This is a genomic window from Pantoea folii, assembly GCF_056678875.1.
On record NZ_JBWXON010000003.1, the window covers coordinates 57,672 to 115,342 of the forward strand.

General features: G+C 52.0%; 49 protein-coding genes and 1 other RNA gene (2 of these 50 cut by a window edge). 12 read left to right on the top strand and 38 right to left on the bottom strand.

Annotation, left to right across the window (positions count from 1 at the left end):
- From AC1MDE_RS05355 to xerD, 9 genes are all read right to left on the bottom strand, one after another.
- Window positions 1-565, bottom strand: the 5' portion of a protein-coding gene (locus tag AC1MDE_RS05355) for an urea carboxylase-associated family protein (protein ID WP_479399429.1). The gene continues 83 nt to the left of window position 1, outside the view; only the first 565 of its 648 coding nucleotides appear in the window; it begins with the start codon at window positions 563-565; its stop codon lies off the left edge, out of view.
- Window positions 549-1,181 (bottom strand): DUF1989 domain-containing protein, encoded by a 633-nt coding sequence (locus AC1MDE_RS05360; RefSeq protein ID WP_479399431.1) that lies wholly within the window; start codon window positions 1,179-1,181, stop codon window positions 549-551. The genes AC1MDE_RS05355 and AC1MDE_RS05360 overlap by 17 nt, the downstream gene beginning before the upstream one ends.
- Before the next feature lie 2 nt (window positions 1,182-1,183).
- Complete coding sequence (locus AC1MDE_RS05365) at window positions 1,184-2,020, bottom strand: transporter substrate-binding domain-containing protein (RefSeq protein ID WP_480344361.1); 837 nt, start codon at window positions 2,018-2,020, stop codon at window positions 1,184-1,186.
- Between the two features lie 252 nt (window positions 2,021-2,272).
- Window positions 2,273-3,124, bottom strand: a complete 852-nt coding sequence (locus tag AC1MDE_RS05370) for a MurR/RpiR family transcriptional regulator (protein ID WP_097118017.1) — start codon at window positions 3,122-3,124, stop codon at window positions 2,273-2,275.
- Window positions 3,125-3,278: 154 nt separating this feature from the next.
- On the bottom strand, window positions 3,279-4,799 hold the full coding sequence (gene lysS, locus AC1MDE_RS05375; RefSeq protein ID WP_058961830.1) for a lysine--tRNA ligase: 1,521 nt from the start codon (window positions 4,797-4,799) through the stop codon (window positions 3,279-3,281).
- Window positions 4,800-4,808: 9 nt separating this feature from the next.
- Window positions 4,809-5,907 (bottom strand): peptide chain release factor 2 gene (gene prfB, locus AC1MDE_RS05380; RefSeq protein ID WP_480344362.1). Its coding sequence is split into 2 segments (ribosomal slippage): window positions 4,809-5,831 and window positions 5,833-5,907, totalling 1,098 coding nucleotides; the frame shifts between segments, so codons are not numbered across the junction.
- Window positions 5,908-6,118: 211 nt separating this feature from the next.
- Complete coding sequence (gene recJ / locus AC1MDE_RS05385) at window positions 6,119-7,843, bottom strand: single-stranded-DNA-specific exonuclease RecJ (RefSeq protein ID WP_480344363.1); 1,725 nt, start codon at window positions 7,841-7,843, stop codon at window positions 6,119-6,121.
- 9 nt (window positions 7,844-7,852) lie between these two features.
- Window positions 7,853-8,566 (bottom strand): bifunctional protein-disulfide isomerase/oxidoreductase DsbC, encoded by a 714-nt coding sequence (gene dsbC / locus AC1MDE_RS05390; RefSeq protein ID WP_058961909.1) that lies wholly within the window; start codon window positions 8,564-8,566, stop codon window positions 7,853-7,855.
- A 22-nt stretch (window positions 8,567-8,588) separates the two neighbouring features.
- Window positions 8,589-9,482 (bottom strand): site-specific tyrosine recombinase XerD, encoded by an 894-nt coding sequence (xerD, locus tag AC1MDE_RS05395; protein WP_034823182.1) that lies wholly within the window; start codon window positions 9,480-9,482, stop codon window positions 8,589-8,591.
- 102 nt (window positions 9,483-9,584) lie between these two features.
- Here xerD and fldB point away from each other — a divergent pair, with 102 nt between their 5' ends.
- Window positions 9,585-10,103, top strand: coding sequence for a flavodoxin FldB (gene fldB / locus AC1MDE_RS05400; protein ID WP_058961908.1), 519 nt, complete (start codon window positions 9,585-9,587; stop codon window positions 10,101-10,103).
- Here fldB and AC1MDE_RS05405 read toward each other — a convergent pair.
- Both AC1MDE_RS05405 and sdhE read right to left on the bottom strand, forming a co-directional pair.
- Window positions 10,100-10,519, bottom strand: coding sequence for a protein YgfX (locus AC1MDE_RS05405; RefSeq protein WP_480344364.1), 420 nt, complete (start codon window positions 10,517-10,519; stop codon window positions 10,100-10,102). The genes fldB and AC1MDE_RS05405 overlap by 4 nt on opposite strands.
- On the bottom strand, window positions 10,494-10,760 hold the full coding sequence (gene sdhE / locus AC1MDE_RS05410; protein WP_038645011.1) for an FAD assembly factor SdhE: 267 nt from the start codon (window positions 10,758-10,760) through the stop codon (window positions 10,494-10,496). The genes AC1MDE_RS05405 and sdhE overlap by 26 nt, the downstream gene beginning before the upstream one ends.
- A gap of 218 nt (window positions 10,761-10,978) precedes the next feature.
- Between sdhE and ygfZ the strand changes: the two genes are divergently transcribed.
- Complete coding sequence (gene ygfZ / locus AC1MDE_RS05415; protein WP_480344365.1) at window positions 10,979-11,962, top strand: tRNA-modifying protein YgfZ; 984 nt, start codon at window positions 10,979-10,981, stop codon at window positions 11,960-11,962.
- A gap of 43 nt (window positions 11,963-12,005) precedes the next feature.
- Here the strand turns inward: ygfZ and trhA are convergent, their stop codons facing one another.
- The 9 genes from trhA to AC1MDE_RS05460 form a co-directional block, all read right to left on the bottom strand.
- Window positions 12,006-12,659 (bottom strand): PAQR family membrane homeostasis protein TrhA, encoded by a 654-nt coding sequence (gene trhA, locus AC1MDE_RS05420; protein ID WP_097118024.1) that lies wholly within the window; start codon window positions 12,657-12,659, stop codon window positions 12,006-12,008.
- A 177-nt stretch (window positions 12,660-12,836) separates the two neighbouring features.
- Window positions 12,837-13,580, bottom strand: coding sequence for an SDR family oxidoreductase (locus AC1MDE_RS05425; RefSeq protein ID WP_479401583.1), 744 nt, complete (start codon window positions 13,578-13,580; stop codon window positions 12,837-12,839).
- 186 nt (window positions 13,581-13,766) lie between these two features.
- Window positions 13,767-16,640 (bottom strand): aminomethyl-transferring glycine dehydrogenase, encoded by a 2,874-nt coding sequence (gene gcvP / locus AC1MDE_RS05430; RefSeq protein WP_480344366.1) that lies wholly within the window; start codon window positions 16,638-16,640, stop codon window positions 13,767-13,769.
- 99 nt (window positions 16,641-16,739) lie between these two features.
- The gene (gcvH, locus tag AC1MDE_RS05435) at window positions 16,740-17,126 is read right to left on the bottom strand and encodes a glycine cleavage system protein GcvH (protein WP_034823193.1); all 387 of its coding nucleotides are present in this window, start codon (window positions 17,124-17,126) and stop codon (window positions 16,740-16,742) included.
- Window positions 17,127-17,145: 19 nt separating this feature from the next.
- Entirely contained in the window at window positions 17,146-18,243 is a 1,098-nt protein-coding gene (gene gcvT / locus AC1MDE_RS05440; RefSeq protein ID WP_058961902.1) for a glycine cleavage system aminomethyltransferase GcvT, read from the bottom strand.
- A 532-nt stretch (window positions 18,244-18,775) separates the two neighbouring features.
- Window positions 18,776-19,978, bottom strand: a complete 1,203-nt coding sequence (gene ubiI, locus AC1MDE_RS05445) for an FAD-dependent 2-octaprenylphenol hydroxylase (RefSeq protein WP_058961901.1) — start codon at window positions 19,976-19,978, stop codon at window positions 18,776-18,778.
- 20 nt (window positions 19,979-19,998) lie between these two features.
- Window positions 19,999-21,177: a 2-octaprenyl-6-methoxyphenyl hydroxylase gene (gene ubiH / locus AC1MDE_RS05450; protein WP_058961900.1), complete on the bottom strand. Its 1,179-nt coding sequence runs from the start codon at window positions 21,175-21,177 to the stop codon at window positions 19,999-20,001.
- Window positions 21,174-22,496 carry a Xaa-Pro aminopeptidase gene (gene pepP / locus AC1MDE_RS05455; protein ID WP_058961899.1) on the bottom strand — a complete coding sequence of 441 codons (1,323 nt, stop codon included), beginning with the start codon at window positions 22,494-22,496 and terminating at the stop codon, window positions 21,174-21,176. The genes ubiH and pepP overlap by 4 nt, the downstream gene beginning before the upstream one ends.
- Before the next feature lie 48 nt (window positions 22,497-22,544).
- Complete coding sequence (locus AC1MDE_RS05460; RefSeq protein WP_034823202.1) at window positions 22,545-23,126, bottom strand: YecA/YgfB family protein; 582 nt, start codon at window positions 23,124-23,126, stop codon at window positions 22,545-22,547.
- A gap of 170 nt (window positions 23,127-23,296) precedes the next feature.
- Here AC1MDE_RS05460 and zapA point away from each other — a divergent pair, with 170 nt between their 5' ends.
- The 3 genes from zapA (at window position 23,297) to AC1MDE_RS05475 (ending at window position 24,643) form a co-directional block, all read left to right on the top strand.
- Entirely contained in the window at window positions 23,297-23,626 is a 330-nt protein-coding gene (gene zapA, locus AC1MDE_RS05465; RefSeq protein WP_034823204.1) for a cell division protein ZapA, read from the top strand.
- A 39-nt stretch (window positions 23,627-23,665) separates the two neighbouring features.
- Window positions 23,666-23,849: non-coding RNA, 6S RNA (ssrS, locus tag AC1MDE_RS05470), on the top strand.
- A 188-nt stretch (window positions 23,850-24,037) separates the two neighbouring features.
- On the top strand, window positions 24,038-24,643 hold the full coding sequence (locus tag AC1MDE_RS05475) for a 5-formyltetrahydrofolate cyclo-ligase (protein WP_097118032.1): 606 nt from the start codon (window positions 24,038-24,040) through the stop codon (window positions 24,641-24,643).
- 74 nt (window positions 24,644-24,717) lie between these two features.
- On the opposite strand, the gene serA is transcribed toward AC1MDE_RS05475, so the two are convergent.
- Together serA and rpiA are read right to left on the bottom strand one after the other, a co-directional pair.
- A complete protein-coding gene (gene serA, locus AC1MDE_RS05480) occupies window positions 24,718-25,956 on the bottom strand; it encodes a phosphoglycerate dehydrogenase (RefSeq protein ID WP_480344367.1) in 1,239 nt (412 codons plus the stop codon).
- 290 nt (window positions 25,957-26,246) lie between these two features.
- On the bottom strand, window positions 26,247-26,906 hold the full coding sequence (gene rpiA, locus AC1MDE_RS05485) for a ribose-5-phosphate isomerase RpiA (RefSeq protein ID WP_058961895.1): 660 nt from the start codon (window positions 26,904-26,906) through the stop codon (window positions 26,247-26,249).
- A gap of 181 nt (window positions 26,907-27,087) precedes the next feature.
- Here rpiA and AC1MDE_RS05490 point away from each other — a divergent pair, with 181 nt between their 5' ends.
- A complete protein-coding gene (locus AC1MDE_RS05490; RefSeq protein WP_034823211.1) occupies window positions 27,088-27,993 on the top strand; it encodes a LysR family transcriptional regulator ArgP in 906 nt (301 codons plus the stop codon).
- 106 nt (window positions 27,994-28,099) lie between these two features.
- Here AC1MDE_RS05490 and AC1MDE_RS05495 read toward each other — a convergent pair whose 3' ends face one another.
- Window positions 28,100-28,831 carry an oxidative stress defense protein gene (locus AC1MDE_RS05495; protein ID WP_045814671.1) on the bottom strand — a complete coding sequence of 244 codons (732 nt, stop codon included), beginning with the start codon at window positions 28,829-28,831 and terminating at the stop codon, window positions 28,100-28,102.
- Window positions 28,832-29,049: 218 nt separating this feature from the next.
- Between AC1MDE_RS05495 and AC1MDE_RS05500 the strand changes: the two genes are divergently transcribed.
- Window positions 29,050-30,357, top strand: coding sequence for an MFS transporter (locus AC1MDE_RS05500; RefSeq protein ID WP_479399454.1), 1,308 nt, complete (start codon window positions 29,050-29,052; stop codon window positions 30,355-30,357).
- Here the strand turns inward: AC1MDE_RS05500 and AC1MDE_RS05505 are convergent.
- Window positions 30,344-31,042 carry an IclR family transcriptional regulator gene (locus AC1MDE_RS05505; protein WP_479399456.1) on the bottom strand — a complete coding sequence of 233 codons (699 nt, stop codon included), beginning with the start codon at window positions 31,040-31,042 and terminating at the stop codon, window positions 30,344-30,346. The genes AC1MDE_RS05500 and AC1MDE_RS05505 overlap by 14 nt on opposite strands.
- 59 nt (window positions 31,043-31,101) lie before the next feature.
- On the opposite strand from AC1MDE_RS05505, the gene AC1MDE_RS05510 reads away from it, so the two are divergent.
- The gene (locus tag AC1MDE_RS05510; RefSeq protein WP_058961892.1) at window positions 31,102-33,378 is read left to right on the top strand and encodes an FAD-dependent oxidoreductase; all 2,277 of its coding nucleotides are present in this window, start codon (window positions 31,102-31,104) and stop codon (window positions 33,376-33,378) included.
- Here the strand turns inward: AC1MDE_RS05510 and argO are convergent.
- The 6 genes from argO to tkt form a co-directional block, all read right to left on the bottom strand.
- Window positions 33,357-33,980: an arginine exporter ArgO gene (argO, locus tag AC1MDE_RS05515; RefSeq protein WP_034823218.1), complete on the bottom strand. Its 624-nt coding sequence runs from the start codon at window positions 33,978-33,980 to the stop codon at window positions 33,357-33,359. The genes AC1MDE_RS05510 and argO overlap by 22 nt on opposite strands.
- 171 nt (window positions 33,981-34,151) lie before the next feature.
- Complete coding sequence (mscS, locus tag AC1MDE_RS05520; RefSeq protein ID WP_058961890.1) at window positions 34,152-35,030, bottom strand: small-conductance mechanosensitive channel MscS; 879 nt, start codon at window positions 35,028-35,030, stop codon at window positions 34,152-34,154.
- A gap of 188 nt (window positions 35,031-35,218) precedes the next feature.
- On the bottom strand, window positions 35,219-36,298 hold the full coding sequence (fbaA, locus tag AC1MDE_RS05525; RefSeq protein WP_034823221.1) for a class II fructose-bisphosphate aldolase: 1,080 nt from the start codon (window positions 36,296-36,298) through the stop codon (window positions 35,219-35,221).
- Window positions 36,299-36,400: 102 nt separating this feature from the next.
- The gene (pgk, locus tag AC1MDE_RS05530) at window positions 36,401-37,564 is read right to left on the bottom strand and encodes a phosphoglycerate kinase (RefSeq protein ID WP_166932861.1); all 1,164 of its coding nucleotides are present in this window, start codon (window positions 37,562-37,564) and stop codon (window positions 36,401-36,403) included.
- 51 nt (window positions 37,565-37,615) lie between these two features.
- Window positions 37,616-38,635, bottom strand: a complete 1,020-nt coding sequence (gene epd, locus AC1MDE_RS05535; protein WP_034823224.1) for an erythrose-4-phosphate dehydrogenase — start codon at window positions 38,633-38,635, stop codon at window positions 37,616-37,618.
- A gap of 353 nt (window positions 38,636-38,988) precedes the next feature.
- Window positions 38,989-40,980 (bottom strand): transketolase, encoded by a 1,992-nt coding sequence (tkt, locus tag AC1MDE_RS05540; protein WP_480344368.1) that lies wholly within the window; start codon window positions 40,978-40,980, stop codon window positions 38,989-38,991.
- Window positions 40,981-41,253: 273 nt separating this feature from the next.
- Here tkt and loiP point away from each other — a divergent pair, with 273 nt between their 5' ends.
- Window positions 41,254-42,009 (top strand): metalloprotease LoiP, encoded by a 756-nt coding sequence (loiP, locus tag AC1MDE_RS05545; protein WP_480344369.1) that lies wholly within the window; start codon window positions 41,254-41,256, stop codon window positions 42,007-42,009.
- 49 nt (window positions 42,010-42,058) lie between these two features.
- On the opposite strand, the gene AC1MDE_RS05550 is transcribed toward loiP, so the two are convergent.
- Window positions 42,059-42,469 carry a YidB family protein gene (locus tag AC1MDE_RS05550; RefSeq protein ID WP_160833065.1) on the bottom strand — a complete coding sequence of 137 codons (411 nt, stop codon included), beginning with the start codon at window positions 42,467-42,469 and terminating at the stop codon, window positions 42,059-42,061.
- A gap of 774 nt (window positions 42,470-43,243) precedes the next feature.
- Window positions 43,244-44,164: an agmatinase gene (gene speB / locus AC1MDE_RS05555; RefSeq protein WP_034823229.1), complete on the bottom strand. Its 921-nt coding sequence runs from the start codon at window positions 44,162-44,164 to the stop codon at window positions 43,244-43,246.
- 689 nt (window positions 44,165-44,853) lie between these two features.
- Here speB and AC1MDE_RS05560 point away from each other — a divergent pair.
- Genes AC1MDE_RS05560 through AC1MDE_RS05570 form a run of 3 tightly spaced genes read left to right on the top strand, consistent with a single transcriptional unit; the run spans window position 44,854 to window position 49,794 of the window.
- Window positions 44,854-45,630, top strand: a complete 777-nt coding sequence (locus AC1MDE_RS05560; protein WP_479401581.1) for an ABC transporter permease — start codon at window positions 44,854-44,856, stop codon at window positions 45,628-45,630.
- Window positions 45,627-46,310, top strand: coding sequence for an ABC transporter ATP-binding protein (locus AC1MDE_RS05565; RefSeq protein WP_479401580.1), 684 nt, complete (start codon window positions 45,627-45,629; stop codon window positions 46,308-46,310). Before AC1MDE_RS05560 ends, AC1MDE_RS05565 begins: the two co-directional genes overlap by 4 nt.
- Before the next feature lie 22 nt (window positions 46,311-46,332).
- Complete coding sequence (locus AC1MDE_RS05570; RefSeq protein WP_480344370.1) at window positions 46,333-49,794, top strand: HAD family hydrolase; 3,462 nt, start codon at window positions 46,333-46,335, stop codon at window positions 49,792-49,794.
- 53 nt (window positions 49,795-49,847) lie between these two features.
- Here AC1MDE_RS05570 and AC1MDE_RS05575 read toward each other — a convergent pair whose 3' ends face one another.
- The 6 genes from AC1MDE_RS05575 to AC1MDE_RS05600 all read right to left on the bottom strand — a co-directional run.
- A complete protein-coding gene (locus AC1MDE_RS05575) occupies window positions 49,848-52,034 on the bottom strand; it encodes a peptidase G2 autoproteolytic cleavage domain-containing protein (RefSeq protein WP_480344371.1) in 2,187 nt (728 codons plus the stop codon).
- Between the two features lie 102 nt (window positions 52,035-52,136).
- Window positions 52,137-53,381: a capsule biosynthesis protein gene (locus AC1MDE_RS05580; protein ID WP_479401574.1), complete on the bottom strand. Its 1,245-nt coding sequence runs from the start codon at window positions 53,379-53,381 to the stop codon at window positions 52,137-52,139.
- Window positions 53,382-53,426: 45 nt separating this feature from the next.
- The gene (locus AC1MDE_RS05585; protein ID WP_479401573.1) at window positions 53,427-55,454 is read right to left on the bottom strand and encodes a capsular polysaccharide biosynthesis protein; all 2,028 of its coding nucleotides are present in this window, start codon (window positions 55,452-55,454) and stop codon (window positions 53,427-53,429) included.
- Window positions 55,451-56,191 (bottom strand): 3-deoxy-manno-octulosonate cytidylyltransferase, encoded by a 741-nt coding sequence (gene kdsB, locus AC1MDE_RS05590; protein WP_479401641.1) that lies wholly within the window; start codon window positions 56,189-56,191, stop codon window positions 55,451-55,453. Before kdsB ends, AC1MDE_RS05585 begins: the two co-directional genes overlap by 4 nt.
- A gap of 7 nt (window positions 56,192-56,198) precedes the next feature.
- Window positions 56,199-56,873, bottom strand: a complete 675-nt coding sequence (locus AC1MDE_RS05595; protein ID WP_479401572.1) for an acyltransferase — start codon at window positions 56,871-56,873, stop codon at window positions 56,199-56,201.
- A gap of 17 nt (window positions 56,874-56,890) precedes the next feature.
- Window positions 56,891-57,671, bottom strand: partial view of a polysaccharide biosynthesis/export family protein gene (locus AC1MDE_RS05600; protein ID WP_480344372.1) — the 3' end only. It continues 896 nt past the right edge of the window; 781 of the gene's 1,677 nt are visible here — the last part of the coding sequence; its start codon lies off the right edge, out of view — the gene reads right to left on this strand; the stop codon is at window positions 56,891-56,893.

Genomic DNA, 57,671 nt, shown 5'->3' on the forward strand with positions numbered 1-57,671 from the left:
TGCAGGCCGAGACGATAAACTGCGTGTCCATCACCACGCGACAGGTGATGCTGTCGCCTGCTTTGGTGAGGTTCGGCTCCGGCAGGATGTCGCCGGCCCGCGTCAATTTGACGTGCATAAACAGGTTGATCGGGTCCGGCAGCTTCGGCACTTCCATGCCCAGGCGCGCCAGCTCGCCGCTCACCGCTTCCAAACAACCTTCACCTTGATAGCCTTTTTCCGTCAGGAAGGCGCGGGTAGAGGCAGGCAGCAGCAGGTCGTGACGCTTCACGCTGTCTTTGCCCAGCACCATCATCGGACGGCGGCGGTTGTTCACCAGACGCATACCGGAACCCAGCAGATAGCTGTTGCTGAAAACACGAGTGTGATGCACCGACAGCCACACCGCCGGATCGGCGAGGCTGAAGCCAAACAGGGAAGCCACCGCGCCATCGCCCTGCGCAGTGATGCGCAGCAACTGGCCGCGCAGCACCTTAATCGACCCGACGCTGCCCGGTTGAACCGTGACCGCTTGTGCCAGCGTGCGCTCAGCGGTCTCTTCATAACTTTCACGCATTAACAGCATGATTGATCTCCTCTGCGTGAAACGCGTCACTCACCACGATATCAATCGGCGTGACCTGCAAACCGTTGCCGGGAATGATGTCCTGCGGGCAGGACGATACCGAACAAATCAAATCGCACAGCGCTTCGAAGGTAATGCTGTCGCCCGCTTTGCTGTTGGGATCGGTCACTTCCATTCGGCCATCGGCGGTCACCGGACCGTTCTGGAACAGGTTGAACGGCTCAGGCAGCGAGAAGTACGTCACGCCAAAGGCTTTCATGCCCTCCAGCAGGTTGTCCACGCAGTTGCGATGGCCTTCAACGCCGAAATCGACGCTAAAGCGGGTGCGGTCGCAGGCCGGCACGTTGGCATCGTGGATGCCAATACTGTCCGCCAGAATCCGCAGCATCGGACGGTTTTCACTCGACCACAGCGCATCGCCGGGCTTGAAAAACAGCGAGCGTAGATGCTGGCGGGTATGCACCGGCGACAGCTTTTCGTTTAAATCATCGGCGTTAACGGCGACGAAATCCGCCGCCTGCTGCCCTTCACTGTCAATCACGGTAATAAACTGGCCCTTACGCACGCGGAAGGTTTTGCCATGGCCCGCAGGCACCGTCAGGTTGCACTGGCACATAATTACTCCTGAGGAATGAAATCGCTGGCGGGCACGGTAAAGGTGGTGCCGAGATACTGCTGCTGCAGTTTGGTCAGCTCGCCATCTTTCTGCATTGCCAGAATGTGGTCGCTAATGGCTTTGTTCAGGCTGCCGTCTTCTTTACGTGTCGCCCAGCCCATCCATTGCGATGGACCGACTTCACCCACCTGCGCCACTTTTCCGGCGTATTTTTTCGCGACCGGGGCCAGCACGGAGATGTCGTCATAAACGAAGTCCGCGCGTTTGGTCATCAGGGTGCTGACGGTCTGATCCAGCGAATCCACGTTGATGATAGTGATCGGTTTTTTACCCTCTTTTTTCAGCTGCTCGTTGAAGCCTTTCAGCAACTGCTCTGGCACGCTGGCGGTTTTTACCGCGCCACGCAGGCCAGACAGGCTCTCCGGGCTGAGCGTTTTGCCGCCGAAGGTGCTGGCTTCACTTTCACGTACCAGCACGCCGTTAACGGTTTTGCTATAAGGCACGGTGAACAGCACTTTCTTCGCGCGCTCGGCGGTGACGTTAAGAGAAGAACCTTCGGCGTTGAACGAGCCAGAGATCAGGCCCGGCAAAATGCCGCTGAAGGCGGTTTTCTGAAACTCCAGTTTCACACCGAGATCTTTGGCGAAGGATTGCATGATCGCCACGCTATAGCCGGTGATATCGCCTTTGTCGTCGGTGTATTCGTATGGAGGAAAGGTTGGATCGATACCAACGGTAATTTTGCCGCTGCTTTTGATGTCACTCAGGGTATCGGCTTGCGCCTGCGCCATGGTGCCAACGGTGAGAAGAGCGGCGATCAGCAGTGCTGTTTTTTTCATTGTGGTGTTTCCCTGGTGTTGGTGAAATGTCTTTTTCTACTGAGCATATTTTGTGCCAGTTTTTTCACCACCCAGCTAACACCTTTCGGGTAGAGAGGGTATTACTGAATAAAATCAGTGAGAAACATTTGTTTCTTTATTTTAATTTTAAGTTTCTGTGATTTCATTGGCGGGAAATCAGGCGGGGATAGCGGAGGAGTGAGCGCACTACTATGGGGCAATATCTGGCGCACTATGCGCCAGAACGGGGCGTTATTCCAGTTCGTCGAGGGATTGGTGCAAGGCTTCAACCTGCGCCAGATAATCATTGCTGGTTTTGCCCATTTGCCGGGCCACCAGTGAGCAGAGCAGATTGCATACGCCGGAGAGCGCGGCGGTGCTGTCGAACATCAGGCTGCTGTCGGTATGGCAGCGCACCACCCACTGCGCGTGACGCGCTGGTTTGCCGGAGAGCACATCGGCGATATACAACATCGGCACGTTGCGTTCTGCCAGCGCATTCATCGCCGCTTCCAGCGCAGGCATACGGCGACGCAATCCAACGCAGATCACCACATCCTGCTGATTCAGCGCCGCTAGATGCTCCGCAAGCGAATCGCCGGGACGCGGCAGCAAACGCACGTCAGGATGGATATGCACCAGATCGCGGTAAATCAGCTGGGCAATGGTCTGGCTGTGACGCCAGCCCATCACCACCACGCGGCGTGATTGGGCAATGGCGCTCACCGCCTGCTGCAGCTGTTCACTGTCGAGCGTGCGATAGCTGTTGACCAGATTAGCGATCTCTTTTTCCAGGTGCTGCTGCATGATGCTGGCCAGCGGTGATGCGGTTGGTACGGCCTGCAAATAGAGCGGTGAGCCGCTGCTCTGCATCTCACGCGCCTGCCGACGCGCGGCTTCATAGCTTTCGTAACCGAGATGACGGAAAAAACGCGTGGTGGTGGCTTTGGAAACGCCCGCGCTCTGTGCCAGTTCGGTGGCGGTATTCATCGCCAGCTGGCCGGGTGCCGCCAGCAGCACGTCAGCCAGTCTCTGCTCGTGGCTGGAGAGTTGATCCCAGTGCTGTTGAATCCGGCCCTCTAACGTTGCCGCTTTTGCACTCATGGTGATTCCCTGAAAATAAAAAAACTATCCTGCACAGAGCGTGCCGGGTTGTCATCAGGAATTTTGCCAGGGGAATAGAAATGAAAAAGGCCGCCATAATGGCGACCTCTAAGGCTTACGGCAAAGTGCGCGGATTTATGCGCACCGATTTGCCTTACTTGCTGGTTGGACGCAGTGCCGGGAACAGGATCACGTCACGGATGGTATGGCTGTTGGTAAACAGCATTACCATACGGTCGATACCAATGCCGAGACCTGCGGTTGGCGGCAGGCCGTGCTCCAGTGCAGTGACGTAGTCTTCGTCATAGAACATCGCTTCGTCATCGCCTGCATCCTTAGCGTTAACCTGCTGCAGGAAACGCTCTGCCTGATCTTCTGCATCGTTCAGCTCGGAGAAGCCGTTACCGATTTCACGACCGCCGATGAAGAACTCAAAGCGGTCAGTGATTTCCGGGTTCTCGTCGTTACGACGTGCCAGCGGTGACACTTCAGCCGGGTATTCAGTGATGAAGGTTGGCTGAATCAGGTGTGCTTCTGCGGTCTCTTCGAAGATCTCAGTGACCACACGGCCCAGACCCCAGCTCTTTTCCACTTTGATGTGCAGCGATTTGGCAATCGCAACGGCTTTATCAAAGTCTTCCAGATCGTTCAGGTCGGTTTCCGGACGGTATTTCTTGATCGCTTCACGCATAGTGAGCTTCTCAAACGGTTTACCGAAATCGAAGGTGTGGTCACCATAAGGCACTTCAGTGGTGCCCAGCACATCCTGCGCCAGGGTGCGGAACAGGCTTTCGGTCAGCTCGATCAAATCTTTGTAATCCGCATACGCCATATAGAGTTCCATCATGGTGAACTCTGGGTTATGACGTGGCGAAATACCTTCGTTACGGAAGTTACGGTTGATCTCGAATACGCGATCGAAGCCGCCCACCACCAGACGCTTCAGATACAGCTCTGGTGCAATACGCAGGTACATGTCGATGTCGAGCGCATTGTGATGGGTGATGAACGGGCGGGCTGACGCGCCGCCAGGGATCACCTGCATCATTGGGGTTTCCACTTCCATAAAGTCGCGGTTAACCATGAACTGACGGATGCCGGCCATGATTTTAGAGCGCACTTTGAAAGTATTACGTGATTCGTCGTTAGAGATCAGATCGAGATAACGCTGACGGTAACGGGTTTCCTGATCGGCCAGTCCGTGGAATTTATCCGGCAGTGGACGCAACGCTTTGGTCAGCAGACGCAGTTCCGTGATGTGGATCGACAGCTCGCCGGTTTTGGTCTTGAACAACTTACCGCGTGCGCCAAGGATATCGCCCAGATCCCACTTTTTGAACTGCTCGTTGTAGACGCCTTCTGGCAGATCGTCACGTGATACGTAGATCTGAATCTGGCCGCCAACATCCTGCAGGGTGGCAAAAGAGGCTTTACCCATGATGCGACGGGTCATCATACGACCGGCCACGCTCACTTCAACGCCGAGCGCTTCCAGCTCTTCGTTCTCTTTCGCGTCATAGCTGGCGTGCAGCAGATCGGAGGTAGTATCGCGACGGAAATCGTTAGGAAACGCGATGCCCTTTTCACGCAGCGCGCTGAGTTTTTCGCGACGCGCTTTCAGTTCGTTGTTTAACTCAAGGGCTGCATCAGCGCTCTGCGGTTGTTGTTCAGACATGTCGGTTCCTTATAACCCTGCTTTTAAACTTGCTTCAATGAAACGGTCGATGTCGCCATCCAGCACCGCTTGCGTGTTGCGCGTCTCTACGCCAGTGCGCAGATCTTTGATACGTGAATCGTCAAGTACGTATGAGCGAATCTGACTGCCCCAGCCAATGTCGGATTTGTTGTCTTCCGCGGCCTGCTTGTCAGCGTTTTTCTTCTGCATCTCATATTCGTACAGCTTCGCACGCAACTGCTTGAAAGCCTGATCTTTGTTCTTGTGCTGTGAACGGTCGTTCTGGCACTGCACCACAATGTTGGTCGGCAAGTGGGTAATACGCACCGCAGACTCGGTTTTGTTAACGTGCTGGCCGCCCGCGCCCGAAGCGCGGTAAACGTCGATACGCAGATCGGCGGGATTGATGTCGATATCGATGTTGTCATCCACTTCCGGGTAGATAAACACCGAACTGAATGAGGTATGACGACGGCCGCCGGAGTCAAATGGACTCTTACGCACCAGGCGATGGACGCCAGTTTCGGTACGCAGCCAGCCAAACGCGTAGTCACCGATGATTTTAATGGTGGCGGATTTAGTACCGGCCACTTCACCGTCTGACTCTTCAATGATTTCGGTTTTATAACCTTTGGCTTCTGCCCAACGCAGGTACATGCGCAGCAGCATACTGGCCCAGTCTTGCGCTTCAGTACCGCCAGAACCGGCCTGAATATCCATGTAGCAATCGGCGCTGTCATACTCGCCAGAGAACATGCGACGGAATTCGAGTTCGCCCAGCTTGGCTTCTAAACCATCCAGCTCGATAACGGCTTCGTTGAAGGTCTCTTCGTCGTCGGCTTCTACCGCCAGATCCAGCAAGCCCTGCACATCTTCCAGGCCCTGACGCATATGATCTAAGGTTTCTACCACCGCTTCCAGCGAAGCGCGTTCTTTACCCATCGCCTGCGCGCGTTCAGGTTCGTTCCAGACGTCAGGCTGTTCCAGCTCGGCGTTTACTTCTTCGAGGCGTTCTTTCTTGGCATCATAGTCAAAGATACCCCCTAAGAACGTCGCTGCGCTCGGTGAGGTCTTGAATACGATTTTTGACCGGATTAATTTCAAACATGGCTTTTCAGTCTTTTTTGACGATTCGGTGAAAGGGGATAAAAAGTAACGCGCTAGTTTACCCGAAACTGCGCGTACTTTGTAGCATTGCAGGTATGCGAGATAGCGCAACAGTGCGCCCAAAGGGATTCGGTTACCCACCATGGCGAACCAGGGTCACTCGCTGCAGGTTACCGGGTGCGCTTTTACACGCCCCCGAATGAATGATGCGGTTATAGCGGCCAGATATGGTCGATAATCAGTTGAACCGAGCGGTTGCCACGGTATTCGTTGATATCGAGTTTGTAGGCTAGCTTCACCTGGCGCACGCTGGTATCCGGCCACAAGGTCGTATCAACGTTAAACGCGATGCCATCCAACAGTGGGCCGCCGCCCAGTGGCTCAATCATCACCTTGAGGTGGCGCTCGCCCACCAGCTTTTGTTGCAGCAATTTGAACTGGCCGTCGAACACTGGCTCCGGAAAAGCCTGGCCCCAGGGACCGGCTTCACGCAGCATCTCTGCGGTGTGCAGCGTGAACTCCTGCGCATGCAGTTCGCCATCGGACCAAATCACACCCTGCAGCGCCTCACCATCCAACCACTCGTCGATCAGCGCGGCGAAGCGTTCGCGGAACAGATCATACTTCTCGGTTTCCAGCGACAGGCCCGCCGCCATCGCGTGGCCGCCGAACTTAATCATCATGCCCGGATAGAGCGTGTCGAGACGCTCCAGTGCATCACGTAAGTGCAGCCCCGCAATCGAGCGGCCCGAGCCTTTAAGCGTGCCGTCGCCCGCTGGCGCGAAGGCGATCACCGGGCGATGAAAACGCTCTTTCAACCGTGATGCCAGAATGCCGACCACGCCCTGATGCCATTCGGGATGATAGAAGGCCAGCCCCAGCGGCAAATCGGTGTGCTGGCGTTCCAGCTCATCACACAGCGCCAGCGCTTCGCTCTTCATGCCCTGCTCAATCTCTTTGCGCGTCTGGTTCAGCGCATCAAGCTCGTTGGCAAGCATGCGCGCCTGCGCAATGTCTTCGGTGAGCAGCAGTGCCACACCGACCGACATATCATCCAGTCGACCGGCTGCATTGAGGCGAGGCCCGACGGCAAAACCGAGATCGCTGGCCGCCAACTGACGCGCATCGCGGTTGGCGATCTCCAGCAGCGCGCGAATCCCCGCCCGGCATTTTCCAGCGCGGATGCGGCTCAAGCCCTGCCACACCAGAATGCGGTTGTTTGCATCCAGCGGCACCACGTCAGCGACGGTGCCCAGTGCGACCAGATCCAGCCACTCCGCCAGATTGGGTTCCGTTTTGCCATCGATAAACCATTTTTGCAGACGCAAATGCGCACGCAGCGCCAGCATCAGATAAAACGCCACCCCCACGCCCGCTAACGAACGCGAAGGGAAGGCGCTGTCATTGAGATTGGGGTTAACGATCGCTTCCGCGTCTGGCAACGTTTCGCCAGGCAAGTGGTGATCGGTAACCAGCACCGGAATACCGTGCTGATGGGCGGTCTCCACGCCTGCATGGGAAGAGATACCGTTATCCACGGTGAGAATCATCTCCGCACCGCGCGCGCGCGCCTGCTCAACCACTTCAGGGCTCAGGCCGTAGCCATCCTCAAAACGGTTGGGCACCAGATAATCGACGTTGCCGCCCATGCTGCGCAGCGCTAAAACAGTTAACGCGGTGCTGGTTGCGCCATCGGCATCGAAATCACCCACCACCACAATACGGCGGCCGGTTTCCAGCATTTGATGCAGTAAGGCTACCGCTTGATCGATGCCACCCAGCGTTTGCCACGGCAGTAGGTTTTTGGCACCGCGCTCAAGTTCAGCAGCCTCTTTCACACCGCGTTGCAGGTACAGGCGGCGCAGTAGCGGGGGTAAGGTATCAGGTAAGCTGGCGTCGGCCTGGATTTCACGCCGACGCAGTTCGACAGAATGCATCACTGTGGATTAACCGCCCCGCTTCTGGCCATCAAGAACCTGTTTCAGCTCCTGCGGGCCCTGATAGCCAGGGATCATCATGCCGGTATCGGTGAGAATGGCGGGCGTGCCCTGAATGCCGTACAGGATGCCCAGCTGATAATGCTTATCCAGATTGATTTTGCAGGTTTCTGGCGCATCCATCTGCGGCGCATCGCCTTTCATGGCGGCATCAAAGGCTTTGTTGCGATCGGCGCTGCACCAGATGGCGCGCATGGCTTTTTCCACCTGGCCGTGCAGACCTTCACGCGGGAAAGCGAGGTAACGCACGGTGATGCCCAGCGCGTTGTAGTCGGCCATCTGCTCATGCAGCTTACGGCAGTAGCCACAGGTGATGTCGGTAAACACGGTAATCACGTGCTGCTCTTTTGGCGCTTTATAAACGATCATTTCCGGCGCCAGCGCAGTAATTTTCTTGTCCAGCAACTGGTTGGTGACGTTCACCGGCTGTGCACCGCTGACATCATACAGTGGGCCCTGAATCATGTGTTTGCCATCTTCAGAGACGTACAGCACACCGCTTTCCGTCAACACGGTTTTCATACCCGCCAGCGGTGAAGGCTGAATCTCTGTCTGCTGCAATCCGAGTTTTTTCAATGCTTGCTGAATGGCGCTGTCATCGGCATGAGCCAGACCGGCAAAGGCGCTGACCAGCAATGCCAGCATCGTTAACTGTTTTTTCATCTCAATTCCTTGTTGCCGCGGTTCAAGCACGCGGATGATGCTGTTGATGTAACTGACGCAGGCGCTCGGTAGCCACGTGCGTATAAATTTGGGTGGTGGAGAGGTCGCTGTGTCCCAGCAACATCTGTACGACGCGCAAATCCGCACCGTGGTTCAGTAAATGTGTGGCAAATGCGTGACGAAGCACGTGTGGTGATAGCTTTTCGCTGTCGATACCGGCAAGGGTGGCATAGTGTTTGATGCGATGCCAGAAAGTCTGACGCGTCATTTGTTGCGCGCGGTTACTGGGGAACATCACATCCAGCGTTTGCCCATTCAGCAACCACGGCCGACCGTGCGCCATATAGTGCTCCAGCCAGTAAATCGCTTCTTCACCTAATGGCACAAGTCGCTCTTTGTTACCTTTGCCGATCACGCGCACCACGCCCTGACGCAAACTGATGTCGCTGAGGGTTAAACCCACCAGCTCCGACACACGTAAACCGGTGGCATACAGCAGTTCCAGCATCGCTTTGTCACGTAGCTCAAGCGGCACATCAATACTCGGTGCCTGCAGCAGACGTTCTACCTGGTTTTCACTGAGGTCTTTTGGCAATCGCTGCGGCAGTTTGGGCGCGGAGAGCAGTGCGCTGGGGTCATCACTGCGCAGCTTTTCGCGATAGAGGTATTGAAACAGACGGCGCATCGCGCTGAGCGTACGCGCCGAACTGGTGGCCTTGTAGCCGCCTTCGACGCGTTCGGCGAGAAATTGCTGCAGATCGAGCGCTTCCAGTGTCAGCAGCGTACGTTCGTGGTGGTGTAACCAGCCGGTGAGCGTTTGCAAATCCTGGCGGTAAGACGCAAGGGTATTTTGCGCCAGGTTACGCTCAATCCAGAGCGCATCCAGAAATTGTTCAATCAGATCGCTATCCTGCACGGTTCCCCCCAAACACGTGTGAAATCGTGCTCATTATGCCTGAAAGTCACCTGCTTCTGGTACAATTGCGCCAAAGTGAGTTTCAGTCAGAGCATTAATTGCATGAATATCGGTCTGTTTTACGGTTCAAGTACCTGTTACACCGAGATGACGGCGGAGAAGATTCGCGATTTTATCGGTGAAGAGTTAGTCACGCTGCACAACCTCAAAGATGAAGATCCCTCGCTGATGGAGCAGTACGATTTGCTGATCCTCGGCATTCCCACCTGGGATTTCGGTGAGTTACAGGAGGACTGGGAAGCGGTGTGGCAGCAACTGCCCGCGCTGAATTTGCAGGGAAAAATTGTCGCGCTGTACGGCATGGGCGATCAGGCCGAATATTCAGAATGGTTCCTGGATGCGCTGGGCATGCTGCATGAATTGCTGCAGCCGATGGGCGTGCAGTTTGTCGGTTACTGGCCGCTGGAAGGCTATGAGTTTGCCAGCAAAAAACCACTCACGGCTGACGGCACCCAGTTTGTCGGCCTGGCACTCGACGACGTGAATCAGTTCGAGCTGAGTGAAGATCGTGTCGAACAGTGGTGCGAACAGATTCTGACGGAAACGGCCGCACTGCTTTAACGCGACGCATCTCTGTCACGCAGAAAATAGCAGGCGCGCAGTGAGCGCCATGCATAGGGCGGCAGGTTATCCATCATCAACCACAGTCGCCAGCGCGTGCCCTGCTGGTTTTGCAACGTTAACAATACGCCGAAAGGCAACCAATCTGCCTGCCGCGCTAATTGCCAGCGCTTTGCATGCCAATGCCAGTCACCCTGTTCATCCAGCCCTAAGCGACCGGTGCGCTGCCTGAGCCGACGCTCATTGCGCCCGCACTCCAGCAGCATCAGAATCAGCAGCGGGGCTTTGCCCCACGCCCAGCCCTCGGGCCACTCAAGACTCAACAGCCAAACGGTGAACAGCACATACAGCGTCACGTTAAGCGCCCGAGCGCTGCGTGACGGCTGCACATCACATTGGAACCGGTCCGCGTTCACGGTTGCGTTGCTGAATCAGTTGCACCATGCGCTTGAACTCTGGATCAGCGGGTTCGCCGTGGTTCATCAACCAGTTAAACAGGTCGGGATCGTCACTCTTGAGCAGGGCGATAAACACCTGCTTATCGGTGTCAGTGAGCGAGTCATATTCGTATTTGAAGAACGGCATGATGGAGACATCCAGCTCCAGCATGCCGCGACGGCACGCCCACTGAACGCGAGCTTTATCATGAATTTCCATGTGTCTTTTTTCCATGGCTGAAAACAGTGGCGCTCAGTGTACCTGCTTTTTTCTCTGCCTGCAGGCGCAGCGCTGAATGCTGCGTGATATTGCGCACAACAGTTCTACCCATTGCAGGTTTATCACGCGATTTGTGCGCCAGATGAGGTAAACAGGTTGCAAAGCAGCACTGCTCTTTTAACATTGGAAGCAATATTGTTATTAATCAGGACGCACCCATGCCGATTTTCACCCTTCCGCCACGCCAGCCTGCTGCGGCCTCACGCCTGCCATTAACCCTGATCTCCCTCGACGAGTGGGCGCTGGTGTCGGTGCAGGGCAAAGACAGTACGTCATATCTGCAAGGCCAGGTCACTTTAGATGTTGCTGCAATGGACGCCACCCAGCATCGTCCGGCAGCCCATTGTGATGCCAAAGGTAAAATGTGGAGTAACCTGCGTCTGTTTCATCGCGGCGAAGGTTACGCCTACATCGTGCGCCGCAATCTGCGTGAGCAGCAACTTAACGAACTGAAGAAATATGCGGTGTTCGCCAAAGTCACCATCGCTGCCGATGATGATGCAGTGCTGCTGGGTGTGGCCGGTTTTCAGGCACGCACGGCACTGGCTGATGTGTTTGCCACCCTGCCGGATGCAGAAACACCGGTGGTACAACAAGGCGAGAGCACGCTGCTGTGGTTTGAACACCCCGCCGAACGTTTCCTGCTGGTGACCACGCTGGCTCAGGCAGAAACGTTGAAAGAGAAGTTAGCCGGTGCTGCACAGTTCAATGACAGCACGCAGTGGCTGGCGCTGGATATTGAAGCGGGCATTCCGGTGATTGAAACCGCCACCAGCGCGCAGTTGATTCCGCAGGCAACCAACCTGCAGGCGCTGGATGCGATTAGCTTTAAGAAAGGCTGTTACACCGGTCAGGAGATGGTGGCGCGAGCTAAATTCCGCGGGGCCAACAAGCGTGCGCTTTACTGGCTGGCGGGCAGCGCCAGCAAAGTACCGCACGCTGACGGATCGATGGAGCTGCAAATGGGCGACAAATGGCGTCGTACCGGCACCGTATTGAGCAGTGTGCAGCTGGATGACGGTAGCGTGTGGGTGCAGGTGGTGATGAACAACGATCTGGAGCCGGACAGTGTGCTGCGCGTGGAAGGTGATGAAGGCGGGAAACTGACGATTCAGCCACTGCCGTATTCATTGGTCGATTGATTTGTATTTCGGGTGCGCATAAATGCGCACCCTCGCAGCAACCTTAGGCTACATAAAAGTAAATCGCGCAGAAGTGCAGTACGCTGCCGCCCAGCACAAAGCCGTGCCAGATGGCGTGGTTGTAGGGAATACGCCGCGAGACATAGAAAATTACCCCTAGCGAGTAGACAATCCCGCCCGCAGCCAGCAACCACACACCTCCGGCTGACAGCCTGGTCGCCAACTGATAAATCACCACCAGCGACAACCAACCCATGCTGAGATAGGTGACCAGCGACAGCGCTTTAAAGCGGTGTGCAATCGTCAGTTTAAAGATGATGCCTGCCAGCGCCAGGCTCCAGATCACCACCATTAACCCTTGCGCCAGCGGTGATTTCAGTCCCACCAGCAGGAAAGGCGTATAAGTGCCCGCGATCAGTAAATAGATCGCACAGTGGTCAAATTTCTTCAGCCAATATTTCGCCTTTTGGTGCGGAATGGCGTGATAGAGCGTTGAGGCGAGGAACAGTAAAATCATGCTGCCGCCATACAGACTGTAGCTGGTAATCGCAATGGTGTCGGCTCGCATTTCAACCGCTTGTGTTAGCAGCAACACCAATCCAACAATGCCGAATATGCAGCCAATTCCGTGGCTAATGCTGTTGGCGATCTCTTCGGCTACCGAGTAGCCCTGAGCAAGTATACGATTCTGTGCCATGCGCTAACATCCTGGAAAGAGGGTTAAGAACTGTGTTTTTTATCAACATCAGGGTAACCGGGAAAAATTTCAGAGTACACATGTACGCTAAAATAATTCTATGACAGGCGTGTGACAAATGGCCGATGGCAGCGCCGTTGATCACGCTGCCTCACTGTCGGATAGTCAATCAGAGGATTAGCGGCCACCTGCCGCATCAATAAAGGTGCCGGTGACGTAAGAAGCGGCATCACTTGCCAGCCAGATAATCGCGGCGGCGATCTCTTCAGCCTGCCCGCCGCGCTGCATTGGCAGCGAACTGGCCACGCGGTCTACTCTGCCAGGCTCACCGCCATCCGCGTGCATCTCGGTATAGATTAAACCCGGCCGCACGCTATTGACGCGAATGCCCTGCGCCGCCACTTCCAGTGATAAGCCTTTGGTCAGCGTATCCATGGCCCCTTTTGACGCTGCGTAATCAACATACTCGCCCGGCGCACCGAGACGCGCTGCCGCTGAGGAGACATTGATGATCGAACCGCCCTGACCGCCGTGTGCGGTGCTCATGCGCTTGACCGCTTCACGACAGCAGATAAAGGTGCCAGTAACGTTGGTGGCGAACACGCGCTGAATACGTTCAGCATCGAGATCTTCTACGCGGCACTGCGTAAACAAAATCCCGGCATTATTGACCAGCACGCGCAGGTTGCCTGCCTGCTGATCAAGCTGTTGGAACATGCGCACGACCTGAGCTTCATCGGCGATATCCGCCTGCACGGCAAAGGCGCTGCCGCCCTGTGCTTCGATCTCAGTCACGACCTGCTGAGCTTCAGTGGCGCGCTTACGATAGTTAACTGCAACACGATAACCCGCCTGCGCCAGCATCAAGGCTGTTGCGCGTCCAATGCCACGGCTACCGCCGGTGACTAATGCCAAATCCATGTTGCCTCCAAATAGAAAAAGGGCCGATTTCTCGGCCCTTAGATTAGGGATCAAAATGTGTTTAGCCAAAATAATTTGAGTTGCACAAGGCAGCAGGCCCCACCCTTCCCGCAAGCCCATATAAGTCCGTGAGCGAGGTGAATGAGTGCCGCCAATACAACGGCGGCCCTGAGCATAACGGCTAAATTATTGGTATTCGCTCATTGGAACACAGGAGCAGAACACGTTGCGGTCGCCAAACACATCATCCAGGCGCTTAACCGTTGGCCAGTATTTGTTGGCACTGCCAGCCGGGAACACTGCCAGTTCGCGGGTGTACGGATGCGCCCACTCGCCAACGATCTCCATCTGAGTATGAGGTGCATTTACCAGCGGGTTATCGCCAGCGGGCCATTCGCCGTCGGCTACGCGGTCAATCTCCATGCGGATGGAGAGCATCGCATCGATAAAGCGATCCAGCTCGATTTTGCTTTCGGATTCCGTAGGCTCAACCATCAGTGTCCCGGCCACCGGGAAGGACATGGTTGGCGCGTGGAAGCCATAGTCGATCAAGCGTTTGGCAATATCCAGCTCGCTGATGCCGGTCTGCTCTTTCAGCGGACGAATATCGAGAATACATTCGTGCGCCACACGGCCATCGCGACCTGCATACAGAATCGGATAAGCCGATTGCAGACGGCTGGCAATGTAGTTGGCATTCAGAATGGCTACCGAACTCGCCTGCTTCAGACCCTCCGCGCCCATCATGCGGATGTACATCCAGCTGATTGGCAGAATCGAGGCACTACCGAATGGTGCGGCAGAGACCGCACCTTGCTGCGTCAGCACTCCATCAATTTGCACCACGCTGTGACCCGGTACAAACGGAGCCAGATGCGCTTTCACACCGATTGGGCCCATGCCTGGACCGCCACCGCCGTGTGGAATGCAGAAGGTTTTATGCAGGTTAAGGTGCGAGACATCTGCGCCGATGTAACCTGGCGTGGTGATGCCCACCTGGGCGTTCATGTTGGCGCCATCCAGGTAAACCTGACCGCCATACTGATGCACGATCTGGCACACTTCACGAATGGTTTCTTCGTACACACCGTGGGTTGAAGGATAAGTCACCATGATGCAAGACAGCTCATCGCCAACCTGAGCGGCTTTCTCACGCAGATCGCCGAGATCGATGTTGCCTTGTTTATCACAGGCCACCACCACCACTGCCATGCCCGCCATCTGTGCGGAAGCCGGGTTAGTACCGTGCGCAGAACTTGGGATCAGGCAGACATTACGTCCACCTTCGTTGCGGCTCTCGTGATAACGACGAATCGCCAGCAGACCAGCATATTCACCCTGCGCACCGGAGTTTGGCTGCATGCAGAGTGCATCGTAACCGGTGAGCTGTACCAGCCACTGTGACAGCTGGCCAATCATCTGCAGATAGCCTGAAGCCTGTTCTGCCGGGCAGAATGGATGCAGCTCGGCGAATTCTGGCCAGGTGATCGGGATCATTTCGGCTGCGGCGTTGAGTTTCATGGTGCACGAACCGAGCGGGATCATCGCCTGATTCAGCGCCAGATCCTTTTTCTCCAGGCTGTGCATGTAACGCATCATCTCGGTTTCGCTGTGATGACGGTTAAACACTGGATGGGTCAGGAACTCGCTTTCACGCGACATGCCTGCCGGGATCGCGCTGTTTTCCGCGGCTACGCTGGTATCCAGAGCATCAATCTCCTGACCGTGCGCATCACCCAGCAGAATGGCAAACAGCGTCTGCACATCTTCGCGTGAGGTGGTTTCATCCAGCGTGATACCCACGCCGTTGAGCACGTCACTGCGCAGGTTGACGCCAAAGCTCAGCGCGCGATTCAGCACTTCGGCTTTATCGGCGACTTCAACTGTTAAGGTATCGAACCAGCTGTTGTGACGCAGCTTCAGTCCACCGTTTTTCAGGCCAGCGGCCAGAATACTGGTCAGACGATGAATGCGCGAGGCGATGCGCTTGAGGCCCGCCGGACCATGATAAACCGCATACAGGCCGGCGATGTTTGCCAGCAGCACCTGTGACGTACAGATGTTGGAGTTGGCCTTCTCACGACGGATGTGCTGCTCACGGGTTTGCATCGCCATACGCAGTGCAGTGTTGCCAGCAGCATCACGTGAAACACCGATGATACGACCCGGCATTGAACGTTTGTGCTCATCGCGGCTGGCGAAGAACGCAGCGTGTGGACCGCCGTAACCCATCGGCACACCAAAGCGCTGAGCGGAACCGAAAACGATGTCTGCGCCCTGCTTGCCCGGTGCTTCTAACTGCACCAGCGCCATGAAATCGGCGGCCACGCTCACCACCACTTTGCGGCTTTTCAGCTCGGCAATCAGTGCACGGTAGTCATGCACTTCACCGCTGGTGCCCACTTGCTGCAGCAGCACGCCAAACAGGTCGTCGTGATCCAGCGCTTTGCTGGCGCTGTCGATGATCAGTTCAAAACCAAAGGTTTCTGCACGCGTGCGCACCACATCCAGGGTTTGCGGATGGATGTCTTCGGCGATAAAGAATTTACCGGCATTTTTCAGTTTGCTGACGCGCTTCGCCATCGCCATCGCTTCGGCGGCGGCAGTGGCTTCATCGAGTAGTGAAGCAGAGGCGATATCCAGACCGGTTAAGTCCAGCGTCAGGGTCTGGAAGTTCAGCAGCGCTTCAAGGCGGCCCTGCGATACTTCTGGCTGATACGGGGTGTACGCCGTGTACCAACCCGGGTTTTCCAGCATGTTTCGCAGGATAACCGGTGGGGTGATCACGGCACTGTAGCCCATGCCGATCCAGGATTTGTAGATTTGGTTCTGACTGGCAATGGCTTTCAGCTCTGCCAGCGCTTGCTGTTCGGTCGCGGCATCACCGACCGCAGGCGGGCCTGGCAATTGGATGTCGGCAGGCACGATGGCGCTGATCAGTGATTCCAGAGAGCTGGCACCAATCGCTTCCAGCATGGTGGCCTGCTGCGCGGGTGTAGGACCGATATGGCGCTCAATGAAGGCACCGTTGTGTTCAAGCTGGCTGAGAGTCTGGGTCATTTGCAGTAAATCCTGAATCGGGCTGGGTTACAAAAATGGCATTAAATCAGGCAGATAAAAAAGAAGGCGCTGCAATGCAGCACCTCCGATGACTACCGGTTACTCGTCGATAGCGCCTTTATAGGCATCGGCGTCGAGCATCGAATCAAGTTCTGAAACGTCGCTGGCTTTAATACGGAATAACCAGCCTGCGGCGTACGGTTCGCTGTTGACCAGCTCCGGTGCGTCGGCCAGCTCTTCGTTCACGGCAACGATTTCACCGCTCAGTGGGGCATAGATGTCTGAGGCGGCTTTCACCGACTCCGCGACGGCACAGTCATCACCGGCAGCGAAAGTGGCGCCCACATCAGGCAGATCCACAAACACCATATCGCCCAGCAGTTCCTGCGCGTGTTCGGTGATACCCACGGTGAAGGTGCCATCGGCTTCTTTACGCACCCACTCGTGACTATCGCGGTATTTCAATTCATTAGGCACATTGCTCATCGCCATTTCTCCTGAAAAATTACTGAGCGACCGGCTTGCCGGCGCGAACAAAAATCGGTTTGGTGACTTTCACCGGCATTTCACGATTGCGGATCTCTACAATCGCTTGCTCACCAATGCCCGCTGGCACACGTGCCAGCGCGATGCTATAACCCAGCGTCGGGGAGAAGGAACCACTGGTAATAATACCCTGCTGTGGCTGACCTTGTTCATCGGTGAAACGCACCGGCAAGCCGTTTCGTAGCACCCCTTTTTCGGTCATGATCAAACCCACCAGCTTTTCAGTGCCATGTTCACGTTGCGCTTCTAGCGCCTCGCGGCCGATGAAATCGCGATCGGTCGGTTCCCAGCTCACAGTCCAACCCATATTGGCCGCCAGCGGTGAAACGCCTTCATCCATTTCCTGACCGTAGAGATTCATCCCCGCTTCCAGACGCAGCGTGTCACGCGCACCCAGGCCAGCCGGCTTGACGCCTGCTGCCAGCAGTTTCTGCCAGAAATCGGCCGCTTCACTGTTCGGCATCGCAATTTCATAACCGGCTTCACCGGTATAACCGGTGGTGGCGATGAACAGGGTTTCGCTTTGCACACCGAAGAACGGTTTCATGCCCGCTACAGCTTCACGCTGCGCCGCAGTAAACAACGTCTGTGCTTTCTGCTGCGCCTGCGGGCCTTGTACGGCAATCAGCGCCAGGTCGTCACGCTCGGTGAGTTCGACACCAAACGGCTGAGCGTGCTGTTTGATCCACGCCAAATCCTTCTCACGCGTCGCGGAGTTCACCACTAAACGGAAAAAGTCTTCGGTCATAAAGTAAACAATCAAATCATCAATGACGCCAGCCGAAGCATTCAGCATGCCGGTGTAGAGGGCTTTGCCGGGTTGCGTCAGTTTGGCGACATCGTTGGCCAGCAGATAACGCAGGAATTCACGGGTGCGGACACCGTGCAGATCGACGATGGTCATGTGGGAAACATCAAACATACCGGCATCGTTGCGCACCACATGATGCTCATCCATTTGCGAGCCGTAATGCAGTGGCATCATCCAGCCATGGAAGTCCACCATGCGCGCACCGCATGCCTGATGCTGTTCGAATAGAGGCGTTTGCTGAGTCATAACCATCCTGTGAAAACAAGTGAGTGTGACGCGCCTGCGCCGCCTATACAGGCTGACGCAAACGTTCTCTTTGTGCTGAAGTTACCACCGAACGCGGCGATTAACCATAAGGTAAACGAGGGCGAAACAGTACCACCCTTCAGCACGCACCAAACCCACCACAGCACAATTCACTGCATTTTTGTGATTAAACACGCATAAAATACAATTAATAACGATAAACACAGCCTGATAATGGAACACACGCCTCAGTACGGGAAATAGGTCCGGCGAACCCGCGACACCTTCATTAGTTAAAGTAATGCGAATTGGCGAGTAAAATTAGAATAAATCAAACGAGGCGCAATTTGAGTGCAGAGGCGCACCAGAGCAGTGCATAGGGTGAAAAAGCTAATTAAAATGCGCTTGTCCAAACACAGCCTGCAACGTCCCAGTGCAGACGTAACTGTCACTTTAGGAGCGGCTTTTGGTATGACGAGACAGTGATTCATGCAAAAAAATGGCGCCTGAATCGGCGCCATTTAAAGAGAATTTAACGAATCCAGCTGGGCATATCATTTAGCCCCATGGCCTGCTTCAGCATCATCGGTTTGACGCCCGGCAATGTGTCAGCCAGTTTCAATCCCACATCACGCAGTAGCTTTTTCGCCGGATGGGTGCCGGCAAACAGCTCACGGAATCCCTGCATGCCCGCCAGCATCATTGCCGCACTGTGCTTGCGGCTGCGCTCATAACGTCGCAGATAAAGGTGCTGCCCGATATCTTTCCCTTCCTGATGCAGACGACGAATTTCACCGATCAGTTCCGCGGCATCCATGAAGCCAAGGTTAACGCCCTGTCCGGCCAGCGGATGAATGGTGTGCGCGGCATCGCCCACCAGTGCCAGGCGGTGCGCGGCAAAGTTACGGGCATAGCGCGCCATTAGTGGGAAGGTTTTGCGCTCGCTTTCTACGTGGCATAAGCCTAAACGCATATCGAAGGCTACTGACAGATGCTGGTTGAACAACGCTTCTGGCATCGACTGCACGCGGGCCGCTTCTTGTGGCGACAGCGACCAAACGATGGAACACAGGTGCGGGTCCTGCATAGGCAGGAACGCCAGAATGCCGTCGCCATGGAACACCTGACGCGCAATCGCATCGTGCGGCATATCGGTGCGGATATTGGCGACCAGCGCGTGATGATCGTAATCCCAGAAGGTAATCGGGATATCGGCTTTGTCGCGCAGCCACGAGTTTGCCCCATCCGCGGCAATCAGCAGGCGCGCACTCATCATGCTGCCGTCCTGCAAAGTGATGAACGCTTCGTTGTCGCCAAAGGCCACCTGCTGCAACTGCGCAGGGGCAAATAAGGTGATATCGCTGCACTGACTGGCGCGCTGCCACAGTGCGCTGTGAATCACCTCGTTTTCAATAATATGGCCGAGATGGGATAAGCCTTGCTGCTCATCATCAAAGCTGATGGAACCAAAGCTGTCTTGATCCCACACTTCCATGCCGTGATAGGCGCTGGCGCGCAATGCCAGGATGCTGGACCAGACGTCCAGTTTTTGCAGCAGGCGTTCGCTGGCAGCGTTGATCGCCGAGACGCGAATTGACGCGGCGCTCGCCGGATCAAATTGTGGCTCAGGTGCTTTCTCCAGCACGGCAACGCGCAGGCCGCTGCCCTGTAATCCGCAGGCGACGGCCAGACCTACCATACCGCCACCGGCAATAGCCACATCAAATGTTTGCATTGCTGCCCCTTAATTCATGCTCAACGCTTCACCCAGCCGAGCGTGCGCGCGGCAAGTGGGTTTCGCAGCCATGGCAGATGGTCCATTGCCACCAGCCCAAGATTTCTTCCCGCCACTAAGGGCGCATAACGATTGGCAAACAGTCGCACCAGGCCATCGGTCACGCCGATTGTCGCGGCGCGATCCGGTTGACGGCGTGCAGCGAAGTGCTGCAAAACGCCATAGCCGCCAACATCCTGCTGCTGACGATGCGCGCCTGCCAGCGTTTCCGCCAGCGACATCACATCGCGCAGGCCCAGGTTAAAACCCTGGCCCGCAATAGGATGCAGCGTTTGCGCCGCGTTGCCCACCAACGCCAGGCGATGCGCCACCTGACGTTCAGCGGTTTGCAGCGCCAGCGGGTACACTTCGCGCTGGCCGGCATGGGTAAAACGCCCTAAGCGCCAGCCAAACGCTTTTTGAAGCTCGTGCAGGAAGGTCGCATCATCCCACTGTTTAACTGTCGCTTCTGCCTCGACGGGATGGCACCACACCAGCGACATGCGATTGCCAGACATCGGTAATAGCGCCAGCGGACCGTGCTCGGTGAAGCGTTCAAAAGCACGCCCCTGATGCGGTTGCTGCGTGGTGACGTTGGCAATCACCGCCAGCTGCTGATAATCGTCCCGCTGCCAGGTCATACCGCATGACGCCGCAAGGGGCGAACGTGAGCCATCGGCTGCCACCAGCAACGCTCCCTGTAGCTGCTCGCCGCTGTTGAGTGTCACTGTGACAGATTCAGCTGATCGCACCACCGTCGTGACGTAATCCGGGCAGCGCAGCGTCACACCAGGCGCACTTTTCAGACGCTGGAACAGGCGCTGGCCCACATCAAACAGCTCAACCACCTGCCCCAGCGCTGGGACCTGATAATCATCCGCCTTTAGCTGCACAAAACCGGTGTGGCCACGGTCAGAGACGTGAATATCCGTGATCGGCGTACCGCAATCCGCCAGCGAGCGCCATACATCGATATCCGCCAGCTGCTGACAGGTGCCCGCCGCTAACGCAATCGCCCGGCCATCAAAGCCCGGATGTTTGCGGCTATCCGGCAGACTGCGCTCAATGAGCGTGACGGGCAGTTGGCCTTGCGTCAGATGCGAAATCGCCAGCGCCAGGGTTGCCCCGGTCATGCCGCCGCCTGCAATCAAAATGCTCATGCGTGGCGTGCCGCTGCCATCAAGGCTTCAATTGCCTCGGCATCTTTTACTACGCTGTCGGTCAGGTTTTCGTTGCCGTCAGCGGTGATCACGATGTCATCTTCGATACGGATACCGATGCCGCGATACTGCGGTGGGACTTTGGCATCCGGCGCAATGTACAGGCCCGGCTCAATCGTCAGCACCATGCCCGGCTCGAGAATGCGGTCACGGCTTGGCGTGCCATAATGGCCGACGTCATGCACATCCAGCCCCAGCCAGTGGCTTAAGCCGTGCATAAAGAACGGACGGTGCGCCTGCTCTTCAAACAGCGTGTCGATATTGCCTTCCAGAATACCGAGATCGACCAGACCAGTAATCATGATGTGCACCACTTCGTCATTAACGTCGTGGATGCTGATGCCCGGACGGAACATCGACAGCGCTTTGTACAGCGAGGCCAGTACGATGTCATAAATCTCGCGCTGCGGTTGGGTGAATTTGCCATTAACCGGGAAGGTACGGGTGATGTCACCGGCATAACCGTGGAACTCACAGCCCGCGTCAATCAGCACCAAATCACCATCGCGCATTTCACTTTCGTTTTCGGTGTAATGCAGGATGCAGCCGTTTTCACCCGATCCGACAATGGTGTTGTAAGAAGGGAAACGTGCGCCGTGGCGATTGAATTCATGGTGAATTTCGCCTTCGAGCTGATACTCAAACATCCCCGGACGGCAGGCTTGCATCGCACGAGTATGCGCCAGCGCACTGATTTTTCCCGCACGGCGCAGGATTTCAATCTCAGCTTCGCTTTTGAACAGGCGCATATCGTGCACCCACGGACGCCAGTCGGTGACAGTGGCAGGCGCGCTGAGATTCTGACGGAAGCCGCGACGCAGTTTTTCCAACGCGCTGAACACCAGTTGGTCAGCTTCTGCGTACTCACCCTGAGCGTGATACACCACATCAAGCCCGTTGAGCAGCTGATGCAATTGCTCACCGATGTCATCCCACGGTAAAGCGCGGTCAACGCCAAGCTTAGCGGGTGCGGCATCTTGCCCGAGGCGGCGGCCAAACCAGATCTCAGCGGTAAGGTCGCGAACACGATTGAACAGCACGCTGTGGTTATGCTTGTCATCACTTTTGATCAGCACTAGCAGCGCCTGCGGTTCATTGAACCCGGTGAAATACCAGAAGTCGCTGTTTTGGCGGAAATTGTATTCCGTGTCGTTGCTGCGGGTCACTTCAGGTGCAGCGAAAATCAAAGCGGCGCTGCCAGGTGCCATACGGGCAATCAGCGCCTGACGACGTTGCTGGAAAGTATCCAGTGTAATCATGTTTGCACTCCCTGTTGAAACGGGCACCACGCGCCCGCAATAACGCACTTAGTGTAACGTTGGCTTTTGCACTTCCGGCGCAGTTGGCGTGTGCTGACGAGTGAATGTGTCATGGCAAAGCAAAGCCGCCACGCGCACATACTCAATCACTTCTTCCAGCGACTGCTCCAGCTCTTCCTGATCTTCATCTTCGTCGTAACCGAGCTGCGCGATGGTGCGCAAATCATCAATCGCTTCGCCGGTTTCGCCAGTGACTTTATCCAGCTTCGGCTGCGTAACGCCTAAGCCGAGCAGGAAATGATTGACCCAGCCCGCGAGCGCATCCGCGCGATCGAAGACGGTGATGTCATCATCTTCCGGCAGCATCAGCTGGAACATGAAACCCTCGTCTTCCAGCGTATTGCTCAGATTTTCATGCAGCGCCTGCAGCGGCTGTGACAGGCTTTGTGAAAACGCCATGCCTTCGTTGGTGAGGTCATGGACCATGGTTTTCCAGCGGGTGTCTTTGTTGCCACCACACAAAATGCCGGACAGCAATCCGTGCATTTCGGCTGGCGTCATGCCCACGCCCTGCTGAGAAAGGGCTGCGGCTAGCGCGTTGTAACCAGGAGTTTCGTTCTGTAAAGACATAGGCTTTGGTCGTCGTTGGCAGAATAAGTTCGTGTTATGCTACCACCAGGTGCCTCAGGGTTTCCAGAAAAGGGGTTGTAACTTATATCGCGGCTCTATATAGTTGCGCACCTCCCAACCCATTGACAGGTAAGGGAGATGCGAACAGAGTAATCAGTCAGGATGGTGGCATGTCTGCACAACCGGTAGATATTCAGATTTTTGGTCGTTCATTGAGAGTAAATTGTCCTCCCGAACAGCAAGATGCGCTGAATCTGGCTGCTGAGGATCTCAATCAACGGTTGCAAGATTTAAAAGTTCGCACTAGAGTCACCAATACAGAGCAACTGGTGTTCATCGCCGCCTTAAATATCTGCCACGAGCTGGCACAGGAAAAAGGCAAGACGCGCGACTATGCAGCAAACATGGAACAACGTATCCGCATGCTGCAGCAGACCATTGAACAAGCATTAGTTGAGCAAGGTCGCATAACTGATCGCCAGGGCCCTAAATTCGAATAACACTTCATGGTACTCGTGTTAGAGTGACGGTGAAGTCAATTTTCTCTGAGATGTTTGCAAGCGGGCCAGTCCCCTGAGCCGATATTTCATACCAACAGAATGTGACGCTCCGTAACCTGTGAGCATGCTCGGTCCGTCCGAGAAGCCTGATGGTTGCGACGGCATATTCACCTTGAACCAAGGGTTCAAGGGTTACAGCCTGCGGCGGCATCTCGGAGATCTCCTCTTTCGTCCCCTTCGCCAGAGACTCATGTTTCAGCAAGGCGGCAAGCAAATGAATCCCAATCAGCTTAACAAATTGAGTGATTGGGGTGCATGAGCGCAGTTAACCCCCTGTACCTGAAGTATGACGCGAATGTCCCGCTTCGCATGATATAGTTGGCCAAATAGCCGACTCTGCCGGGGGGCATCATGACCGCACCTTCCCTACTTGATCGCCAGGACATTCGTCAGCATGTGCGCCATCTGCGTCGCAACCTTACGCCTGAACAGCAGGAACAAGCTGCCGATCTGCTCGCCGAGCACGCTATCAACTTTGCGCCTATCGCTAATGCTCAACGCATCGCACTGTTCCTGTCGGTTGATGGTGAAATCAACACCCGTCCGCTGATCGCCAAACTGTGGCAGCAAAAAAAGCAGGTTTACCTGCCGGTACTGCATCCTTTCGCACCCGGCCATCTGCTGTTTCTGCGCTACACGCCTGAAACTTCTCTGACGCCAAACAAATTGCGTATCCCTGAACCGCCGCTGGATATCACGCAGATGGCCACACTCGATCAGTTGGATGTGATGCTGGTGCCGTTAGTGGCATTTGACCACCAGGGTCAGCGATTGGGCATGGGTGGAGGTTTTTATGATCGCACCCTGCAGCACTGGCAGCAGCATGGCTTTTTACCGATGGGCATTGCGCACGATTGCCAGCGTGTTGAGGCATTGCCAGTCGCGGCATGGGATGTCCCCTTGCCTGCTATTTTGACGCCGTCAAAGCTGTGGCAGTGGGATAGCGCCGAACGATAAAACAAAGGGCGCCAAACGATGTGGCGCCCTGAGCAATCAGCAAGATGAACGGGCACGCAAGGTGCCCTGAATCATCAGTACAGCAGACGGGCGCGAATGGTGCCCGGAATCGCTTTCATCAGCTGCAGCGCTTTTTCCGCCACATCTTCTTCTGCATCGATATCGATAACCACATAACCCATTACCGGCGAGGTCTGCAGATACTGAGCGGCGATGTTGATGCCCTGCTCGGCAAAGATCTGGTTAATCGCGGTCAGCACGCCAGGACGGTTCTCATGGATGTGCAGCAAGCGGCTGGCGCTGGCAGCGTGCATCGGCAGAGACACTTCCGGGAAGTTAACCGCAGACAGCGTAGAACCGTTGTCAGAGTATTTCGCCAGCTTGCCCGACACTTCCAGGCCGATGTTTTCCTGCGCTTCCTGAGTCGAGCCCCCGATATGTGGCGTCAGGATCACGTTATCAAACTCGCACAGCGGTGAGTTGAACGGATCGCTATTGGTCGCTGGTTCAACCGGGAAGACGTCGATGGCCGCGCCGGACAGATGCTTATTCGCCAGGGCGTCGCACAGGGCTGGAATATCAATCACGGTGCCGCGTGCGGCGTTGATCAACAGTGCGCCCGGCTTCATCAGCGCCAGCTCTTCAGCGCCAATCATGTTTTGCGTTGAAGCATTTTCTGGTACGTGCAGGCTGACCACGTCGCTCATATTCAGCAAATCGGACAGGTGGCGAACCTGTGTCGCATTACCCAGCGGCAGTTTGGTTTCGATATCGTAGAAGAACACGTGCATGCCCAGGCCTTCTGCCAGTACGCCCAGCTGCATCCCGATATGGCCGTAGCCAATGATGCCCAGTTTCTTACCGCGCGCTTCGAACGAGCCGTTAGCCACTTTGTTCCAGATACCACGGTGAGCTTTGGCGTTCGCTTCAGGGATCCCGCGCAGCATCAGCAGCATTTCACCAATCACCAGCTCAGCCACTGAGCGGGTGTTAGAGAATGGCGCATTGAAGACCGGCACACCGCGTTTTGCGGCCGCATTCAGGTCAACCTGGTTAGTACCGATACAGAAACAGCCTACTGCGACCAGCTTCTCAGCCGCCGCAAAGATCTCTTCAGTCAGTTGGGTACGGGAACGGATACCAATGAAGTGCGCATCGCGGATGGAGGACTTCAGCGACTCCGCATCCAGTGCCCCTTTGTGGAATTCGATGTTGGTGTAACCCGCAGCACGCAGATTATCCAGTGCACTCTGGTGAACGCCTTCCACCAGCAGGAACTTAATCTTGTCTTTTTCCAGTGATACCTTTGCCATTTCCCGACCCTATTCAGAATTCAACGAGGACTACCATAAGGTAGCCTTCTGCCAAAATATCAAAAATTTCGAGCGCGGCAATACAAACGATTGCCTGACCGCCAGCACGCGCCCACGTTGAGGCAGCACAAAGCCGTACAAAATCGTGGGATGCGAGTGCGCCGAAGTACGAACCTGCTGTTGATGAATCTTTTGTGACATAAGTCACCAAATTTCACCCCAGCAAGAAAAGATGTTTTGCAGATGGAAATAACCGGCGCAGCACTCGCGCCGGTGAGTACGCTATCAGATCAATAAGTGATGGTTTTCACACCCTCTGCCGTGCCGATCAACGCCACATCAGCACCACGCGCAGCAAACAAGCCCACGGTGACCACGCCCGGCAGTGCATTGATGGTTTTTTCCAATGCAATCGGGTCGAGAATACGCAGATTATGCACGTCGAGAATAATGTTGCCGTTGTCGGTCACCACGTTCTGACGATACTCCGGCTGGCCCCCCAGCTTCACCAGTTCACGCGCGACAAATGCACGCGCCATCGGAATCACTTCCACCGGCAGCGGGAAGTTACCCAGGATATCCACCTCTTTGGAGGCATCCGCAATGCAGATGAACTTCTTCGCCACCGCTGCGACAATTTTCTCACGCGTCAGCGCTGCGCCGCCGCCTTTGATCATCTGCATCTGTGGATTGATTTCGTCCGCGCCATCAACGTACACCGACAGCTCATCCACATTATTCAAATCAAAAACCGGAATCCCCAGGGCTTTGAGTTTTTCCGTCGAGGCTTCCGAACTGGAGACCGCGCCTTCAATTTGATCTTTCATGGTGCCGAGCGCATCAATAAAATGCGCCGCTGTTGAACCGGTGCCAACGCCAACAATGGTGCCGGGTTGCACGTATTGCAGTGCTGCCCAACCAACCGCTTTTTTCAGTTCATCCTGGGTCATGGTATGTTTAAAACCTGTGCGACATCGAAGTGCGCGTAGTATAAAACAAGGCGTCGTGAAAATGCGCGGCTGTTAACGCATCGATTTAAGCCTTTGGAAGCCAGCCCGCAAAAATCCGCCGCAGCACAATATGACAGTTTTGTGGCATAGTACTTTCCATCCTGAACGAGAGAGAACAACAATGAAACGCCCGGATTATCGAACGCTTCAGGCGCTGGATGCTGTGATTCGCGAGCGCGGTTTTGAGCGTGCGGCCCAAAAACTCTGCATCACGCAGTCTGCGGTTTCACAGCGCATTAAACAGCTGGAAAATTTATTTGGTCAGCCGCTGCTGGTGCGTACCGTGCCGCCGCGTCCGACCGAGCAAGGACAAAAACTGCTGGCACTGTTACATCAAGTCGAGTTGCTGGAAGAAGAGTGGCTGGGTGATGACAACGGCGGCACCACGCCATTGCTGCTGTCACTGGCGGTCAACGCCGACAGTCTGGCGACCTGGCTGCTGCCTGCGCTGAAAGATGTGCTGGCCGATTCACCGGTGCGCCTGAATCTGCAGGTCGAAGATGAAACCCGTACTCAGGAACGCCTGCGTCGTGGTGAAGTGGTTGGTGCTGTCAGTATTCAACCGCAGCCGCTGCCAAGCTGTCTGGTGGATCAATTGGGTGCACTGGATTATCTGTTCTGCGCCTCGCCGGATTTTGCTGCGCGCTACTTCCCGAATGGCGTCACGCGTTCGGCTTTGTTGAAAGCCCCTGCGGTGGCGTTTGACCATCTCGATGATATGCATCAGGCGTTTTTACAGCAGAACTTTGATCTGTCACCGGGTAGCGTACCGTGCCACATCGTTAACTCATCGGAAGCCTTCGTGCAGCTGGCGCGTCAGGGTTCGGTGTGCTGTATGATTCCGCACTTACAGATTGAGCGTGAACTGGCACAAGGGGATTTGGTGGATTTGACGCCGGGTCTTTATCAGCGTCGCATGCTTTACTGGCACCGCTTCGCGCCAGAGAGCCGCTTAATGCGCAGCGTGACGGATGCATTGATTGCACACGGTCATCGCGTATTGCGTCAGGATACGGCGACAGCCTAATCCCAATTACCGATGAGCATAGCGGCGCGGTTTATCGCATGAATGAACAGCAGTATTGCTGCCGTTCAGCGCCATAAATCACGCCGCTATGATTCAACGCATCAGATTACTGAGCTGTATTCGGCTTAATCTCGAACACCACATCCACCTGATCGTCAAAGTGAATGCTCTGCTGCTCATAGGTCTGCTGCGCGGTGGTATCCGCAGGGGCAGCAGCCGCTTTGTACATGCGCGCCATTGGCATTGGCTGATAGTTCGCCACGTGATAGCGGATGCTGTATACCGGGCCTAATTTCGCATTAAAGCCTTCTGCCAATGCGCCTGCCTGCTGAGTGGCGTTAGCAATCGCCGCTTTGCGTGCCTGATCTTTATAAGCATCGGCATTCGCCACGCCCAGCTCTACCGAACGGATTTCATTCAGGCCGGATTTCAGCGCGCCGTCCAGCAACTCATTCAGTTTATCCAGCTGACGTAAGGTCACCTGCACCTGACGCACCGCACGATAACCTTTCAGTACGGACTTCCCTTCTTTGGTGTAGTCATACTCGGGTTGCGTGCTCAGGTTTGCCGCATCAATATCTTTCTTTTCGATACCGTTCTTTTGCAGGAAATCGAAATATTGCGCCACGCGGTCATCAGCTTGTTTTTTCGCATCTGCCGCATCTTTCGAAGAAACATTCACCACGATGGAGAGTGTCGCGATATCCGGACGGGCATCCACGCTTGCCTGACCTGAGGTCACAACATGCGGGCCATTCGGGACTTCACCCGCTTGTACCATCGCTGACATTACGCCAGTGCTCATTACGGCGGCCAGCGCCAGTGCTTTCAGTTTCACGAAAGTCCTCCTTGAAGGTTCAATTTACAGGTCGCCACTATGGCTAAACCTAAAACACATTACTATGCGTGATGGTCTGAGTTTGAAATCACCAAAAAGTTCGGATAACTGCGGTTTTAACGTATCCGCGATCGCAAAACTATGCTGACAGATTCGCGGAAAGTTCGCCTTGGTGTTTCTATTAAAGAAACAATTCTAGCCTCCGGGAGAGTTGTATTATGACAGAACAGCCCCTTAGCCACAGTGCCGTTGCCGTTCGCGCCGGACGTACCCGATTCCTGATGTTGGGCCTGGTGTTTATCAACATCATCATCAACTACATGGATCGCACCAATCTCTCCGTGGCCGCCACGCAAATGGCCGGCGAACTGCGCTTTACGCCGATGGAGATGGGGTTGATCTTCTCTGCATTTGGCTGGATCTATGCGGCGCTGCAGATCCCCGGTGGTTTTCTGATCGATCGTCTCGGCGCGCGACTGGTGTATGGCGTAGGACTGTTTGCCTGGTCATTGATCACCGCTCTGCACGCGCTCGCCAACAGCTTCGGTGCGCTCTTCGGACTACGTCTGGGCGTTGGTGCTTTTGAAGCGCCGGTGATGCCTTCGAATAACCGCGTAATATCCAGCTGGTTCCCGGAACAGGAGCGTGCCAGCGCCATCGGTATCTACTCCTCGGCGCAGTTTGTCGGACTCGCCTGCATGACGCCGCTGCTGTTCCACGTGCAGGATGCCTTTGGCTGGCGCGGGCTGTTCCTGATTACCGGTGTGGCCGGGATGATCTGGGCGCTGGTGTGGTATCTGCTTTACCGTGAGCCACATGAGCATAAAGGCGTGTCAGAAGCCGAATTAAACTACCTGCGCAGCAACGGTGCCTTACTCGAGAGCCGTCAGCACACGCTGCAGCCGAAGGCCCGCTGGGCCGATCTGGCACAAATGTTTAGCAGCCGAAAACTGGTGGGTATCTATATCGGCCAGTTCACCATCTCCGCCACCTTTTGGTTCTTCCTCACCTGGTTCCCGACCTATCTGGTGGAGTATCGCCATATGGGCTTCATTAAAAGCGGCTATGTGGCTTCCGTTCCCTACTTCGCCGCTTTCTGTGGCGTACTGCTGGCAGGTTTCGCTTCGGATCGCATGATACGGAGAGGCGTGTCGCCCAGCGTGGCGCGTAAATTGCCGGTGATCCTTGGCCTGTTCCTGACGCTATTTATTCTTGGCGCCAATTACACTGACGACGCCACGCTCATCGTGCTGTTTATGTCGCTGGCGTTTTTTGGCAACGGCCTCGCGACCATCACCTGGGTGTTTGTCACCGCACTGGCACCTCGCCATCTGATTGGCTTAGCGGGCGGCGTATTCAATTTCACCGGTGCGCTTTCCGCTATTGTGGTGCCGATTGCTATTGGCGCGTTGATCGATGGCGACAATTTCGCGCCAGCACTCGGCTTTATTGCCGTGCTGGCCGCGATAGGCATTTGCAGCTATCTGTTCGTGGTCGGGAAAATCGAGCATGTCAGCGCGCACTGATCAGCACTTTCGCCAGCGACTGCAACTGCGTCACCCGCTGCTGCAGATGCGCATCGTCTGCCTGCCAGATTTTGGCAAACGCCAGCGCGGCGCGGTTGTTATTGATTGGCTGCGCCATGCTGATTTCTCCGTCATCACGGTGCCAGATCAAATGGCTTGCATCACGCTTGCGCGCCAGCAACGGCGCCATCTGCGCCCACTGTTCGTCGGTAAATCGTGGACGCAACTGCTCATCACTCTCTGTCGCCAGCAGCGACACACCAATCACCGACTGCCACGCCGGCAGCATGCGGAAACCGGCCAGCGCCTGGCTGGCACTGGTGCGCTCACCCGGTTCGGAGTGCCAGATGTAAATCACCTGGTCCTCCCACAGCACGCCCAGCGCCACCACGATGTCGCGTGGCGCGTGTGCTTCCAGTTGCGGCAGCGCCTGGGCAAACAGCGAGGAGCCGCGAATCGCCTGCGCCGCCAGAGCATGAATCCCCGGGCCGGGCAAATAGCGGCGATGTTCGTCCTGAATCGTCAGGCCAATCGAGGCCATGGTCATCAGCAGGCGGTTAACGCGTGTGCTGTTCATGTCCATCTGTCGCGCCAGTTCACGGCAGCCCACGGCTTTATCGCTGGAAACCAAATACTGCAAGCAGCGAATCCCATCAATCAGGCTTTGGTTGGGTTGAGAAGACATAGTTCACCCTGTGGCGCTCAAAACACCAATCTTAGCTTCAGCATGACAGGAAGCAAATGATGCAGACTTTCTCTTCGCAAAATGCGCGCCACTTCCCAGAGCAAAAATTACAGGCCGATCTGTTGGTGGCGGGCGGTGGGCTCGCGGGCGTGTGTGCCGCACTGGCCGCCGCGCGTGACGGATTACAGGTGGTGTTGGTTCAGGATCGCCCGGTTCTGGGTGGCAACGCATCGAGTGAAGTGCGCTTGTGGGCCAACGGGGCGACATCGCATATGGGCAACAACAACCGCTGGGCGCGCGAAGGCGGCATCATGGGCGAGATCATGGAGGAGAACCTGTGGCGCAACAAAGAGGGCAATCCGGTGCTGTTCGATATGGTGCTGCTGGATTTGGTGCAGTCGCAGCCCGGATTAACCCTGTTGCTCAATACCGTAGTCACCGATATCGAGAAATCAGATCGTCATTTGCAATCGGTGCGGGCCTTCAACGCCATCAATCAGACCCGCTATCACGTTAAGGCCAGCCAGTTTATCGATGCCAGCGGCGATGGCGTGCTGGGATATCTGGCGGGCGCAGCGCATCGCGTGGGTGCGGAAACCGTTGAAGAGTTTGGCGAAAAGATGGCGCCAGGCGAACATTTTGGCCACAAACTCGGCCACTCAATCTACTTCTACACCAAACGTACTTCGCAGCCGGTTCGCTTTGTCCCGCCCTCTTTTGCGCTTAAAGAGATTACCGCCATTCCGCGTTACAAACGCCTGACCTCCGATCTTAACGGCTGTGATTTGTGGTGGCTGGAATGGGGCGGACGGCTCGATACGGTGCACGAAAGCGAAACCATCAAATGGGAGCTGTGGAAAATCGTCTGGGGCGTTTGGGATTACATTAAAAACTCCGGCGAGTTCCCGGATGCCGATAACCTGACCATTGAGTGGGTAGGATTGATTCCCGGCAAACGCGAGAGTCGTCGCTTCCTTGGCGACACCCTGCTCTGCCAGCAGGACATCATCGAACAGCGCGATCACTACGACGCCGTCGCCTACGGCGGCTGGTCGATTGACCTGCATCCAGCCGATGGCGTTTACAGCGAACACGATGGCTGCCGCCAGTTTCACAGCAAAGGCACTTACACCATTCCGTTCCGTGCGCTTTACAGCCAGTCGCTGGATAATCTGCTGCTCACCGGTCGCTTAATTTCAGCCACCCACGTGGCCTTTGGCAGCGCGCGCGTGATGTGCACCTGCGGCGTACTGGGTGAAGTGGTGGGACGTGCGGCGGCAATCTGTCAGCAGCAGCAACTCACGCCGAAACAGCTGGCACAGCCGGAGCGCGTCACGCAGTTGCAACAACAACTGCTGCGTCAGGGCGCGTTTATCCCACGCCACCCACTGCTGAACCCGGTCAGTGATGCGCAGATCGAGGTCAGTAGCACCCTGCAACTCAGCGCCCTGCCTGCCGATGGCGGTTGGCAGTCGTTGCAATCGCGCTGTGCGTTGCTGCTGCCACTGAAAGCCGGTGAGCGCTTACCGACGATGTCCGTGCAGCTTCGCGCCAAACAGACGCAGAAACTGCAGGTTTCGCTGCTCACCAGTGACAATCCGGCCAACACCTGCGGCGATCAGTACATCGCCAACCAGACATTCACGGTTAACGACCAGGGCAGCTACCGCCTGAGTTTTGATTACCGGGCGGATGTCGATCGCTATTTGTTTATCGCCTTCGAAGAGCAGCCAGAGATTGAAGTGGCACTTACCCGCCAGCGCTTGCCAGGCGTGATGATGGTGTTCAACAGCCTCAATCCGCGCGTTGCCAAACGCACAAGGCAGATCAATGACGGCGATTACGGCGTGGATGAGTTTGATTTCTGGCTGCCGCGCCGTGCGCCACATCAGGTTCTGCTGGCGTTCGCGCTGGAGACGCCGCTAAAACTCTGGCATCGCGATTATTTACTCAACGGCAAATTGCGTCCGGAACAGCACACCAACTGTTGGGTGCCAGCACTGGATGATGCTCAGCCGACGGTCACCTGGCGATGGGAACTACAGCAACACGCACGCCAAATCACCCTGCTGTTTGATAACGACTTCGACCATGCGATGGAGACGGTGCAGATGGGTCATGCGCAGGCAGTGACGCCACATTGCACCACACATTACCGGTTATGGCTGGATGAGATGTTACTGGTGGAAGTGAAGGACAATCATCACTCGCTATGCCACCACGTCGTGCCGCAGGATGTCAGTTTCCGGCAGATACGCTTAGAGCTGATCGCCAGTGCGGGCGCGCTACCCGCACTGTACGGTTTACATCTGCATCAGAACGCGGCAATGCCCTGACGCGCTAACTGGATGGCGATAAACCACATCACGCCGCCCACCAGCAGATTGATGATGCGCTGAGCACGCACGGTGCGCAGTCGTGGCGACAGCCACGCTGCCAACAATGCCAAACCAAAAAACCAGATAATCGATGCGCTCACCGTGCCCAACGCGAACCACTGACGCGCGGCGGTAGAAGGCAGCTGACTGCCCAGGCTACCGAGCACTACAAAGGTGTCGAGATAGACATGCGGATTGAGCCACGTCACCGCCACGATGGTAGCAATAATGCGCCAGCGGCCTTGCTTCATCACTGCATCATCAGCCAGCGTCACATCGCCCTGCCACGCGCTGCGCAGTGCGCCCCAGCCATACCACAGCAGAAACGCCACTCCGGCCCAGGTGATCAGCATCAGTAAAATGGGGGATTGATTCAGCAATGCACTGCCGCCGAAGATGCCGCCGCAAATCAGCACGATGTCACTCAAAGTGCACAATCCAGCGGTCATCAAATGGTAATGGCGTTTGATGCCCTGATTCATTACGAATGCGTTTTGCGGGCCAAGCGGCAGAATCAGTGCAGCGCCAAGCGCAAGCCCTTGTAAGTAAACAGATAACACGATGATAGTCCTGAATAACGAGGTAATGCGATGCAGTATAGTGACGCGAAGATATTAGTGGAAATTGAAAGATTTAATCAGTCATTAGAGAAAATAATAAGGTCGTCATAAATGACGACCTTAAAATGATGTTGCGCAGTTTACAGTTTAAAGCACAACGCCACCGGGTGATTACTCGGCTTGCGCAGCCTGTTGCTGTTGCTCGCTTTTCACCTGATGCAGATGCACATCCATCTGCGGGTATGGAATACCGATACCGTTGGCATCCAGCGTACGCTTGAAGTTCTTCATCAGATCCCAGTAAACGTTCTGCAGGTCACTGCTTTTGCTCCAGCAGCGCACCACAAAGTTCAGCGAAGAAGCGGCCAGTTCGTTCAGGCCGATCTGGATACCCATATCCTGCAGTACACGCTCATCCGCTTCCACCACTTCACGGAACAGCGCAATCACCTGATCAACATCTGCGTCGTAAGCCACGCCGATAATAAATTCGTTACGACGAATCGGTTCACGCGAATAGTTGATGATGTTGCCAGCGATGATTTTACCGTTCGGCACCACCACAATTTTACCGTCGGCACTTTTCATGGTGGTGGAGAAGATCTGCACGTTCTGCACCGTACCCATCACGCCACCGAGGTCAACGAACTCACCGGTTTTGAACGGACGGAAGGTCACCAGCAGCACGCCTGCAGCGAGGTTCGACAGCGAACCTTGCAAGGCCAAACCTACGGCCAAACCAGCGGCACCCAGCACAGCGATCACCGAGGCGGTCTGCACACCCACGCGCCCCAATGCGGCAATAATGGTAAAGGCGATGATACCGTAACGTACCAGCGCAGAGAGGAAATCAGCCACGGTAGCATCAATATGACGCGCTACGAGGACGCGATTCACCGCATTGGAGATGATGCGCGCAATGAACATACCAATAATGATGGTGATGATCGCCGCAACGATATTCACCGCATAGCTCAGGATCAGTGCCTGATTACGTACCAGCCAGCCGCCGGCACTGTTAATGCCATCGACGACATTTAAGTCTTCCATTTGTTAGCCCTGTTGTTGAGTTTCCCGCAGGAAAATGCAAAAACGGCCAGATTAGCTCCGGCACTCCCGTGTACAAGGGTAAACAAAAATGGCATTAAGCGCCAAAGATGGGCTGAATTTACTCACTATTCCGTATCGAGTGCATAAAAAAAGGCCCTTTCGGGCCTTTTTTGTACTGTAAGGAAAAATTACAGCACGTCGACAGCGTTCAGCTCTTTGAAAGCCTGCTCTAAACGCACAACCATTGAAGCCTGTGCAGAGCGCAGCCATACGCGTGGGTCGTAGTATTTCTTGTTCGGGCTATCTACGCCATTTGGGTTACCCAACTGGCCTTGCAGATAGTCTTCGTTCTTTTTGTAGTACTGCAGGATGCCGTCCCAGGTCGCCCATTGGGTATCGGTATCGATGTTCATCTTGATTACGCCGTAACCAATAGACTCTTCGATTTCTGCAGCAGAAGAACCTGAACCACCGTGGAACACGAAATCCAGCGCATTGTGCGGCAGATTGTGTTTCTTGGTCACGTATTCCTGAGAATCACGCAGGATGGTTGGAGTCAGTTTCACGTTGCCTGGCTTGTACACGCCGTGCACGTTACCGAATGAAGCGGCGATGGTGAAACGCGGGCTGATTTTGCTCAGCTCGGTGTAAGCGTAATCAACATCTTCTGGCTGGGTGTACAGGGCAGAAGCGTCCATGTGGCTGTTGTCCACGCCGTCTTCTTCGCCACCGGTGCAACCCAGTTCAATTTCCAGGGTCATGTCGATTTTCGCCATGCGCGCCAGGTATTTAGAAGAGATCTCGATGTTCTCTTCCAGTGACTCTTCTGACAGATCGATCATGTGAGAAGAGAACAGTGGCTTACCGGTTTTCTTGAAGTGCTCTTCACCGGCATCCAGCAGACCATCGATCCATGGCAGCAGTTTCTTAGCACAGTGGTCGGTGTGCAGAATAACTGGCACGCCGTACTGTTCAGCCATCAGATGCACATGGTGCGCACCGGCGATAGCGCCGAAGATTGCTGCGCCCTGTGGCTTGTCGGTTTTGAAACCTTTACCGGCGATGAAGGCAGCACCACCATTGGAGAACTGAACGATGACCGGCGCTTTAACTTTGGCCGCAGCTTCCAGTACCGCGTTGATGGAGTCCGTGCCGACGCAGTTAACTGCAGGCAGAGCGAATTTGTTTTCTTTCGCTACTTGGAAAACTTTCTGAACGTCATCACCAGTGACAACGCCGGGTTTTACGAAATCAAAAATTTTAGACATGGTTGTGTCCTGTTTCGTTACCGTTCATCCCACAAAGGGACGTCGATTTTTTGCCCAGGATGGGCAAGCCTTCAGACGGCGCCGAAGCGCCGCCCCCAAAAATTACTGCTTAGCGCGCTCTTCCAGCATCGCTACCGCTGGCAGTTTTTTGCCTTCCACGAACTCGAGGAATGCACCACCGCCGGTAGAGATGTAGGAGATCTTGTCTTCGATACCGAACAGATCAATCGCTGCCAGGGTATCGCCGCCGCCCGCTACAGAGAACGCGTCGCTGTCTGCAATCGCGTTCGCCACGATTTCGGTGCCTTTGCGGAAGTTCGGGAATTCAAACACGCCAACCGGACCGTTCCACAGGATGGTTTTTGCCTCTTTCAGCAGTTTTGCCATCGCCTGTGCGGTTTCGTCACCGAAGTCCATAATCTCTTCGTTATCCGCCACTTCGGAAACCTTTTTCACGGTTGCCGGGGCAGTTTCAGAGAATTCCGTTCCGACGCGAGAGTCGGTTGGAACCGGAATGCCGTGCTCATCACGCAGCTTTTTCGCCGCTTCAACGAAGTCCGGTTCGTACAGTGATTTACCGACGTTGTTGTCGATAGCCACGAAGGTGTTAGCGATACCGCCACCAACGATCACGGTGTCAGCGATTTTCACCAGAGACTGCAGCACGTCGAATTTGGTCGATACTTTAGAACCACCAACAACCGCCACCAGCGGACGCTGTGGGTTGCTCATGACTTTACCCAGCGCTTCCAGCTCAGCAGAGAGCAGCGGGCCAGCACAAGCGATAGGGGCGAACTTGCCCACACCGTGGGTTGAAGCCTGCGCGCGGTGCGCAGTACCGAAGGCATCCATCACGAACACGTCGCACAGGGCGGCATATTTCTTCGACAGCGTCTCTTCGTCTTTCTTCTCGCCTTTGTTAAAGCGCACGTTTTCCAGAACCACCAGCTCACCCGCGCCGACTTCAACGCCGTCGAGGTAGTCTTTTGCCAGGGTAACGGTGGTGCCGTTCAGTTTGTCTTTCAGGTAGTTAACAACAGGCAGGAGTGAGAACTCTTCGTTGTATTCACCTTCGGTCGGACGACCCAGGTGAGAGGTAACCATCACTTTCGCGCCCTGTTTCAACGCCGCTTCGATGGTAGGCAGAGAAGCACGGATACGTGCATCTGACGTCACTTTCCCTTCTTTCACTGGCACGTTGAGATCGGCACGGATCAGAACGCGTTTACCAGCAAGATCCAGATCGGTCATCTTAATTACAGACATGGTGAACCCTCTCGTTGATTCTCATAAGTTTTGCCAGACGCAGTCCGCGTCTTACCTGAAACCGCTTGCGGCCATTGCTAACGTGGTGTCGATCATGCGGTTAGCAAAGCCCCATTCGTTGTCACACCAAACCAAGGTCTTGATCAGGTGATGACCACTGACCCGCGTTTGCGTGCCGTCCACTATGGCACTGTGCGGATCATGGTTAAAATCTACTGAGACTAACGGTAATTCCGTATAGTCAACTATACCACGAAACGCCCCTTCTGACGCGTTTTGCAGCAACGCATTGACCTCACACGCCTTCACGGCTTCACGTACCGAAACGCTCAAATCAATGGCTGTCACGTTGATGGTGGGCACACGGACAGCGATGGCTTCGAAGCGGTCATTAAATTTCGGAAAAATACGGGTAATGCCCGCAGCAAGACGCGTATCCACCGGAATAATCGATTGGCTGGCGGCACGGGTACGACGCAGATCGCTGTGATAGGCGTCAATCACCTGTTGGTCGTGCATTGCCGAGTGAATCGTGGTCACGGTGCCCGATTCAATACCGAAGGCGTCATCCAGCAACTTGATCACCGGAATAATGCAGTTGGTGGTGCAGGATGCGTTGGAGACAATGCGGTCAGTTTGTTTAAGAGCTTGTTCGTTAACGCCGAACACCACGGTGGCATCCAGGTCATTACCGCCCGGGTGCGAGAACAACACCTTCTTCGCACCCGCTTGCAGATGTGCTTCGCCATCTGCGCGGCTGCCATACACGCCGGTGCAATCCAGCACGATATCGACGTTCAGTTCCTGCCATGGCAGTGCATCGATATCGGCCAGGTGCAGAATGCGGATGGTGTCGTCGCCCACGAACAGCTGATCGCGCTCCTGGCGCACATCCCAGGCAAAGCGGCCATGGCTGGTGTCATACTTCAGCAAATGCGCCATGCCGGTGGCTTCAGCCAGTTCGTTGATCGCCACCACGGTAATTTCAGCGCGGCGGCCGGTTTCATACAACGCACGCAGCACATTGCGTCCGATACGACCAAAACCATTAATTGCTATGCGAACGGTCATCTCACTTCCTGCCACAACACCCAAAAAAACGTGCCAAATACCTTGAGCGTTTCGCTGCGTTTTGTACAGGGAATTATTGCCCGCTTAACGTTGCAAAATGATGCCACTCAATTGCAACTGAAACGGTTCAGCTAGAATAAAGCATGCGCGGAATAACAGGAATGATTGCGATCAATTGCGCTGCTGATTATTGGATCTACGTCACATATTTCGCATGTAAAAATTATTACTGCAGGAATAATTGAAGCGTTTCAGGTTGAAGGCGGGGTCTGAAATGAAAAAAGGTGCGCATAAAGCGCACCTTCGTTGGCGATCATCTAACCTGTCGGGCCGCCCTTGATGGCGACCGCTGATTACAGAATAGATTTCGCGGTGTTCACCACGTTCTCAACGGTGAAGCCGAACTCTTTGAACAGCAGCTCTGCTGGAGCAGACTCACCGAAGGTGGTCATGCCAACTATAGCGCCGTTCAGGCCGGTGTATTTGAACCAGTAGTCTGCGATACCCGCTTCGATAGCCACACGTGCAGCAACTGCTTTCGGCAATACAGATTCACGGTAAGCCGCGTCCTGTTTGTCGAAGGCATCGGTTGAAGGCATTGAAACAACGCGCACTTTGCGGCCTTCGCTGGTCAGCTTGTCATAAGCGGCAACGGCCAGTTCCACTTCTGAACCGGTAGCGATCAAGATCAGCTCTGGCGTACCTTCACTGTCTTTCAGCACATAACCACCGCGTGCCACGTTTGCCAGCTGCTCAGCGGTACGATCCTGCTGCGCCAGGTTCTGACGAGAGAAGATCAGAGCTGATGGGCCGTCAACGCGCTCGATAGCGTATTTCCAGGCAACCGCAGACTCAACCTGGTCACATGGACGCCACAGGCTCATGTTTGGAGTCACGCGCAGGCTGGCCATCTGCTCAACCGGCTGGTGCGTTGGACCATCTTCACCCAGACCGATTGAGTCGTGGGTATACACCATGATCTGACGAATCTTCATCAGTGCAGCCATACGTGCCGCGTTACGCGCGTATTCTACGAACATCAGGAAGGTTGCAGTGTACGGCAGGAAACCACCGTGCAGCGCCAGGCCGTTAGCGATCGCGGTCATACCGAACTCGCGCACACCGTAATGGATGTAGTTACCGGCTGCATCTTCGTTGATTGGCTTAGAACCAGACCACATGGTCAGGTTGCTTGGCGCCAGGTCAGCCGATCCGCCCATGTATTCCGGCAGGATCTTACCGAACGCTTCAATCGCGTTCTGAGAAGCTTTACGGCTGGCGATTTTAGCTGGGTTAGCCTGCAGCTGTTCGATGAACTTCTGCGACTCAGTTTCCCAGTTAGCTGGCAGCTCGTTGTTGGTACGACGCGTGAACTCAGCAGCCAGTTCAGGATGAGCAGCAGCATACGCAGCGAACTTCTTATCCCATGCAGATTCTTTTGCCTGACCGGCTTCTTTAGCATCCCACTGCGCGTAGATGTCTGAAGGAATTTCAAACGGCGCGTGGTTCCAGCCCAGCTGCTTACGGGTCAGTGTGATTTCGTCGTCGCCCAGTGGTGCGCCGTGCGAATCGTGGGTGCCGGCTTTGTTCGGAGAACCGAAACCGATGATGGTTTTGCACATCAGCAGTGAAGGTTTGTCTGAAACCGCTTTGGCTTCTTCGACTGCTTTCTTGATGGCGTCAGCATCGTGGCCGTCTACGCCACGCACTACGTGCCAGCCGTAAGCTTCGAAGCGAGCGGCGGTATCGTCAGTGAACCAGCCATCAACGTGACCATCGATTGAGATGCCGTTGTCATCATAGAAAGCAAGCAGTTTACCCAGTTTCAGGGTACCGGCGATGGAGCACACTTCGTGTGAGATGCCTTCCATCATGCAGCCGTCGCCCATGAACACGTAGGTGTTGTGGTCTACGATGTCATGGCCTGGACGGTTGAACTGTGCCGCTAAAGTGCGCTCAGCGATGGCGAAGCCGACTGCGTTAGCGATACCCTGGCCCAGTGGACCGGTGGTGGTTTCAACGCCAGCGGTGTAGCCGTATTCTGGGTGGCCTGGAGTTTTAGAGTGCAGCTGACGGAAGTTCTGCAGCTCGCTCATCGGCAGGTCATAACCGGTGAGGTGCAGCAGGCTATAAATCAGCATTGAGCCGTGACCGTTAGACAGCACGAAGCGGTCGCGATCTGCCCACAGCGGGTTAGTCGGATTGTGGTTCAGGAAGTCACGCCACAGCACTTCGGCGATGTCCGCCATGCCCATAGGGGCACCAGGATGTCCCGATTTGGCTTTCTGTACTGCATCCATACTTAACGCGCGAATGGCGTTGGCAAGCTCTTTACGAGAGGGCATCTTCTACTCCAGGTCGGATTAATGCTCCGCCGCGCTTAACGTATTGTAATTAATCAGTTATCAGGCGAAGCGAGAAAAAAGTCGCACATCAATGTACATGAAAATCGGGGCAAAAGTACATGCGTCGACGTGCTAAATAGCGGGTAAACGGTTGCAATTCGGGGCTTGTCTGCTAGCCAGTGAACAGGATGCGCGCTATAACCAAAGCGTTTGAACACCGATCTCAATTTCAGGTGTTTGTTTTCTCTACCTTGTTACGCAAAGGACCTCTCAATGAAAATCCGCGCCACAATTATTGCTGTGGGAATCGCTTCGCTGCTGAGCGGTTGCGAAGGAATGGACAACAACGCGCTGCTGCAATCCGGCGCGCAGGCTTACCAGGCTTATACGTTGAATGATTCACAAGTGAAGCAGCTGAGCGATCAGTCTTGTGCCCAGATGGACAAAGACAACCAGCTCGCGCCTGCCAACAGTGAATATCAGCAGCGCCTTAACAAAATCGCCGCTGCGCTGGGCGATAACATCAATGGCGTGCCGGCCAACTACAAAGTCTATCTGACCAAAGATGTGAACGCGTGGGCGATGGCCAACGGCTGCATCCGCGTCTACAGCGGCTTGATGGATATGATGACGGATAACGAAGTGGAAGGTGTGCTCGGCCACGAGATGGGCCACGTTGCGCTCGGCCATACGCGCAAAGCGATGCAGGTTGCCTACGCCACCACGGCGGCACGCACTGCTGCGGCCTCGGTGGGCGGCGTGATTGGTCAGCTTTCGCAGTCACAGCTGGGCGATCTGAGTGAGAAGCTGGTCAATGCGCAGTTCTCGCAAACACAGGAGTCGCAGGCGGATGATTACTCTTATGATCTGCTGAAAAAGCGCGGTGTTAATCCACTCGGCTTAGCCACCAGTTTTGAGAAACTGACGAAAATGCAGCAAGGCCAAACGAGTTCGATGTTCGATTCGCACCCGGATTCCGCAGCACGTGCACAGCACATCCGCGATCGTATTGCGGCAGATGGCAAATAATCGGCCATAAAAGGAGCGCCATGTGCGCTCCTCTCTTCAGCTTCAACAGCTAGCGCTTAAACAGATTATCCACCATCGAACCCAAATCCATCTGGTTGTTGTGCAGACTCTGCTCATCCAGTTGACCTTGCGGCGACATCTTATCGATCAACTGCGGCAACAGCGCCGCCAGCGTGCCGGAAGCGCCATTGACATCGGTGCCCAGCTTATCGGCCAGCGACTGCAACTCCTCCTGCCCGAAAGCACTCTGAATCTCGCCGCCACCGACCTGTTGATTGCCGCCGGTACCGATCCACGAACCCAGCACCTCGCCAAGCCCGCCTTGTTGAAACTTCTGCAGCAACACTTCGATTCCGCCCTGCTCCTGCACCCAATTCCAGATCGCCTGCAACTGACCCAACTGATTGCCCTGCCCGTTGCCGTTCCCCAGCGAACCTACTAATTCATCCAGAAAGCCCATGGTGACCTCCAAAGATTCTCTAACCGTAATTAACGAAGCGATTAATGACGTACGCATCAAAGTATAGCCACGCGCAGCCGATAACGAATTGTCACCGTTAAGTTGTTGAGCCGTTGATGCGAGAAGCGTGACAATGGTCTGAACTCGCCAGGCGGGGCCATGTCATAGTGAGCATGGTCTACACTGACCGTTTGTTTTCGGGCGATATCAGAGAGAGTCACCGGAGCACCACATACTATGTTGACCATTCTGATTATTCTCGCCGTCGTTATCGCGATTGTGCTGATTGGCGCGTATCTGGTGATACGTTCCGCAGCCAAAGATGTGAATGACGATTACTAGGGACCGGGGACGTCGAGGGCAATGGATCGCCCCATCAGCTATCACCCTTTCTTAATCACTCTGCGCCGCTCAAAACAAATCCCAACCCACTTCACAGATCTTCATCTTTACTATTAATGCGCGTCGAGATTAGACGATAAACATCAGTAGACGAATTCGTGCGGAGAATGAGAAAGCAGAAACGTGATGATGGCGAGACTTCACCGGTATTGAATATGGCAAATTGAGAAAGTCAGAGAAAAATTACATCTTGCGTGAGTGGCTCTTTAGGAGCCGAGGAGCGTCGAATGCTGGCAATTCAAATCGTTACCGCTGTCGCGTTAGTTGCAGGTGCTGGGCGTCACTTTTTACGTTCAACTATGAACGATATAGATGATGACTATTAGGAATTGCCAACAGGAGGGCAAGGCATGGGCCCTGCCCTCCGAGTAATTAGCCTTTATTAGCTGCCTGTACGTGCAGCATATCCAGCGCCAGTGTAGCCGCCGCCAGTGAAGTCAAATCAGCGTGGTCATAACCCGGCGCCACTTCCACCAGATCCATCCCGACGATATTCATACCCTGCAAGCCACGAATCAGCTTGGTAGCTTTATCGCTGGTCAGTCCGCCGATCACTGGCGTGCCGGTGCCCGGTGCATGTGCCGGATCCAGACAGTCGATATCAAAGGTCAGATACACCGGCAGATCGCCCACGGTGCGTTTCACTTCCGCCAGAATGTCATCGACGCTGCGGTCATTAACCTGTGCCGCATCCAGCACGTTAAAGCCCAAGCTCTTATCAAACTCGGTACGGATACCAATCTGCACAGAATGATTCGGATCGATCAGACCTTCTTTTGGCGCGGTGAAGAACATAGTGCCGTGGTCGAAGGTTGGACCGTTGGAGTAGGTGTCTGTGTGTGCATCAAAGTGGACCAGAGCCATCTTACCGAAGTGCTTGGCGTGCGCGCGCAACAGCGGCAGCGTAACGTAGTGGTCACCGCCAAAGGTCAGCATACGCTTACCGTTTGCCAACAGTTTCTCAGCGTGCGCCTGTAGTTTGTCAGAGAGATCCTGTGAATCACCGAATGCATAAACCAGATCACCGCAATCCACCACGTTCAGGCGCTGACGCAGGTCGAAATCCCACGGCCAGCGGCAACCTTCCCATGCGAGGTTAGTAGAGATCTGACGAATCGCGCCCGGCCCTAAACGGCTGCCCGGACGACCCGATGTTGCGGCATCGAAAGGTACACCAGTGATCACCCACTCAGCATCGCTGTCGTAAGGCTGGAAGTTCACCGGGAAGCGCATGAAACCGAAGGCGTTAGAAACCAGGGAGTTATCGTACTGATTGCCCAGGGTGTTGTACATAACTTGTCCTCTTTAGATCCGTGAGTCGGTTAGCCACTAAGGTATAGATGAAAAAAATCCCCTCCGCGTCGTTAGGCCCGACGAGGAAGGGATTTGTTATGCGTGATTATCGCGAAGAATCAGGCGACCTGCAATCATCACCTTTGAAATGTAACAACTACTACTTTTTGTAAAAATCAGTGGATTGTCTCGTGAATAAATTGATTAGCAGTGTTGATTTCACGATACAGAGTGAGGTTAAGAGCAGAAACGAAAAAATAAATTAAATTCAATATATTCAATTGTTTAACATAAATTGGATGTATAGATTAGTTCAATAGGCCTTACAGATAATTTGCAAAATATTAATAGACGAAAACGTTTAGGATTATTTCGACATGATCTGTAACTTAAGCCGTCAAAATTAGGGAAAATTCTTACAGACAAGCAGGGACTAGCTGTTCAAGTGGATGGATTCATATCAACTCTAAACCATCTGATTGTGCTAAATGGCATCACGTCTATCGCGTATTCATCAGCTCTAATCTTTTGAATTTACGTAAAATATGCTGATTATTTCAGCACCCTCGTCTGAAAAACTATAAACCTCCCCCCCTACACCGCCCGTATTGCGTCCAGTGCATTGGTAGCTGTTAAGCCAGGGGCGGTAGCGTGTAAAAAATCCCACCCAATTCTCATGAGTTAAACAAATGGCCAGAAGTGGATTTGAAGTCCAGCAAGCTGCCGTTAAGGCGCTGTTCCTCCGTGAAATACGAACACGATTTGGTAAATACCGATTGGGTTATTTTTGGGCAATATTGGAACCGGCTGCGCATTTATTAGTTTTACTGGGTATTTTCGGTTTCATCATGCACCGAACCATGCCAGACATATCGTTTCCGGTCTTTTTACTGAATGGGATTATTCCTTACTTTATTTTCAGTAATACTAGTAATCGTTCCGTGGGAGCAATTGAAGCTAATCAGGGGCTATTTAATTATCGCCCAGTAAAGCCTATTGATACGATCATTTCACGCTCTCTCCTCGAAACATTAATTTATGTAGCCGTTTATATTTTACTGATGATCGTTGTATGGTTGGCCGGTGAGTATTTTGAAATCACAAACTTATTGCAGCTTATAGCAACTTGGTCGTTACTGGTGATTTTCTCATTCGGAATAGGACTGATCTTTATGGTTGTAGGTAAATCTATTCCTGAAACTCAAAAGTTCCTGCCAATTCTACTGAAACCGCTTTATTTCATTTCTTGCATAATGTTTCCTTTACACACCATACCAAAAGATTACTGGCCTTACTTATTGTGGAACCCAATTGTTCATGCTGTTGAACTTAGTCGTGAGTCAGTAATGCCTGGGTATATTAGTGAGGGTGTAAGTCTGGAATATCTCGCATATTGCGCATTAGCTATATTATTTATTGGTTTGGCTCTTTATAGAACTCGCGAGGAGGCAATGCTGACATCATGATAAAAATTGAAAACCTGACAAAATCTTATCGCACTCCCGCAGGACGTCATTATGTTTTCAAAGATTTAAACATAGAACTACCTACAGGAAAAAGTGTAGCATTAATAGGTCATAATGGTGCTGGTAAATCAACACTATTACGGATGATAGGAGGAATTGACCGTCCAGACAGTGGAAGTATTACTACCAATAAATCAATATCTTGGCCTGTAGGTCTTTCTGGGGGGTTCCAAGGTAGTTTAACTGGACGTGAAAACGTGAAATTTGTTGCACGTCTCTATTCTAGTAAAAATGAATTACCAGAAAAAATAGCTTTTGTTGAAGAATTTGCTGAACTAGGTAAATATTTTGACATGCCAATTAAAACTTATTCTTCAGGTATGAAATCTCGATTGGGATTTGGGCTGAGCATGGCTTTTAAATTTGACTATTACCTAGTTGATGAGGTAACTGCAGTTGGTGATGCAAGATTCAAACAAAAATGCTCTGAATTATTCAAGTCTCGGCACCTAGAATCAAGCTTCCTAATGGTTTCTCACAGTCTTAATTCGTTAAAAGAGTTTTGTGATGTTGCAATATGCTTTGAGAAAAATAACATAATTTCATATTATGATAACGTCGAAAATGCAATATTCAATTACTTAGAAAAAGAAAAGAAAGAAACCAATACTAATTCGTAAAATAATTTAAAAGGCAACATAAATGAAAGCATTGATATGGAATTCACCTTGGTTTGCACAAGGAGACATTCTTTTCTATAAAAATTGTTACTCAAAACACCTACTCCCTCAGGCAAACTTGCTTGATAGTATGGGGTATGATGTAGATGTAGTAACTCACGATTTAATCAAAGATGAATCCTCCAAACTAAATAAAAACATAAACACTATTAATTTCACATTGAGTGAGATTAAAAAAGTTGTAGGATTATTATCTGATCCATCTAGAGATTTATATGAGAAACCGAATGGGGATCTATCTAAAAAAATAGAAAATTTTTTGAGATCTAGGCTATCAGGCCATTATGATGTAATTCTTCTTTGGGAAACACCAGTTCCATTCCTTGAGCACCTATATTCCGAATCGTTGATAATTCATCAAATGCCGGGGGCTTTTTGCCGAGCACCTTACCCTCATATGGTAACGTTTGACCCGATTGGGCTATATAAAAACGGCCCTCTTTATAAACACTTCGAAGAAATAATCGAAAAAGAAAACTATGAAAATGATTTTGTTACCGACTTTGGCTTTAAAGTAAAAGATTCAATCTCTAAGCTTTCAACGTTTACAAGCAGTGAACTAGACCCAACATCAAAATTCAAAAAGTTAACGCTTTTACCATTGCAAACCAGTGGTCATTATGCATTTCAAGCAGATACACCATATATTTCACAGGCAGACTATCTAGTTGAAACATTACAGAATACAGACCAAGAAACTGGTTTAGTGGTGACGCAATACGTCACACCTAAAGTAAAAGATACCGTTCTCAACAGTGAAGTTTTTAGCGCAATTAAAGCCAATTGGGGAAATATTATTTTTGATGCAAAATTTGATCAAATAAATAGCATTTCTCAATATTTAATCCCTCATGTTAGTGAAGTAGTAAGTTGCTCATCATCTATAGCTTTACAGTCCATGATCTGGAATAGAGATATAAAAGTACCTCATGATACGTTCATGAAAAAATTAAGCTTAGATGAAATTAATAGATCAAAATGGAGTAAAGAAGAAGTTTATAGTTCTGTGTTAAACTTCATATTAAAAAATCAACAAATCCTTGCCAGCAAAATATTATCAGATGGTCAATTCTTAGATAGTTTAATAAAAAAACTAATTAAGAACAAAACGGAAGGCAAGACTGGCATTGAGCTATATGCAGATTTCACTTCAATTGATTCAAATTATAGCAACTCTGTCTTAGAAAGCTTCACCATTGAAAGAGCCGCGCGTGATATTAAAAATGCAGATGAATCAATATCATTGATGACTGCAGATGCCTTTAAACTAGAAAGAATAGTGAAAAGAGAAGGTATAGAGCACATCACATTCGATGTTTTCGACACATTAATAAATAGACCAGTTGAAAGTCCATCTGATGCATATAAATTCCTTGAGACAATATCCTTAGATTTATCAAATGGTTTAACTGAAGATTTCTTCAAGGTAAGACTTACTTCTGAGGTTGAAACAAGAAGAAACTCTGATAAAGGAGAAATCACTCTTGATGAAATATATGAAAAAATTCAAGATCACTATCAGATCAATAAAGAAACATTAGAAAAAATAAAACAAGCAGAAATTGAACTCGAAATATCATTAATTGAAACAAGACCAGCTGGTAAGAAACTGTGGGATGCTGCAGTTAGATGTGGAAAGCCAATATCAATAATTTCTGACATGTATTTACCTCATTGCGTCGTTGAAAAGATGCTAGATAAAGCAGGGTATTCAGGTTATAAAAAACTTTATGTATCCAGTAGCTACGGCGTAAGAAAAAAAGAAGGTGGGTTATTTGATATTGTCTTGGATGAGCTAAATATACCTGGCGAAAAAGTTTTGCATGTTGGGGATAACGTAGCTGCTGACATTAGCATGCCAAAATCAAAAGGGATGCTGACATTCCGTATATTACGGGCTCTTGACAGGATGCGTAACCATACAGCGTATAAAAAAATATTCAATCCTCGCAGAGGTGCTGGAGAGAAGCCTAGAAGCATTACAGCCGGGTTAATTGCTACGAAACTATTTGACAGCCAACTAACTTCAGCTGAAGACAACTCATTATTTATGGGCCGTCCATTCAATCTTGGGTATTCGGCTTTAGGCCCGATGCTTACAAGTTACATGCAATGGGTGAACAGGCAAGCCAAAAAAGATGGTATCAGCCGGCTATTTTTCTTGTCTCGTGAAGGCTGGCTATTAAAGCAAATTTATGATGTCATTGTAAAAGATGACGATAACGCCGTGCCAAGCACCTATTTGTATTGTTCTCGCCGTGCCGTCCGAGTCGCCTCGATAAATAATAAAAACGATATTCTTAACCTCGCATCTCAGCCTTTCAGTTCAGGTGTGACACTTTCGAAATTGTTGGATTACCGCTTTGGGCTAGATAGTAAAGAAATAACTAACGAACTAGCAATTAGTTTTGGTTTTACATCTCATAATGAAGAATTAGAGTCTGATGTTGTGACGAAAGTTAAATTTTCAAAACTGTGTCTTGCACTTGAAGGAAAAATTCTAAAACAAAGTGAGAAAGAAAGAGAGGTATATCTTGAGTATGCTAAAAGCTCTGGACTATTAGATGAATCAAAACCCGGGATTATTGATATTGGCTGGAAAGCCAATATGCAAGCATCACTAGGGAATTTAATTAACAGACCACTAAATGGTTATTATTATGCCACTCTCCAGGGGGCAGAGTGTTGGCTAAAGCATGGGCATGAAATTAAAGGGTTCATTGGTGATTTTGTCACTTTAGAGCATTCAAGCGCAGCAGTTAATAATAGACACCTTACGGAATTTTTAATCTGCCATAGTGAACGTAGTCTTATTTCAATGAGCAAGAATATTTCTGGAGTTATCGTTAAAAACTTTAGAGATGAGCCTAATCATGCAATGAGAAGCACTCTTATTGATGAAATTCATAGTGGAGCAATAAGTTACTCACGTGATGTTATAAAACGTTTTGGCACTTTATCTTCTCAAGCTTACTGTGACTGGTCATTAGGCGAGAAAGTATTTGCTGAGTTTTTAAACAACCCTCATCAACGTGATGCTTCAATGTTTGTTGGATATGCGTTCGAGGATTCATTTGGTGGTGTCAGTAAAAAGTTTGTTATTGCGAATAAACCAGATCAACTTTCTGTTTTTGCAAAAGGAGCTGAAGTTTATTACGCCCAAAGCAAACCTCAACCATCAGTAAAAAAAGCACCTCAAGTACAAAAAAACGTCGCAAAACCAAAACCGAACATAAATTTGGAACCAGACGAAATTACTGTTGTTCCTCGATTTTATAGAGTTGTTGAATCCTTCGTTTTTAAAAGATTCTCCAGTGACAAAAAATATAAAAAATACACAAAGGATAGAGATAATTTCTTCTTAGACTCGAAGGCTAAGAGCATGCAAAAATGGTATAAGATATCAACTCGTAAAATCTCATAGAAACCACAGTTAATAATGAGTGGCGAAATAATTTCGCCACTCATTTTATAAAACTACCTGATTAAGCACAAAGCAACAGCATAACCTTTCTCTTTATTAAACTGACTTCTTAACTCCATACATTTCAATCTAGTTTGTTTTTCCGATAAAGTGCCGATACCGTTCGAAGATGAAGGCCTAACAAATGAGTTTTCAGTTACCGATGCATCCACACGCACATGAACTTCACCGATCAAAGCGACTGGTGTCCATTCAGTTCTTCGCTCAGAGCGTTTAAATTGCTCTAATTTTATATCAAAACTTTCATTTTCTAGGGGAATATTTACAAAAGACCCCTTAAATCCACCAACTCCATCATTTTTTGCTTCGTCCCATCCCCCTGCTTCCTCATCCCAGACACTACCTTTAATAATTTCTCCAAACTCATCTCTTTTAAATCGGTCTGCCCATGTAAAAGGTGTATCCCCAAATAATATTGCATATGTCCGGGAGTGAACACTAAAGTCAATGTCATTTTCGTTCGCAAGTCTAACTTTACGGCCTTCCCAAGCAACAATACTGCCTACTTTTATTTCTTCAGGAATTAAATTCTCAAACATTTTTGCTAAATCTGAAAAAGCTACATTTTGAGATAGAACACCAGAAATATCCAAGTTACCATCTGGTGATATTTTCAACTTAATATTTGCAGAATTTTTATCTCCCGAAGGACTATCTCCATAAGCAATGCTTCGGGGTGAATCATTGATTATTCTTCTGCCAATAGCCAAGGCACCTGGTGCAGAAGATTCAGTATTGTTTCCTGAAATAACCAAAGATTGCACTTCATTAGCTTCAGATGCAACAGCGCCTAAGCAACCTGAATGTGTTCCTTTAGATGAACATTGTAGAGAGGCATAATTGAAGGAAAAATCCCCTTTTGCAATACTATTTTTTGATCCAATATTTATTGAATTTTTCCCTGAGGATACGCATTTATCTGTAGCTATATTTCCTGAAATATCTGACTTCGCAATTGACTTATTTGCCCCTAAATTGAAGCTTAATTGGCCATACGTGATTGATTGGTTTGCAGAGGCTATATTTACTGAGTAATTTCCTTCAGTTAAAGCATTTGCTTGCACAATATCAAAGTCAGAACTTTTTTCTGCGGAGTATCCAGCCCCAGAATCAATTATTATTACCTTATCTATTTTCCCGTCATCATTTACACTATATCTGGCCTTTGCAATTTTGTTTGGCTGGCTTAAACGATCATAGAAGATTACCTCTCCTTCTTTTTGATAACTCGCCCCACCATTTACAATTTCAATGCTTTCAATATGTCCTTCTGAACTCACTACAGGCTTAAGCACTGCACCATGTCCACCACCCGCTATAACATCCACTGAAGAGATGTTTGTATTATGCTTGGAAGTAGACCAACTTCTACGTGATGAAATATTCGCACCTGTCTCACCGGTAACATGGGACGTTATTGAGACTAGATTCGCACCTCTAAATCCATTACTAACCCTCGAGTCCTCAGAACCCAAGTTAATTGATTGAGGTGATAAAGCTCTGCATTGGCGTGATGAATAATTTCCAGAGGTATTTCCTGAAGCATAACTATATATTGAACCAACATTTACAGCTCTAGCTGGGCCAAAAGAACGAGAATTTTGCGATGCAGCTAGAAGAAAGAGATTTAAATTGCTTCGACCTGAAATCTGATAATCATTGCTTAAAGGGTTTTTATATTTCCCTTCATATCCGCCAGTATCTTTATTGTCTGATATAAACGTGTTGTTAAATACACCCAACTTAATAGTTTGATTGTCATCAAGCGATTTAGTCAAAAAATATCCGTTCACATATTCATTCCCAGATGGAATTTCGTCAACTAAATAAACACTACCTGCTAAATCAACTTTTTTACCTACTACGTTTGACTCAAGTAATTTAAAACCTTGAGTATCATTATTTACACCATCGCCTTTTATATTTTTGAAATCGAATGCAGATAAAGACTCTAAATTCTTTTGGTGTTGGTTTCTTTCAACAGAAATATTATAGGGCTGCTTATATTTAACCCTAAAATCCTGAATCATCTTAATACTCGAATCCTGTGATTCATCCCCATCACTAACTTTAGTCGATTGATTTTCACCTACTTCAGCAAAACCTTTTTTGCTTGACATAAGAAAAGTTGTTAAGACTGCAGGCATCGCTAAGTTAAAAAGTTTCCTTCTGCTAACCATTATTGCTCCTCACATTCAAAGTCAGCCATGAAATTCATCAAGTTAACTTCTAAATTATAACTCATAGCTTGTGAGACAATGTAGCATTAGCAGAATTTTATCTTACGTTATAATTTGCCCAGCATTATTTTTTATATCTAAAGATTTCGAGCGTGTGATACTCACCTCTCTTTTTTTATAATAATAAACCGCATTAACCTGTGTATTCTCCAATAAATACCCTCTAAACTGCTTGAACAGCTTCATATCCGGCTTAAACCCAGCCTGCCAGAACTGGTGCAAATGCCCTTGATACGTCAATCCTTTGATGTCGTAGAGGGCATTGCCCATCACTTTCAGGGGCTTGTTGTGAATCAATGCTGAAATCCCTGCCGTACTGTTAATCGTGACCACCGCTTTGGCATGAGTCAGCAACTCCGGCATTGGGAGATCATGTACATAGATCACACGGTCACTCACACCAAACTCTTTTCCTAAGCGTTTAATCAACGGCCCATACAGGCGATGTCCACGGTCCATAGGGTGGTGCTTGATAACCAGATGGCTATCCTTTGGCGCTTTACGCGCAAACGAAAACATCACGTCGTTAATATAATCACGCACGTCTTCATAGCGGCTGTGATTACGGATCTGACTATCGTTATAAACCTGCAAGATCGCCAGGTAATAGCGTTGATCAAGTTCAGACTGTAAACGTGGCAACACTTTACGTTGCATTACGCCATACAACTGTTTGCGCCAGTAAGCGCGGATCCAGCACTGTGCTTCATACCACGGTGAGAATGACTTGTGATGGCGATATTTATGGAATTCATGGCGATGACGCCAGCCCACCAGATAATACCAGATCGCATGTCCAATGCGCTTTGCAGCAGAAGGCTTTAGATGCTCAACTTGGCTAGCAGGCATTTCTGGCAATTGGCGGTAAAACTCAGGGTCGCGTGGCAATGAGGAGTGAGCGTTAACCCCGCCCTCTTCCACGGTTATGAAGTGCGGACGCAAATAACCTTCTTCAAATGCAAGGAAACGGATACCTTTCGCCTTCGCCCAGCGGCTGGCCGCCTGATGTAATGGCCGACAGTCCCCGAAACACAAAATGGTATCGAAGTCATAATTGGCATAGGTGTCACGCAACCAACGGGGAAACTCTTTTGGGGTTTCCTGATACGTCAGATATTCACGCTGGCGACAGTAAAACCGATCGCCACCGTTGAATACGACATTCACGGCTTCACGCCCCAATGATTCCAGCCAAACAGCCACATCATTGAAGAACGGTCCCATCGGCCCCTGTAATAGCAGGTATCTCTTCCCAGACAGCAAAACGGTCAATGCATTACTGTGCATATTCAACCTTCATGGTTATTCATTATTGTCCGTAACCGGCTTTACTCAGCCGAATTTGACCTTAATAAACATCATTAACTTGCGGTAATGACGGATAATCCGCCCCGCTTTCTTTTTTGTAATAAACATCTGCCTGCGCGGTGTCTGGATCAGGTATTCAGCTGCTTCTTCAGCGGCTATCGGTTCAAGGCGCAGGGGATGGATGTAACTTGGATAAACAATCAAAGCCTGATAAATCAGGTCTAACAACGAGAGGTTTCGCCCACGACGTTTGCAGCAGTGTTCGTCGGTCGTCACTCCCCAGCCCGCATAAAAAGGCAGGCCATAACAAAATACTTTTTTGCCGTGCATTAAGGCTTCAAAACCTGAAAGCGAAGTCAGCGTGTGCAGCTCATCGGCTACCTGAATACACTGGATAATGTCTGCATCCAGCGCCTGGTAATCGGCCAACGTCTTAACTTGTTCCGCAGAAATATCGCCTTTGCGATTCCCCACCAATACATCAGGGTGTGGTTTGTAAATCACATAGGCATCTGGATTGCGCTCGCGCACCGTGCGTAGCAGCCCCAGATTAGTATTAATAGATACCGTACCAGTGAGAATGGAAGCGTCATCCTCCACCTGCCCTGGCACCAAAATCACTCTTTTGCCCTGTGCCGCAGCGGGTAACTTGAAGTCTGCGCCCAAGTTATATTTACTCAGCTTGCTCTCAACCAGGCGCTGTTGCAGTTTCTCTGCACGGAGCTGCTGCGCCAAAGTCAGTTGGCTGTGATTCAGCAACACTTCAAGGTCGCTTGGGCGCGTCGCATCGTAGTAAATACCGCGCTTATCCAGCACCAATGAAAGTGGTGGCAACAAGTCGGAACCTAAGCCGGAAGAACGTAAGAATCCATCTTCCATACACCACATCGGCAGCAAGCGTTGGTTCGCTTCATCTTGCCAGCGCCGTTCACCTTTCACGCCCCACACAATACAGGCGGTAGCCGCCGAATAGCGACGTGAGAAACGCACTTTATTTGCCGTAGTGCGTAGGAAAGGTTTCAGGATGGTGGATTTCCACAGCGTCAATCCTGGCGCCCATAAATGGCCGCTACGCTGCTGCTGGTGCCGGCGCTGTAACTGCATCCATTGCAGCACGCTAAACAAGTCCGATGCAGCACCAGACTGCGGATCGATATAACGGCAGTAACGCAGGTAAGCCGCAGCAAACAGTTCAACTAATGATGCTGAACCACGACGTGTAGCAAGTGAGCTGGACTGAGGATGACGATCGTCAGTTAATCCCCAACCGGCATACCACGGCTGACCGAAACAAGTGACCGGCTTACCCGCCAGCAACGCTTCAAATCCGTATTGCGATGTCATCACATAGACACGTGAAACGTGGCGTAACAGCGACTGCGGGCTGACATTATCCGCCATCAGATGGACACGATGCGTCGATTGAAGACCCGCGTAGTAGCCGGCTTTCTTTCCTTGCAAAACGTCGGGATGAACCTTGACCCAGATCGTAGCCTGCGGATTTTCTTGTATTGCGGCTGCTAACATCGCAGCGAAATCATCGGCACCGGCATTGCCATAAGTCACAGACATATCGTTAAAGGTCTGATCGACCACCAGCACCAATTCACGATTTAATGCTTCACCCGCTTCGAAGGCTGGCGCTTGGTTGTATTTCGACAGGTCTTCAGTGACGATGGTTTGCATCGCCTCACACGCCTGCTCGGCTAAAGCGGCATTAGCGGCTCTATCCTGAATCAATCGCTCCAGCGCACTTGGCTGATTGGCATCGTAGTAAATGCCAATGTCGTCAATCACGATGGAAACCGGAGGTGCGCCATTAACACCGAGATCCAGCGAACGGATAAATCCATCTTCAAGGCGAAGAACAGGTTTACCCGCGGCCTGTGCCAGTGCTACAGGTTTGGCGGCACTTGGTCGATGGCCCCAAACGGCAATAGCATCTATCTCTTGCGGAATCGGGCGCAGCACAGAAAGTTTCTGGCAGGGTTGCGCCAGGAAGTTTTCCAGCTGTGGAATCCGCCAGATACCCGAAGAGAAAATACCGATCATGCGGTTTCTGCTAGCTCCTGTGCCATTAGCTTGCGCACTTTTTCCAGACAGGCAGGCGTATCTACACCCGGTCCGGTAGCGGCCACTTCAAAAGCACGAATCGCAATACCTGCATTCATCAAACGCAGCTGCTCAAGCGATTCTGCCTGCTCTGGCATCGCCTCCGGCAACTGGCTGTAGTTCTGCAGAACATCGCGGCGATAACCATAAATCCCCACGTGTTTCAGGTAGCGCGCTTTATCAGCATTACGTGGATAAGGAATCGGTGAACGGCTGAAATAAAGCGCATCACGACGCGTATTTACCACCACTTTAACCGTGCTAGCCTCCAGCGCTTCCTCGGCAGAGATAGCGTGGCAAAGTGTCGCTACAGGCAGGTCAGCGTCATCACGCATTCCCTGCACCAGATGTGCCACATCCTGTGGACGGATCATCGGTTCATCGCCTTGCAGGTTAATGTAGATATCGGCATCAACCTTTTGCATCACTTCCACCAAACGGTCAGTGCCTGATTCATGATCGACACGCGTCATCACTGCTCTGCCGCCAAAGCCCATAACCGCCTGCATCACGCGCTGATCATCGGTGGCCACCCACACTTCAGCCACACCCGCCACTTGCAGAGCACGCTCATAGACGTGCTGGATCATCGGCTTGCCGACGATATCCAGCAACGGCTTACCCGGTAAACGTGAGGAGCCATAGCGAGCGGGAATTACAATAACAACATTTTCAATATGCATTTCAATCGCCGATGACTTCTTCTGAATATAAATAGTTTAATTTCAATGAATCCAAATGTGATTCGGGGATCACTTCTGATAAGCTTCTTCTATCCCAAATCACATTTTCTTTCACAACCTTAGCTGGCACTCCAGCGAGAATTACATTTCCTGCATTGAATTCCTTGTTTACATAACTCCCCAATCCAACAATGGTATTTTTCTTAATCACACTGCCTTTACCTACATTAGCGTTATAACCGATCCATACATGATCACCAATATTTACGGATTTAGCATGATTAATTCTTTTACCTGTATTGAGATCGATGATGGAGTGACTATCTCCTGAGCGAATAACTATATCTCTAGACAGCATGCAGTCGCTACCTAATATAATTTCCGTACCATATTCACACTCTATTCTAGCATCTCCAATAGTTGTGAATTTTCCTATAGAAATCAAATTCCCACTAGATTTAGCAGATAATGCACCGTTAACAACGCATTTTTTACCAATTAAAATCCTGTTATCATCACCATTAATATCAATCGTTAATTTTTTTCCGGTTACACCTTCACCAAAAATAACCTTGTTATTATTACCTTTAATTGTTAACTCAACATCCCTTTTAAATACAGGGGGAATATTTGATATGACAATTTTATTATTAACACCTAAATCATTAACTTTCATATATCCCCCTAAAAAAATCAAATCGACAGAATCACTTTCGCACCCACCGCCAGCTGGTAGAGGATGGTGGAAATACCACGTGTCACTTCGATGTTCTTCGATTCGTACTTCGGCAGTACCATCAGCTCGTCGCCTGGGCTCAGCGTGTCAACATCTTCACCGTTCTCGGCTGCACCGTTCTGACGAATCACCACAATCTTGGCATTACCCGATTTCTGCGTCAGACCACCACATTTCTCGATGTAATCTTTCGGGCTCATGCCTTTCTCCCAGCTCACCGCATTCGGGAACAGCACTTCGCCATGCACCATAACCAGCGAGGTTTTCTGCGGGATGTTAATCACGTCGCCATCTTCCAGCAGAATCGAATCGAGGTTCTTCTCGTTGAGGATCACTTCACCCTTCGGCACCACGTTGCGCGCTTTGTTGACGAAGCGGCTGATCAGCTGAGCTTCCTGCATGCGCAGGCTGGCTTCTTCTTTGGTGGAGGATTGGGCAGAGAGCGAGGCTTCTTCCAGTTTCTGCAGGGACAGATCCAGCATCTCTTTCTGACGCTGCGCCACAGAAGGACGGTAAAGCTGGATAGCACTCATTTCAGACATGCTGTTGGTGCGGATCTTCGCTAACACCGCACGCATGCTCGAACCGTATGGCAGCACCATCGCGTGTTCGCCAGAGTGCGCACCTTCGACGCGAACCTGAATGGTGCCGGCATAGCGATCGGTGCTGACAATCAGCGTATCGCCATCCTGCAACATGCGGCCCGGCGCAGAACTGATCGGGTAATACTCACTACGT

What these genes read in the sequence shown, in the direction of transcription:
- AC1MDE_RS05500 (WP_479399454.1), top strand. Translation starts at nt 29,050, where the DNA reads ATGACAGAACAGCCCCTTAGCCACAGTGCCGTTGCCGTTCGCGCCGGA.
- AC1MDE_RS05490 (WP_034823211.1), top strand. Translation starts at nt 27,088, where the DNA reads ATGAAACGCCCGGATTATCGAACGCTTCAGGCGCTGGATGCTGTGATT.
- mscS (WP_058961890.1), bottom strand. Translation starts at nt 35,030, where the DNA reads ATGGAAGACTTAAATGTCGTCGATGGCATTAACAGTGCCGGCGGCTGG.
- gcvP (WP_480344366.1), bottom strand. Translation starts at nt 16,640, where the DNA reads ATGACCCAGACTCTCAGCCAGCTTGAACACAACGGTGCCTTCATTGAG.
- AC1MDE_RS05360 (WP_479399431.1), bottom strand. Translation starts at nt 1,181, where the DNA reads ATGTGCCAGTGCAACCTGACGGTGCCTGCGGGCCATGGCAAAACCTTC.
- AC1MDE_RS05425 (WP_479401583.1), bottom strand. Translation starts at nt 13,580, where the DNA reads ATGGATTTGGCATTAGTCACCGGCGGTAGCCGTGGCATTGGACGCGCA.
- epd (WP_034823224.1), bottom strand. Translation starts at nt 38,635, where the DNA reads ATGACCGTTCGCATAGCAATTAATGGTTTTGGTCGTATCGGACGCAAT.
- AC1MDE_RS05475 (WP_097118032.1), top strand. Translation starts at nt 24,038, where the DNA reads ATGACCGCACCTTCCCTACTTGATCGCCAGGACATTCGTCAGCATGTG.
- recJ (WP_480344363.1), bottom strand. Translation starts at nt 7,843, where the DNA reads ATGCATTCTGTCGAACTGCGTCGGCGTGAAATCCAGGCCGACGCCAGC.
- gcvT (WP_058961902.1), bottom strand. Translation starts at nt 18,243, where the DNA reads ATGACTCAGCAAACGCCTCTATTCGAACAGCATCAGGCATGCGGTGCG.
- pgk (WP_166932861.1), bottom strand. Translation starts at nt 37,564, where the DNA reads ATGTCTGTAATTAAGATGACCGATCTGGATCTTGCTGGTAAACGCGTT.
- AC1MDE_RS05505 (WP_479399456.1), bottom strand. Translation starts at nt 31,042, where the DNA reads ATGTCTTCTCAACCCAACCAAAGCCTGATTGATGGGATTCGCTGCTTG.
- dsbC (WP_058961909.1), bottom strand. Translation starts at nt 8,566, where the DNA reads ATGAAAAAACAGTTAACGATGCTGGCATTGCTGGTCAGCGCCTTTGCC.
- sdhE (WP_038645011.1), bottom strand. Translation starts at nt 10,760, where the DNA reads ATGGAAATTCATGATAAAGCTCGCGTTCAGTGGGCGTGCCGTCGCGGC.
- fldB (WP_058961908.1), top strand. Translation starts at nt 9,585, where the DNA reads ATGAATATCGGTCTGTTTTACGGTTCAAGTACCTGTTACACCGAGATG.
- AC1MDE_RS05580 (WP_479401574.1), bottom strand. Translation starts at nt 53,381, where the DNA reads ATGCACAGTAATGCATTGACCGTTTTGCTGTCTGGGAAGAGATACCTG.
- AC1MDE_RS05565 (WP_479401580.1), top strand. Translation starts at nt 45,627, where the DNA reads ATGATAAAAATTGAAAACCTGACAAAATCTTATCGCACTCCCGCAGGA.
- speB (WP_034823229.1), bottom strand. Translation starts at nt 44,164, where the DNA reads ATGTACAACACCCTGGGCAATCAGTACGATAACTCCCTGGTTTCTAAC.
- zapA (WP_034823204.1), top strand. Translation starts at nt 23,297, where the DNA reads ATGTCTGCACAACCGGTAGATATTCAGATTTTTGGTCGTTCATTGAGA.
- AC1MDE_RS05365 (WP_480344361.1), bottom strand. Translation starts at nt 2,020, where the DNA reads ATGAAAAAAACAGCACTGCTGATCGCCGCTCTTCTCACCGTTGGCACC.
- AC1MDE_RS05510 (WP_058961892.1), top strand. Translation starts at nt 31,102, where the DNA reads ATGCAGACTTTCTCTTCGCAAAATGCGCGCCACTTCCCAGAGCAAAAA.
- AC1MDE_RS05550 (WP_160833065.1), bottom strand. Translation starts at nt 42,469, where the DNA reads ATGGGCTTTCTGGATGAATTAGTAGGTTCGCTGGGGAACGGCAACGGG.
- AC1MDE_RS05585 (WP_479401573.1), bottom strand. Translation starts at nt 55,454, where the DNA reads ATGATCGGTATTTTCTCTTCGGGTATCTGGCGGATTCCACAGCTGGAA.
- AC1MDE_RS05370 (WP_097118017.1), bottom strand. Translation starts at nt 3,124, where the DNA reads ATGAGTGCAAAAGCGGCAACGTTAGAGGGCCGGATTCAACAGCACTGG.
- serA (WP_480344367.1), bottom strand. Translation starts at nt 25,956, where the DNA reads ATGGCAAAGGTATCACTGGAAAAAGACAAGATTAAGTTCCTGCTGGTG.
- ygfZ (WP_480344365.1), top strand. Translation starts at nt 10,979, where the DNA reads ATGCCGATTTTCACCCTTCCGCCACGCCAGCCTGCTGCGGCCTCACGC.
- ubiH (WP_058961900.1), bottom strand. Translation starts at nt 21,177, where the DNA reads ATGAGCATTTTGATTGCAGGCGGCGGCATGACCGGGGCAACCCTGGCG.
- loiP (WP_480344369.1), top strand. Translation starts at nt 41,254, where the DNA reads ATGAAAATCCGCGCCACAATTATTGCTGTGGGAATCGCTTCGCTGCTG.
- ubiI (WP_058961901.1), bottom strand. Translation starts at nt 19,978, where the DNA reads ATGCAAACATTTGATGTGGCTATTGCCGGTGGCGGTATGGTAGGTCTG.
- AC1MDE_RS05570 (WP_480344370.1), top strand. Translation starts at nt 46,333, where the DNA reads ATGAAAGCATTGATATGGAATTCACCTTGGTTTGCACAAGGAGACATT.
- rpiA (WP_058961895.1), bottom strand. Translation starts at nt 26,906, where the DNA reads ATGACCCAGGATGAACTGAAAAAAGCGGTTGGTTGGGCAGCACTGCAA.
- AC1MDE_RS05460 (WP_034823202.1), bottom strand. Translation starts at nt 23,126, where the DNA reads ATGTCTTTACAGAACGAAACTCCTGGTTACAACGCGCTAGCCGCAGCC.
- gcvH (WP_034823193.1), bottom strand. Translation starts at nt 17,126, where the DNA reads ATGAGCAATGTGCCTAATGAATTGAAATACCGCGATAGTCACGAGTGG.
- fbaA (WP_034823221.1), bottom strand. Translation starts at nt 36,298, where the DNA reads ATGTCTAAAATTTTTGATTTCGTAAAACCCGGCGTTGTCACTGGTGAT.
- trhA (WP_097118024.1), bottom strand. Translation starts at nt 12,659, where the DNA reads ATGGCACAGAATCGTATACTTGCTCAGGGCTACTCGGTAGCCGAAGAG.
- AC1MDE_RS05560 (WP_479401581.1), top strand. Translation starts at nt 44,854, where the DNA reads ATGGCCAGAAGTGGATTTGAAGTCCAGCAAGCTGCCGTTAAGGCGCTG.
- AC1MDE_RS05575 (WP_480344371.1), bottom strand. Translation starts at nt 52,034, where the DNA reads ATGGTTAGCAGAAGGAAACTTTTTAACTTAGCGATGCCTGCAGTCTTA.
- pepP (WP_058961899.1), bottom strand. Translation starts at nt 22,496, where the DNA reads ATGATTACACTGGATACTTTCCAGCAACGTCGTCAGGCGCTGATTGCC.
- tkt (WP_480344368.1), bottom strand. Translation starts at nt 40,980, where the DNA reads ATGCCCTCTCGTAAAGAGCTTGCCAACGCCATTCGCGCGTTAAGTATG.
- lysS (WP_058961830.1), bottom strand. Translation starts at nt 4,799, where the DNA reads ATGTCTGAACAACAACCGCAGAGCGCTGATGCAGCCCTTGAGTTAAAC.
- AC1MDE_RS05595 (WP_479401572.1), bottom strand. Translation starts at nt 56,873, where the DNA reads ATGAAAGTTAATGATTTAGGTGTTAATAATAAAATTGTCATATCAAAT.